Annotated in this window: 52 protein-coding genes (2 of these 52 running past the window's edge); 7 read left to right on the top strand and 45 right to left on the bottom strand. The window is 37.9% G+C overall.

Going from position 1 to position 57,671, the window contains the following annotated elements:
- Positions 1-1,380: the 5' portion of an FAD-dependent oxidoreductase gene (locus OZY43_RS03135; protein WP_277165877.1), read on the bottom strand. The gene continues 357 nt to the left of window position 1, outside the view; the window shows 1,380 of its 1,737 coding nt (coding positions 1-1,380); its start codon is at positions 1,378-1,380; the stop codon falls past the left edge of the window.
- Between the two features lie 20 nt (positions 1,381-1,400).
- Positions 1,401-2,918, bottom strand: a complete 1,518-nt coding sequence (gene glpK, locus OZY43_RS03130; RefSeq protein WP_277165875.1) for a glycerol kinase GlpK — start codon at positions 2,916-2,918, stop codon at positions 1,401-1,403.
- A gap of 144 nt (positions 2,919-3,062) precedes the next feature.
- On the opposite strand from glpK, the gene OZY43_RS03125 reads away from it, so the two are divergent.
- On the top strand, positions 3,063-3,917 hold the full coding sequence (locus OZY43_RS03125) for a LysR family transcriptional regulator (RefSeq protein WP_277165873.1): 855 nt from the start codon (positions 3,063-3,065) through the stop codon (positions 3,915-3,917).
- Positions 3,918-3,974: 57 nt separating this feature from the next.
- Here the strand turns inward: OZY43_RS03125 and OZY43_RS03120 are convergent, their stop codons facing one another.
- From OZY43_RS03120 to OZY43_RS03110, 3 genes are all read right to left on the bottom strand, one after another.
- Positions 3,975-4,313 (bottom strand): YxeA family protein, encoded by a 339-nt coding sequence (locus OZY43_RS03120; RefSeq protein WP_277165871.1) that lies wholly within the window; start codon positions 4,311-4,313, stop codon positions 3,975-3,977.
- Between the two features lie 614 nt (positions 4,314-4,927).
- Positions 4,928-5,173 (bottom strand): hypothetical protein, encoded by a 246-nt coding sequence (locus tag OZY43_RS03115; protein ID WP_277165869.1) that lies wholly within the window; start codon positions 5,171-5,173, stop codon positions 4,928-4,930.
- Positions 5,174-5,188: 15 nt separating this feature from the next.
- Complete coding sequence (locus tag OZY43_RS03110) at positions 5,189-5,758, bottom strand: hypothetical protein (protein WP_277165867.1); 570 nt, start codon at positions 5,756-5,758, stop codon at positions 5,189-5,191.
- A gap of 236 nt (positions 5,759-5,994) precedes the next feature.
- On the opposite strand from OZY43_RS03110, the gene OZY43_RS03105 reads away from it, so the two are divergent.
- Entirely contained in the window at positions 5,995-6,882 is an 888-nt protein-coding gene (locus tag OZY43_RS03105) for an Rgg/GadR/MutR family transcriptional regulator (RefSeq protein WP_277165865.1), read from the top strand.
- A 79-nt stretch (positions 6,883-6,961) separates the two neighbouring features.
- Here the strand turns inward: OZY43_RS03105 and OZY43_RS03100 are convergent, their stop codons facing one another.
- From OZY43_RS03100 to OZY43_RS03070, 7 genes are all read right to left on the bottom strand, one after another.
- A complete protein-coding gene (locus OZY43_RS03100; RefSeq protein WP_277165864.1) occupies positions 6,962-7,165 on the bottom strand; it encodes a hypothetical protein in 204 nt (67 codons plus the stop codon).
- A 258-nt stretch (positions 7,166-7,423) separates the two neighbouring features.
- Positions 7,424-7,717 carry a type II toxin-antitoxin system Phd/YefM family antitoxin gene (locus OZY43_RS03095; protein WP_277165862.1) on the bottom strand — a complete coding sequence of 98 codons (294 nt, stop codon included), beginning with the start codon at positions 7,715-7,717 and terminating at the stop codon, positions 7,424-7,426.
- 96 nt (positions 7,718-7,813) lie between these two features.
- Entirely contained in the window at positions 7,814-8,569 is a 756-nt protein-coding gene (gene tpiA, locus OZY43_RS03090) for a triose-phosphate isomerase (RefSeq protein ID WP_277165859.1), read from the bottom strand.
- A gap of 20 nt (positions 8,570-8,589) precedes the next feature.
- Positions 8,590-9,801, bottom strand: coding sequence for a phosphoglycerate kinase (locus OZY43_RS03085; RefSeq protein WP_277165857.1), 1,212 nt, complete (start codon positions 9,799-9,801; stop codon positions 8,590-8,592).
- Positions 9,802-9,905: 104 nt separating this feature from the next.
- Positions 9,906-10,922 (bottom strand): type I glyceraldehyde-3-phosphate dehydrogenase, encoded by a 1,017-nt coding sequence (gap, locus tag OZY43_RS03080; RefSeq protein ID WP_277152174.1) that lies wholly within the window; start codon positions 10,920-10,922, stop codon positions 9,906-9,908.
- Positions 10,923-10,985: 63 nt separating this feature from the next.
- A complete protein-coding gene (locus OZY43_RS03075; RefSeq protein WP_277165855.1) occupies positions 10,986-12,017 on the bottom strand; it encodes a sugar-binding domain-containing protein in 1,032 nt (343 codons plus the stop codon).
- A gap of 409 nt (positions 12,018-12,426) precedes the next feature.
- The gene (locus OZY43_RS03070; protein ID WP_277165853.1) at positions 12,427-13,950 is read right to left on the bottom strand and encodes a bacterial Ig-like domain-containing protein; all 1,524 of its coding nucleotides are present in this window, start codon (positions 13,948-13,950) and stop codon (positions 12,427-12,429) included.
- Between the two features lie 166 nt (positions 13,951-14,116).
- Between OZY43_RS03070 and OZY43_RS03065 the strand changes: the two genes are divergently transcribed.
- Both OZY43_RS03065 and OZY43_RS03060 read left to right on the top strand, forming a co-directional pair.
- Positions 14,117-15,553 (top strand): amino acid permease, encoded by a 1,437-nt coding sequence (locus OZY43_RS03065; protein WP_277165851.1) that lies wholly within the window; start codon positions 14,117-14,119, stop codon positions 15,551-15,553.
- A 101-nt stretch (positions 15,554-15,654) separates the two neighbouring features.
- Positions 15,655-16,110: a Fur family transcriptional regulator gene (locus OZY43_RS03060; protein WP_277165849.1), complete on the top strand. Its 456-nt coding sequence runs from the start codon at positions 15,655-15,657 to the stop codon at positions 16,108-16,110.
- Positions 16,111-16,128: 18 nt separating this feature from the next.
- Here the strand turns inward: OZY43_RS03060 and OZY43_RS03055 are convergent, their stop codons facing one another.
- A complete protein-coding gene (locus OZY43_RS03055) occupies positions 16,129-17,850 on the bottom strand; it encodes an SH3-like domain-containing protein (protein ID WP_277165846.1) in 1,722 nt (573 codons plus the stop codon).
- Between the two features lie 172 nt (positions 17,851-18,022).
- On the opposite strand from OZY43_RS03055, the gene clpP reads away from it, so the two are divergent.
- Together clpP and OZY43_RS03045 are read left to right on the top strand one after the other, a co-directional pair.
- Positions 18,023-18,610, top strand: a complete 588-nt coding sequence (gene clpP / locus OZY43_RS03050) for an ATP-dependent Clp endopeptidase proteolytic subunit ClpP (RefSeq protein ID WP_277165844.1) — start codon at positions 18,023-18,025, stop codon at positions 18,608-18,610.
- A 190-nt stretch (positions 18,611-18,800) separates the two neighbouring features.
- Entirely contained in the window at positions 18,801-20,774 is a 1,974-nt protein-coding gene (locus tag OZY43_RS03045; RefSeq protein WP_277165841.1) for a S9 family peptidase, read from the top strand.
- A 75-nt stretch (positions 20,775-20,849) separates the two neighbouring features.
- On the opposite strand, the gene whiA is transcribed toward OZY43_RS03045, so the two are convergent.
- The 17 genes from whiA to OZY43_RS02960 form a co-directional block, all read right to left on the bottom strand.
- Entirely contained in the window at positions 20,850-21,785 is a 936-nt protein-coding gene (gene whiA, locus OZY43_RS03040) for a DNA-binding protein WhiA (RefSeq protein ID WP_277165839.1), read from the bottom strand.
- Positions 21,785-22,822 carry a gluconeogenesis factor YvcK family protein gene (locus OZY43_RS03035; protein WP_277165837.1) on the bottom strand — a complete coding sequence of 346 codons (1,038 nt, stop codon included), beginning with the start codon at positions 22,820-22,822 and terminating at the stop codon, positions 21,785-21,787. The genes whiA and OZY43_RS03035 overlap by 1 nt, the downstream gene beginning before the upstream one ends.
- Positions 22,823-22,831: 9 nt before the next feature.
- On the bottom strand, positions 22,832-23,710 hold the full coding sequence (gene rapZ / locus OZY43_RS03030; RefSeq protein WP_277165835.1) for an RNase adapter RapZ: 879 nt from the start codon (positions 23,708-23,710) through the stop codon (positions 22,832-22,834).
- 105 nt (positions 23,711-23,815) lie between these two features.
- Positions 23,816-24,358: a DUF308 domain-containing protein gene (locus tag OZY43_RS03025; RefSeq protein WP_277165833.1), complete on the bottom strand. Its 543-nt coding sequence runs from the start codon at positions 24,356-24,358 to the stop codon at positions 23,816-23,818.
- A 51-nt stretch (positions 24,359-24,409) separates the two neighbouring features.
- Entirely contained in the window at positions 24,410-27,262 is a 2,853-nt protein-coding gene (gene uvrA / locus OZY43_RS03020) for an excinuclease ABC subunit UvrA (RefSeq protein ID WP_277165829.1), read from the bottom strand.
- Positions 27,249-29,294, bottom strand: a complete 2,046-nt coding sequence (uvrB, locus tag OZY43_RS03015; protein ID WP_277165827.1) for an excinuclease ABC subunit UvrB — start codon at positions 29,292-29,294, stop codon at positions 27,249-27,251. The genes uvrA and uvrB overlap by 14 nt, the downstream gene beginning before the upstream one ends.
- A 96-nt stretch (positions 29,295-29,390) precedes the next feature.
- Positions 29,391-31,115, bottom strand: coding sequence for a phospho-sugar mutase (locus tag OZY43_RS03010; protein WP_277166336.1), 1,725 nt, complete (start codon positions 31,113-31,115; stop codon positions 29,391-29,393).
- Positions 31,116-31,226: 111 nt separating this feature from the next.
- The gene (gene trxB / locus OZY43_RS03005; RefSeq protein WP_277165825.1) at positions 31,227-32,153 is read right to left on the bottom strand and encodes a thioredoxin-disulfide reductase; all 927 of its coding nucleotides are present in this window, start codon (positions 32,151-32,153) and stop codon (positions 31,227-31,229) included.
- Between the two features lie 57 nt (positions 32,154-32,210).
- Entirely contained in the window at positions 32,211-33,230 is a 1,020-nt protein-coding gene (locus OZY43_RS03000; protein ID WP_277165823.1) for an NAD(P)H-dependent glycerol-3-phosphate dehydrogenase, read from the bottom strand.
- A gap of 40 nt (positions 33,231-33,270) precedes the next feature.
- A complete protein-coding gene (gene lgt / locus OZY43_RS02995) occupies positions 33,271-34,107 on the bottom strand; it encodes a prolipoprotein diacylglyceryl transferase (protein ID WP_277165821.1) in 837 nt (278 codons plus the stop codon).
- On the bottom strand, positions 34,104-35,066 hold the full coding sequence (gene hprK, locus OZY43_RS02990) for an HPr(Ser) kinase/phosphatase (RefSeq protein ID WP_277165819.1): 963 nt from the start codon (positions 35,064-35,066) through the stop codon (positions 34,104-34,106). Before hprK ends, lgt begins: the two co-directional genes overlap by 4 nt.
- A gap of 17 nt (positions 35,067-35,083) precedes the next feature.
- Positions 35,084-35,356 (bottom strand): hypothetical protein, encoded by a 273-nt coding sequence (locus OZY43_RS02985; protein ID WP_277165817.1) that lies wholly within the window; start codon positions 35,354-35,356, stop codon positions 35,084-35,086.
- An 8-nt stretch (positions 35,357-35,364) separates the two neighbouring features.
- Positions 35,365-36,481 (bottom strand): peptide chain release factor 2 gene (prfB, locus tag OZY43_RS02980; RefSeq protein WP_277165815.1). Its coding sequence is split into 2 segments (ribosomal slippage): positions 35,365-36,408 and positions 36,410-36,481, totalling 1,116 coding nucleotides; the frame shifts between segments, so codons are not numbered across the junction.
- A 69-nt stretch (positions 36,482-36,550) separates the two neighbouring features.
- Positions 36,551-38,950: a preprotein translocase subunit SecA gene (gene secA, locus OZY43_RS02975; RefSeq protein ID WP_277165813.1), complete on the bottom strand. Its 2,400-nt coding sequence runs from the start codon at positions 38,948-38,950 to the stop codon at positions 36,551-36,553.
- A 132-nt stretch (positions 38,951-39,082) separates the two neighbouring features.
- Positions 39,083-39,631, bottom strand: coding sequence for a ribosome-associated translation inhibitor RaiA (raiA, locus tag OZY43_RS02970; RefSeq protein ID WP_277165811.1), 549 nt, complete (start codon positions 39,629-39,631; stop codon positions 39,083-39,085).
- Positions 39,632-39,714: 83 nt separating this feature from the next.
- Positions 39,715-40,404 (bottom strand): ComF family protein, encoded by a 690-nt coding sequence (locus OZY43_RS02965; RefSeq protein WP_277165808.1) that lies wholly within the window; start codon positions 40,402-40,404, stop codon positions 39,715-39,717.
- On the bottom strand, positions 40,401-41,684 hold the full coding sequence (locus OZY43_RS02960; RefSeq protein WP_277165806.1) for a helicase-related protein: 1,284 nt from the start codon (positions 41,682-41,684) through the stop codon (positions 40,401-40,403). The genes OZY43_RS02965 and OZY43_RS02960 overlap by 4 nt, the downstream gene beginning before the upstream one ends.
- 45 nt (positions 41,685-41,729) lie before the next feature.
- On the opposite strand from OZY43_RS02960, the gene OZY43_RS02955 reads away from it, so the two are divergent.
- A complete protein-coding gene (locus tag OZY43_RS02955; protein ID WP_277165805.1) occupies positions 41,730-42,389 on the top strand; it encodes a YigZ family protein in 660 nt (219 codons plus the stop codon).
- Between the two features lie 18 nt (positions 42,390-42,407).
- Here the strand turns inward: OZY43_RS02955 and OZY43_RS02950 are convergent, their stop codons facing one another.
- The 15 genes from OZY43_RS02950 to OZY43_RS02880 all read right to left on the bottom strand — a co-directional run.
- Positions 42,408-43,568, bottom strand: coding sequence for an MraY family glycosyltransferase (locus tag OZY43_RS02950; RefSeq protein WP_277165803.1), 1,161 nt, complete (start codon positions 43,566-43,568; stop codon positions 42,408-42,410).
- Positions 43,569-43,678: 110 nt separating this feature from the next.
- Positions 43,679-45,310 (bottom strand): ribonuclease Y, encoded by a 1,632-nt coding sequence (rny, locus tag OZY43_RS02945; RefSeq protein ID WP_277165801.1) that lies wholly within the window; start codon positions 45,308-45,310, stop codon positions 43,679-43,681.
- Positions 45,311-45,441: 131 nt separating this feature from the next.
- Positions 45,442-46,551, bottom strand: coding sequence for a recombinase RecA (gene recA, locus OZY43_RS02940; protein WP_277165798.1), 1,110 nt, complete (start codon positions 46,549-46,551; stop codon positions 45,442-45,444).
- A gap of 137 nt (positions 46,552-46,688) precedes the next feature.
- Positions 46,689-47,348, bottom strand: a complete 660-nt coding sequence (locus OZY43_RS02935) for an ABC transporter permease (protein ID WP_277165797.1) — start codon at positions 47,346-47,348, stop codon at positions 46,689-46,691.
- Complete coding sequence (locus OZY43_RS02930) at positions 47,348-48,283, bottom strand: glycine betaine ABC transporter substrate-binding protein (RefSeq protein WP_277165794.1); 936 nt, start codon at positions 48,281-48,283, stop codon at positions 47,348-47,350. Before OZY43_RS02930 ends, OZY43_RS02935 begins: the two co-directional genes overlap by 1 nt.
- Before the next feature lie 12 nt (positions 48,284-48,295).
- Positions 48,296-48,919, bottom strand: a complete 624-nt coding sequence (locus OZY43_RS02925) for an ABC transporter permease (RefSeq protein WP_277165793.1) — start codon at positions 48,917-48,919, stop codon at positions 48,296-48,298.
- Position 48,920: 1 nt separating this feature from the next.
- Positions 48,921-50,114, bottom strand: a complete 1,194-nt coding sequence (locus OZY43_RS02920) for a betaine/proline/choline family ABC transporter ATP-binding protein (RefSeq protein WP_277165791.1) — start codon at positions 50,112-50,114, stop codon at positions 48,921-48,923.
- 141 nt (positions 50,115-50,255) lie between these two features.
- Positions 50,256-50,816 carry a CDP-diacylglycerol--glycerol-3-phosphate 3-phosphatidyltransferase gene (gene pgsA, locus OZY43_RS02915; RefSeq protein WP_277165789.1) on the bottom strand — a complete coding sequence of 187 codons (561 nt, stop codon included), beginning with the start codon at positions 50,814-50,816 and terminating at the stop codon, positions 50,256-50,258.
- 22 nt (positions 50,817-50,838) lie between these two features.
- Complete coding sequence (locus OZY43_RS02910) at positions 50,839-51,930, bottom strand: helix-turn-helix domain-containing protein (RefSeq protein WP_277165787.1); 1,092 nt, start codon at positions 51,928-51,930, stop codon at positions 50,839-50,841.
- Between the two features lie 66 nt (positions 51,931-51,996).
- Positions 51,997-52,725 carry an SDR family oxidoreductase gene (locus tag OZY43_RS02905; RefSeq protein ID WP_277165785.1) on the bottom strand — a complete coding sequence of 243 codons (729 nt, stop codon included), beginning with the start codon at positions 52,723-52,725 and terminating at the stop codon, positions 51,997-51,999.
- 173 nt (positions 52,726-52,898) lie between these two features.
- Positions 52,899-55,355 carry a DNA translocase FtsK gene (locus OZY43_RS02900; protein WP_277165783.1) on the bottom strand — a complete coding sequence of 819 codons (2,457 nt, stop codon included), beginning with the start codon at positions 55,353-55,355 and terminating at the stop codon, positions 52,899-52,901.
- A 19-nt stretch (positions 55,356-55,374) separates the two neighbouring features.
- Positions 55,375-55,767 (bottom strand): DUF1149 family protein, encoded by a 393-nt coding sequence (locus tag OZY43_RS02895; RefSeq protein ID WP_277165781.1) that lies wholly within the window; start codon positions 55,765-55,767, stop codon positions 55,375-55,377.
- Positions 55,767-56,324 carry a tRNA (uridine(34)/cytosine(34)/5-carboxymethylaminomethyluridine(34)-2'-O)-methyltransferase TrmL gene (gene trmL, locus OZY43_RS02890; RefSeq protein ID WP_277165778.1) on the bottom strand — a complete coding sequence of 186 codons (558 nt, stop codon included), beginning with the start codon at positions 56,322-56,324 and terminating at the stop codon, positions 55,767-55,769. Before trmL ends, OZY43_RS02895 begins: the two co-directional genes overlap by 1 nt.
- A gap of 57 nt (positions 56,325-56,381) precedes the next feature.
- Positions 56,382-57,569, bottom strand: coding sequence for an AI-2E family transporter (locus OZY43_RS02885; RefSeq protein WP_277165776.1), 1,188 nt, complete (start codon positions 57,567-57,569; stop codon positions 56,382-56,384).
- A 14-nt stretch (positions 57,570-57,583) separates the two neighbouring features.
- Positions 57,584-57,671 carry the end of a PTS glucitol/sorbitol transporter subunit IIA gene (locus OZY43_RS02880; RefSeq protein WP_277165774.1) on the bottom strand. Its footprint extends 293 nt past the window's final position, so 88 of the gene's 381 nt are visible here — the last part of the coding sequence; the start codon falls outside the window, past its right edge; the stop codon is at positions 57,584-57,586.

The following is a 57,671-nucleotide window of genomic DNA, read 5'->3' as shown; positions in this document are numbered from 1 at the left end:
ACCGTTTTGGGCAATTGCTGCCAATTCTGCCTCGGCATTATCTGAATCAAAGTCGCCACCCGCAACCTTAATTTCAGCTGAATCTTGCAGAACAAAGTCTTTGCCAAAATCATCATGCTGCTTTTGCTTAATTTTAGCCAAAGCACCATTAGCCATAATCCGGTAATCTGTCAACTTACCACCAGCTAAAGTAATCAGTCCATCTTCTGCTTCTGTCAGTGAACTACCACGCGAAACAGCAGATGGTGCTGACGTACTATCTGACACACTAGCACCACTAACGGCATCAGCAGCTTCAGTTGGACTAATTTCAGCTTCAATTAATGGCCGGATACCTGCCCAGCTAGCTTCAATATCATCGACTGTTAAGTGAGCCATCGGATATTTTCGATTAATAATATCTAGCAGATAATCAATATCACCTTGTTCAACTGTTGGATGAGCATAATCACCAGTAAAGTCGGTATCAGTCGTACCAAAGTAGGTTTTTCCTTCTCTTGGAATTGCAAAAATCATCCGACCATCAGCAGTTCCTGAACCAAAATAGGTTGGTTGCGATATCTTCAAACGTGATTGATCAACGACTAAATGTACACCTTTAGTTGGACGCAAACGCGGCTTCTTATAACTTTGCTTGTCCTCTTGTCTTACAGTATCAGACCAAGGTCCAGAAGTATTAATTACTACATTAGCATGAATAACAAATTCTTCGTCTGTTAATTGATCCTTGACTCGCACACCATTAACGCGGCCTTGATCATCATGTAAAATATCGATGCACTTCAGTCGGCTAACAGCAAGACAGCCTAAATCATGAGCTTTTTTAACATTTTCTAATACCAGACGTGAATCATTGTTTTGGTAGTCAAGATAAACCCCTGCTCCCTGCAAGTTAACTGGATTCAATTGTGGTTCACGCTTTAGCGTTTCTTCCTTATTGATTGTATAGTTGGCATATTTCATTAGTGGCGAATCACCTTCAATGCCTGCTAAATGATCATACAAGTCCATTGCCACTTTAACAGAAAACATTGTAAAAGTTGTCCCTGGTTCATCATAAATTGGCAAAATCATAGGATCAGGTTGCGTCATATGAGGGGCGATATGCTGAATTACGGCACGTTCCTTAACTGTATCCGAAACTACTTGAACGTCGAATGTTTTTAAATAACGAATCCCACCATGTACCAATCTAGTTGAGCGAGATGATGTGCCACCACCAAAATCCTGCATATCAATCAGACCAGTTTTCATCTTAGCTGCGGCTGCTTGTAAAGCGACCCCAGCTCCAGTAATACCGCCTCCGATAACTAGCAAATCTAGTTTTTCATTTTTTAAACGTTCGATTTCTTCTTTTCTTGTTGTTAATGAAAATGGCAATTTATTCAATCTCCTAACTTCTAATCTTCTGCTTGATAAGGATGATATGAAAAGCTTTGTGCTGCTTTAACCGCTGATTTCCAGCCTTGATACAAGTTATCACGTTCTGCCGCACTCATTTGCGGTTTAAAAGTTTTTCCTACCTTCTGGATCTTTTTAATTTCATCAACATTTTTCCAAAATTTAATTGCTAGGCCTGCCAAGAATGCAGCACCCAAAGCCGTTGTTTCCAAATTTGCGACACGTTCAATTTCTATTCCTAAAATATCCGCCTGAAATTGCATTAAATAATCATTATTGGCAGCCCCACCGTCAACCTTGAGCTTAGGAATTGAAATACCAGTGTCCTTACGCATTGTATCGATGACATCACGACTTTGATATGCTAATGACTGCAAAGTAGCTTTGATAAAATCATCTCGTGAAGTACCACGAGTTAGCCCAAAGACAGATCCCCGAACATTAGAGTCCCAATATGGTGCCCCTAAGCCAGTAAAAGCAGGCACAACAAAGACTTCATTATGATCAGTTGAATTACGAGCTGCTTCTTCAGATTGTGGTGCATCGTCAATAATTTGCATTTGGTCACGCAACCACTGAATTGCCGATCCTGCAACGTAAACACTACCTTCTAACGCATAATTGACTTTACCATTAATTCCATAAGCAATTGTTGTCAATAAATTATTAGTAGAAAATTTAGGCTTTTCACCCGTATTCATCACGGTAAAGGCACCTGTACCATAGGTATTCTTAACCATTCCTGACTCAAAGGCTAATTGACCAAAGAGCGCTGACTGCTGATCACCAGCCATACCAGCAATTGGCACCTGACTACCATAAAAGTGATAAGCGGCTGTCTGACCATAAATTTCTGAATTTGATTTAACTTCTGGAAGCATTTTTCGTGGAATATTAAGCAGCTTTAGAATGTCGTTATCCCAATCAAGCTTAGAAATATTAAATAACATGGTTCTGCTGGCATTAGAATAATCTGTAACATGGACCTTACCACCAGTTAATTTCCATACCAGCCAAGAATCAATCGTACCAAATAGCAGCTCGCCTTTTTCAGCACGTTCTTGTGCACCAGCAACATGGTCCAAAATCCAACGAATCTTGGTAGCTGAAAAGTAAGCATCAGGAATCAGACCAGTTTTTTCATGAATTAAATCTCGATAACCGTCGTTAATCAACTGATCTGCCAGTTCTGACGTCTGCCGCGATTGCCACACAATCGCATGATAGACTGGCAGCCCAGTTTTCTTATCCCAAATAACCGTCGTTTCCCGCTGATTAGTAATCCCGATGCCAGCAATTTGCTCTGGCTTAATACCTGAATTAATAAACGAATTAGCAATCGTTGATAAAACCGAATTCCAAATTTCATTGGCATCATGTTCTACCCAACCTGGCTTGGGAAAATATTGTCGAAATTCTTTACGTGAATCAATTACTTTTTTACCATCATGATCCAAGATAATTGCCCGCGTACTTGTTGTCCCTTCATCAATCGCTAAAATATATTTTTCAGCCATTTCTGCGTCTCCTTTTTACTGCTAAAAATAATTTAAAGTAAAAGTATTATTCGTTACAATAAAAATTCTACTCTGGCATTGTATAAAGCGCTAACATATAATAGTGATAACTTATTAGTTAAAGTTATGAATCGAGGAAAACTAATGAAATATAATTTGATAGCCATTAAATATTTCGTTGATGTAGTTGAAACTCAAGGCTTTACACCAGCTGCTAAAAGAAATTTTGTTTCGCAAACTGCTATCAGCAATGCTGTCAAAAATTTAGAAAAAGAGATTAATATTAAACTGATTGATCGTTCCACTTCACATTTTAAAGTTACTCCTGCAGGGGTTAACTTTTATCACTATTCCGTAGCCCTGCTTAAGCATTACTATAACTTTAGAGAGAAAGTCAGCCAACTCAATAACACATATAGTACGCTGCGTATTCATTATCTACGCGGCTTTAGGCACTGGGCTATTCATCTAGCACAAAACTTAAAAGAAACAATTCCAGATATTCAGCTACAATTAGATACGGAAAACTTTACTGGCAGCATTCCCAAGCTAGATGCTAATGATTACGATATTTTGATTGGTTTTGCCACTGCTATCAGCAAAATTAAAGATATTCATCTTAAAAGTATCGGTACTGCTAATTTCGGAGTTTTAGTCAACAATAGTTTTCAAGCAGCCAGCAACACTAGCCAATCGTTATTTTTGCAAAAATGGTCAGCAACGGACAACAATGATGTTCAAACTAAGATTAGGATTATCCTAAAAAAGATGAATATTGACTATGATCCTGTTATCTACCTAGATAGTTTTGATGCGGCACTAGCAAATATTATGTTAAATCATGGTATGGCAATCTATCCTAAAGAACTACCAATCCCCAAAGATTATGCTAACGAAGTTTATTACTTACCCAATATTCCGAGCTTGCAATACGACGTTGTAGCAATTTATAAAGATCCAGCTATCGATAAAATTTTGACTAGTAGCTTAAAATATTAATCATTAAGCAATCAAAAATACCAGATAAGTTTTAAAAACTATCTGGCATTTTTATATTTAGTCTTCATTAACTGGCATTTTACTTTTTGGGATGTAGTCAATATGCTTTACAAATTGTCCCTTATGCTTAATAACAACATATTTTTGATTGGGATCATAACCACCAAAGTTTTCAAGCTTATACCGTAACTTATTCCCATCTTTATCAACTGCCTGAATGTTACGGTAATCTTGCGTACCCTGAGGCACTTCAGCATAATCAGTTCTCATTGAAATAAACGGATTAAAGTAATCAATGACTTCATCCACAATTGGTATATGACTTATCATGATAAATGCAATTAGGGCTACGATGACAATCACACTATTTAAGAAAAATTTTTCAATATGCTTCATTTTCGTCTCCTGCAAAAAATTAGTGTTATGCATAAATAATACAGTATTGAATATAAATAGCATGTCTATCATATATTGTCAATAACTAGTATGTGTTTTAATCTAAAGATAATTTAGTATTTTCTATCAGTGAAATTTTATCATTTTCAATTTTAATAACACAATTGCATTGCTGCCAAAGTCATTTTGCTTCTTAATTAAAGTTATAGATTACCTTGCTTTTTTAATTGTTAAAACTATTAACATGTAATTTCTTAAGTGAAATATTTTTAGATTTGGCGAATTTAGTTAATTTATCAAAAAAGATAGCCTTAGTACCACTCTTATTTGTATTGTTAAACTAATAGTGTTTCTTTACAGGCTTAACATCAACTTCAATAATTGTTGGATTATTTGGCAAGGACTCATTGTCATACGATTGCAACCTTTCTGATAACATTGCAACGATCGTCACTGCAATTATTGCACAAAGAAAGATTTTGATTTTTCTCAGTATGTAATTCTCCATATATTAAAGATATAATTAATATATACCATAATACTAATAATATCAAAAAGTAGATAGAAGCAAACTATACTTCTATCTACCGATGTTAAAAATTGTAAATAAATATTTATTGAATAAACTTAAGATACAACTGATCAGCAATTTTTAAAAGCAATACATAGCCAATACCACCCATTACAGCAAACAAAAAACTTTCCAGTAATCCGGTTATTTGACTACCCCAAGCCTGACAAATTGCTGTGATTATTCCAAAATAGATAAAAGTAAAAATGAAATTCCATCTTTTCTGTTTTTTAGGCTTTTCAAGATATTTTAGCCTATTTTTTGCAATATAATTTCTAATAGTATTCATTTGAATCATTCCATTCTATCTGTTATTCACAAATAATCTATCTATTGGTAACCCCCAACTGACGTAACTACCTCTATTACTAAATCTGACATAAACTCCTCGTTTTGATGCCTCACTTGCAGAACCTTTTATTACTGATTTTACAATTTGAGTAATAGCAGTTGCTCCTAAGCCCTCAAGGCCTACTGAAGACAATAATGATCCAACAACAGAACTGGCTGCCGTAGCACCACCCCAAACCAGAACTTTTACTATTGCACTATTTAAGTAAATAGTAAAGCCATGCTTATGGGTCGTAATATATGTTCCACCATGACGCATAAGGTCTTGAGCTAAGGCTTCTTGATACCCTTTTTCACCTAGAATCCCCTTAACATCTACACCTTGAGCTTCAAGTGACTTAAACATTTCTCTGTTAGAAATAGTTTTAGTTACATCTTGCTTAACAGTATTACTACTTGAAACAACCGATTGTTGATTATCTATTTCTGCAGCAAAGGTTGTACTTGCAGGTAAAATTGTACTTCCCATAATTAAACAAGCTGACAAAGCAGTTACAACTTTTGCATTCTTTAGTTTCTTCATAATAAGTCCCCACCTTTCTTTACAAAATATTGCTCTTTAAATATTTATAAATTCAATACAACAATTGCCCAATGAAATAATGTAATCTTTTAATTTTCTCCTTTCTCAATTCACAAATTTATAATAAAACGGTTTTATAAAAATAATTAAAAATGGTCGTATTCGACCTATAAAAATATAAGTTTAGTTATAATTATGATATAATAAGTATAAAGTAGTATTTAAAAGGAATTAAAATGGAAATTAGTGAATTACTTAAAAAATACCGAATGGCACAAAAAAAGTCCCAACAAAAATGGTCAGGGAATATTATTAGTAGATCTTTTTATGCCAAGGTAGAACGAGGTGTTCATCGAATATCCTTTGAAGATTTACTTAATCTTCTTAATTTTAATCATATATCGGTAATTGAATTTATAAACAAGCTAAGTTCAGATAACTATCTATCAAATGAAAAAGAAAAGAATTTATATCATTACATTATAAATTCATATTATCAAAAGTCAGAAACTAACTTAATCAATGCAAAAAAACAAGTTGTAAATTCTAATTTATCTAATAAAAAAGAATTGCTCATATTAATTAGTTCTTTAATCGCCTTGGTAAATAATAATTTTGATAAACTCGATAAAATAAGTAAAGTTGAAATTGAGACGACTCTTTTTAATATTGAAAATTTTAATGAGTTTAATTTAAAGCTTTACTGTGACTGTATGCATTTTTATCCTTTACGGACTAACTTGATAATATCTAAGAATATTGTTCAAAAATTTCTCAAAATAGAAAAATTGCAAATTTCTGTTTTAGGAATTATTTCAAATATTTTAGGACTATGTATTGAACATAATTATTACTCAGAAACTGATTTTTTCATTGATAGCGCTGCCCAAATAACTACAAGACCAGAATTGTTCTTTTACAAAAATATGATTGAATTTTTCAAAAGCATAATTGCCTATCATTATGACCAAAAACAATATCATTTAGAATATTGTTTTTGGGTTATTAAAACTATTAAAACAAATGGAATGCCAGAATATGCGGAAGATCTTAAAAAATATTTATATCAAAATTGTCAACCCCTAAAACAAAAGATTGAAAGTAGAAAAAAATCAAACAGTTAAATTTTCCAAACTAAAAGTTACCTACTATCTTAGTAATAGCATATAACTTTTTATATTTTGTTATTTTGTAAAAATAATATTACCCGAAAGCCAAATTATCCCAATAAACAGAATGATACAAATGACTGTGGCTAGCACTACACCTAATAGTGGGCTGATAATAAAAGCAATATGGCGCTTCTGGAAAAAGGGTAGTAAACAAGTCTGTTAAGCTCAATAAGAGTAATTCTAAAACGCCAGCACCTAAGTCGAGCTTTTTGAAAATTGATAAAACTAAAATCATTACCAGTTCACCTAGCGCAATCAACCAGCCAATCTTTTAAGCACGTTATGTCAGTAATTGTTCTCTAATTGTAGTCTTGCTTTTTTCCATTATTACTAGCTCCAACTAATTTTATTTATTACCATTTTATCAATCAATTAAAATCTTTTTTAGTTATTCTGATTTACTTGAATGAATCTAACTGAAACCAAAAACCAGCCACTGCTTATTGCAGTAGCTGGTTTTAAAACTAATTTGTGTAATAAAATGCCAATTTTTTCATTTTTTAAATTGATTCCAAAATTCATCCCAATTATTGTCGTTGACTTCAGGAGATTCTGGCAACACTCCCATTTGAATTAATTTATCTTCCGCAATTCCCTTATCAATCGAACCTTCTGGAGCCTTAGTATATTGTTCCATTAATTCCAACTCTGCCATCTTCTGAGCAGAAATCACCACAGCGGCTTTATTCTTAGGTCTTGTAATATAGATAACTTCATCATGATCGTCAACTTGATCTAAGCAAGCCTTAATATTATTTCTAAAATAAGTTTGATTTAAAGTTTCCATAAAATCACCTCATCTTCAGTTTTCAATTTTTTGTACATTTAAACAAACTAAAAAACCAGCCACTGCTTACTTGCAGTAGCTGGTTTTTAAATATTATTAGTCTTGGTAATTAACCAAAGCCAAGAATGAATCTGGCTTCAGGCTGGCACCGCCGACTAAACCACCATCAATATCAGGTTTAGCCATTAATTCCTTAACATTACCCGGGTTAACAGAACCACCGTATTGAATGCGGACATTAGCGGCAGTTTCTTCATTATAAAGATCCTTAACTGTATCGCGAATTGTCTTGCACATTTCTTCGGCTTGGTCTGAACTAGCAGTCTTACCAGTACCAATTGCCCAGATTGGTTCATAAGCAATTACTAAACTAGCAACTTGATCAGCTGACAAGTCTTTCAAAGCAGCCTTAATTTGACCAACAACCCAATCTTCTTGCTCATTAGCTTCACGCTTCTCCAGTGATTCGCCGCAACAGATGATTGGTGTAATCCCTTTAGCAAGTAAAGCCTTAGCCTTCTTGTTAATATCTTCGTCAGTTTCGTGGAAATATCCGCGTCGTTCTGAGTGACCGATAATGCAGTAATCCATACCCATTTCTTTTAAGACTTTAGGTGAAGTTTCACCAGTGAAGGCACCTTCATCTTCAAAGTAAGCATTTTCTGCACCGACTTTTAAGTTAGAACCCTTAGCAGCTTGAGCTAAATTTTCAAGGTCAACAGCTGGAGCACAAATCAAAGCTTCAACTTTAGTAGATTCTGGCAACTTGTCTTTAACTGCAGCAACAAATTCAGTTGTTTGTTCTGGATTCATGTGCAATTTCCAGTTACCAGCAATAATTGGTGTACGCATTAATAACGTCCTTTCCTAATTTATTTGTCTGAAATGCAGGCAATTCCTGGTAATTCCTTGCCTTCAAGGTATTGCAAAGAAGCACCACCACCAGTTGAGATGTGGGTAATCTTAGGTGCAATTCCTAATTGTTTAGCAGCAGCAGTTGAGTCACCACCACCAATAATTGTTGTAGCGTCAGTCAAGTCAGCTAATGCCTTACCAACCTCTAAAGTACCGTTAGCAAAGTTGGACATTTCAAAAGCACCCATTGGGCCGTTCCAAACAACTGTCTTGGCATCTTTCAAGATTTCCTTGAACTTCTCAACAGTCTTAGGACCAATATCAAGTCCCATCATATTGTCAGGAATATCATCACCAACAACTTCACGAGAAGCATCGTTTGAAAACTCCGTTGCAGCTAAGTTGTCGACTGGCAATACAATCTTACCGTCAGCATCTTTTAAGAGCTTTTTAGCAAGGTCAACTTTGTCTGGTTCAAACAATGACTTACCAATGTTGTGACCTTGAGCAGCTAAGAAAGTGTAAGCCATCCCACCACCGATTAAAATGTGGTCTGACTTAGGAATTAAGTTGGTAATAACATCAATCTTGTCAGAAACTTTGGCACCACCCAAAATGGTAACAAATGGATGAACTGGATTAGCAACAGCATCACCCAAGAACTTAATTTCCTTTTCCATCAAGTAGCCAGCTGCTGCAGGCTTACCAGCCTTCTTCATTGCTTCAGCAATGCCGACATTGGAAGCATGACTTCTATGCGCGGTACCAAAGGCATCATTAACATACATATCGCCTAGACTTGCCCAGTATTCACCAAGCTTAGGATCGTTCTTAGATTCACGTTTGCCAAAGTCATTATCAATATCTTGGAAACGAGTATTTTCAAGAACATCAACATCGCCATCTTGCATGTTATTAATTGCGTCTTCAACTTCTTTACCTTCATTTGCAGGTACAAAAGTTACAGGCTTCTTCAAGAGTTCACTCAAACGTTCAGCAACGGGTTTAAGTGATAATTCTTTTTTATCATCATCTGACTTAACCCGGCCCAAGTGACTGAGCAAAATTGCCTTACCACCATGTTCAATAATATATTTAATTGTTGGCAATGCGGCAACAATTCTATTATCATCACCAATTACACCATCTTTAATCGGAACATTGAAGTCAACCCGAACTAAAACTTTTTTACCCTTAACATCAAGGTCGGAAATAATTAATTTAGCCATCTATATCCTCCGATAACTTAATTATTTTTCTTTTAAAAAAAGGCGGAAGGAAGAATTTCCCTCCGCCTTCTCTTTTACTATCTAGCAGTAATCAAAAATTATGATTAAAGAGTAGCAAATTTCAACAAAGTACGAATCATTTGGCAAGTGAATGAGTATTCATTGTCATACCATGAAACAGTCTTAACTAATTGGCTGTCGCCAGCAGTAGTTACCATAGTTTGAGTTGGGTCATAGATGGCACCAGCAGTCATACCGATAACATCGCTTGAAACGATTTCGTCATCGTTGTAAGCAAATGAAGGACTTTCATACTTCTTAACTGCAGCGTTAACTTCGTCAGCAGTAACTTTCTTGTCAAGGATTGAAACTAATTCAGTCAATGAACCATCAACAACTGGAACACGTTGTGCGTGACCGTTAACTTTACCGTTCAATTCTGGAACAACAAGACCAATAGCCTTAGCAGCACCAGTTGAGTGAGGAATAATGTTAGCTGCAGCAGCACGAGCAGCACGCATGTTACCACCACGAACAGGTCCATCCAAAATCATTTGAGTTGAAGTGTAAGCGTGGATAGTAGTCATTGTAGCTACCTTGATGCCAAATTCTTTTTGCAAAGCATCAACCATTGGAGCCAATGAGTTGGTAGTACATGAACCAGCTGAAACGATCTTGTCGTTTGCGTCCAAAGTGTCATCGTTTACTGAGTAAACAATAGTCTTCAAGTCGTTGCCAGCAGGTGCTGAAATCAAGACTCTCTTTGCACCAGCGTCAAGGTGAGCTTGTGACTTAGCCTTGCTAGTGTAGAAACCAGTACATTCAAGAACGAAGTCAACACCATCATTCTTAACCCAAGGAATGTTTTGTGCTTGTGGTTCTGCGTATACACGGTATTTCTTACCGTCAACAACGATTGAATCTTCAGTAGCTGAAACTTCGTGGTTAAAAGTACCATGAGTTGAGTCATACTTCAACAAGTGTGCCAAAAGTGCAGGAGTAGTCAAGTCGTTAATTGCAACAACTTCGATATCCTTTGACTTTTCGCCTAAGTCCATAATGCGACGAAATGCTAAACGACCAATACGGCCAAAGCCGTTAATACCAATTTTAACTGTCATATTCTAAAGTCCTCCTTAAGAACTATTTAAGAATTGTAAACACCAATTTATTTTAAATGAGAATTATTTCTCCTTTAAAATCTTATTTGAGGCTCCTTCATCAGTAATTAACCAGGTTTGATGAGGAGCATTAGGCATATAAGCCTTGATAGCTCGCGCCTTACGGCTGCCACAAGCAAAGGCAAATATGTGAGGTATTTTATTTAGATTCTCAAACTGCAGGCCAACCTGTTGCACGCGGTCGACAATCTTTCCCTGGTCATCGAAGAAACACCCGAAACATTCGGTGACCACTTTTTTCTCACGCAATTCAGACAAGCGAATTGAATCGTATCCTCTGCGCCGTGCCATATCATGAGCTAGCCCAATGCCATGAATAACAGCATCACTTTGCGAAATATCTTCTAAGACATCTGCAAAAGTTGACTCTCTAATGAGTGACTTATATGCTTCTGTTGAAACTTGTTCAGGTAAATATAAAGTCTTATAATTACTGCCAGTTTTTGCGGCCATTGCTTGCACAATAGTATTACTTTGAATGGCGACATTCTCGCCCAAAGCACCACGTCCTGGTACAAATTCCAACTGCCGATTATTACCTAAATTCTTAGATAAGTATTTAGCAGACTTCGCAAGTGCAGCACCACCTAATACCGTAATAATTGAGTGCCCAAGCGGTAAAAGCAAATTTAAAGCTGAACTGAGTTCCTCACCCATCCGCTCATAAACACGCTCTTGCAAATCGCTATCGCCGGGAACAATGATAGTACGTTCAATTCCCAAGCAATGTGCGAGCTCAATCTCTGTCTGACGAGCATTAAAATGTTGATCAATCAGCGGTGCTGCATCCTGTAAAACTTTCTTGCCCTTCTCTGTCATAAACATGCCGAAACTTTTGATTTCTATCAAGCCCAGATCACGAAGATATTCCGTTTCTGTGCGCACATTTCTTTCAGAGAGTCCTAACGCTTGAGCAACATTCCTGCGTCCAACTGGCGCATTAAGTGAAATCTGTTCTAAGACAAGATACCTCTGCCGAAACACCTTTAGTATATCAGGAACGAGAGCTCCAAGCACAGGAAATTCCGAGTACATTTTTCTCTCCTCCTCAGTGGGACATTCACTGACCCACCATGTGTCACTAAATGTCCCAGATTGTCTAAAAATATAAGAGAAACCGTAGATTATCATTCTTAAATCTGCTATTCCTCAATCGACACTTTCAGTATAACAAGGCTTTGCAAATAATTCAAGTAAAACATTAATGATTAAACGTCATAAAGTACAAGCTTTTTGCATAACCATGCACGTTTTACAAAAATTACGTAAAAAATATTTTTATTTTTAGTTTCTTTCTGGTATACTTATTGATGTGCTTAATTGGGTCCTTAGTGTAATGGATCGCACGTAAGATTCCGGTTCTTAAAATCTGAGTTCGACTCTCAGGGGACCCATAACTCATATTAAAAAGCAGCTTCATAACTGAAGCTGCTTTTTTTGTATTTTATTTTGTATTGCCAACTGTCAACTCACCACGCTGAGCAAATTCAACGTAGAGTTTTTTACCCGAAACTGACACGCCTTCAATTTCACGCTTAACATGTAAATGAGTACTGCCACGATAGTTACCATTCTTCGCTATACGGAAAAGATAATCATTAAAGCCAAGATAGAATTGGTCATGACGGGCATCGTATGCAAAGCCTTGAACTGGAGAACCATTGCTAATGAAGTTACTTTGAGTTGCTCCGACTTCAACCGGAGTCCAAGTATCGCCATTACGTGTTACCTTCCAATATTCATATCGGTTGTTGCCGCCATTATGAAACAGGCAGTACATTGTATGATCATTGGCAAAGGTCGCATTATGAATATAACGCGGTGAACCACCATTTGAAATTCTAAATGACCAAAGCTTGTTAATCTGCATGTCTGATTTACGAACTTGTAAAATTTCTTCAGATGCACTGGCATTCTTGACTTTATTATCATTAGCCATAACATAAATATACTTATTAGTAGCACCAATTGATTGACCGTGACCTAATTTAATGTACGGGCTAACTCTAATATGAGCGGCATAATTTTTAAAAGTAGGCCAACCCAAGTTCTGCAAATTCTGCACACGATACTTGTTTAGATGACCCATTTCATAAGTAACAAGGTGGCCTCTCTGATCGCTACTGCTGCTAAAGACAGACACTGTTAGCTGATTGTTCTTCACGCTGATGCCTTCAGGAATAACACCAACTTGCCCCATCCGATCAGCTGCCTTATTGTAGTCAAGACTAATAAAACGCGGCTGGAATAATTCCGTCTTCAAGGTTAAGTCGCTTGCTCTAAAAGTATTCGACCGAGTTTCTGAGGTAAAATGATGGCGGGCATTCCAGTTTCTTGATGATGATTTTGAACTACCCTTCCAAGTAGCAACTGCCTTAGGCCCATTCTTAGGAGTTTGGTCAGCTCTAGCAATTCCTTCATCTTTATCTGCACGCACAGTTACATTAACGCTAGCTTTGGCTTTACCATATTGATAATTAACAGTCGTTGTTCCTGCAGAACTAGTATTTATTTTTGCCTTCGACACCTTAATCTTACTGGTATCAACAGAAGTCCCTTGACTGTCAGTTGCAAAGCTGATCGCATCGCGTGTATTAAAACTCGATGCATCCTGCACCAAACTAACTTTTTTGGCTACTGCAATCTTATCACAAGCAAAAAAGTGTTGATTAACCCAGCCAACTGTTCGCCCATCAACAATTATCTGCCAATACTTACCTTGATGTGTAGCAAGCAACCTCTTAGATTGAATATCTGCATGCTTAAAATATTTAGTTGACGTAAAGCCGCCAGATGGACCCTTCTTTGACACATGATGATAAATAGTATAGTTACCCGAACCAGCAATCTTAGTTACTGCCTTATGATAACTACGTCCTGCAGTCTGAGAATAATTACCCCAAACAAAAAGACTAGTTGCAGCAAGTGTGCTAACTAGCAATAAACTTTTTTTGCTTAAACTGTTCATAATTTTCCAACTCTCCAAAAATAAATATACAAATAGTGTTGCACATTTACAATGTAATAACAATAGTTACTAATGTTATATAATTATTCAAAGAACTAGGCGACGAAAAAAACATTCTAGTGTACAATAGAAATATTATAATTATCTGAAGGGAGAACCTAAATTTATGAACGAATCACAAAACACTAAAAAAATGTTATGGCCGACTTTGGCCGCAATGGCTTTTTCCATTGTCTGGAGCTTCGGCAATGTTGTCAATGGTTTTGTCTATTTTGATGGCACTAAAGTAATTTTTAGCTGGATTGTTATCTTTCTGTTATTTTTTATTCCTTATGCCTTAATGGTTGGTGAACTCGGATCTGTTTTCCGTGATTCTGAAGGTGGTGTTGCATCATGGATCAACGCCACCATGGGACCAAAATGGGCCTATTATGCTGGCTGGACTTTCTGGGCTGTTCACATTGTTTACATTTCTAGTAAAGGAACCGGTGGCTTAAGAGGGATGGCTTGGGGCATCTTCGGCAATACTAATTGGTATGATAGTCTGCCGACTGCTTGGACACAGCTTGCTACCTTAGTAGTCTTTCTTTTCTTTTGTTGGGTAGCAACTCGCGGGGTACCTGTAATTAAGACACTTTCGACAATTGCCGGTACATCAATGTTTGTTATGTCAATTTTATTTGTCATTATGATGTTTGCTGCGCCGTTAATTAACCCACATGCCGGTTACTTTAACATTAGTTGGAATTGGCAAAATTTCTTGCCAACCTTTAATATGAAGTATTTTACTTCACTATCAATTTTAGTTTTTGCTGTTGGTGGTGCAGAAAAGATTTCTCCTTATGTTAATAAGTTAAAGGATCCGACGCACAATTTCCCTAAGGCAATGATCGGATTAGCCTTAATGGTTATGGTTTCTGCAATTTTAGGAACATTAGCCATGGCAATGATGTTTGACCCGAAAGTTGTCAGCGGTCACCTTGACGAATATATTTCTAATGGTCCTTACATGGCCTTTGCAAAATTAGGTAGTTACTATCATGTTGGTAATCTCTTCCTTTATATTTATTCTTGGTGCAATGTAATTGGTCAATTTTCAACTCTAGTTATTAGTATTGATGCACCTCTAAGAATGTTGCTGGGTAGTAAAGAAGCTAAGGATTTCATCCCTAAGAAACTACTTAAGCTTAACAAACATGGCGCTTACATTAATGGTATTTGGATGATTGTTATTTTGTCAGGTGGCTTAATCGCTTTACAAGCCTTAATGCCTAATGCTCAAGCCGTAATGGCCCAACTTGTTAAGTTAAATTCAATTATCATGCCAATGCGTTACTTATGGGTGTTCACAGCCTACCTCGCATTACGGAAGCAATATAAGAAATTCATTACTGGCGACACTTACCAAATGACAACCCATCAAGGTCTTGCCTACACTACTGGATTTTGGTGTCTTGCTGTGACAATCGCCTGCTGTTTAATGGGTATCTACTCACCAGACCCGTTCACACTTGCATTAAACATTGCCACACCGGTAATTTTATTCCTGTTAGGCTTAATTTTACCAACTATTAAACATTATCAAGATAAAAAATTGCAATAACAAAAATTAATTAAAGATCCAAAAAAGTCGTCAGTAATTGACGGCTTTTTTGCTGGGCATCGTGATACACTAAAGACAAAAGAATTTGGGAGCCTACTATCTTGAGTACAAACTATCTTAAAGCTGCAACTAATTTATTGCACACATACAAATTAAAAGTAACTAAACCACGCTTGAAAATTTTAATATATCTCATGTCGCATCATAATCATCCCACTGCTGCCACAATTTATCAGGAAATCAGCGGTGAACAGCCAACTTATAAAGCCACTGTTTACAATACTTTAAATAAATTAGTTGCAGCAGGCATCGTGATTGAAATTAAAAATGGCGATAATGCTTCACATTATGACTATTTTGTTAAGCCGCACTTTCATATTATCTGTACCAACTGCGGTAAAATTGCTGATGTCTTCGAGCCAGATTTGACAACAATTGAAAATAAGATGCGTACTGAAGCGGAAAGGCAAACTAATTTTATTACCTCAGCTAGTCACTTAGAAATCTTTGGCCTGTGTCCTGTCTGCCAGAAAAAAGCGCAAAAAAATAAGAGCTAATTGCTCTTATTTTTTATCCTAATTAATATGCATACTTACCAATAATTCTGCTCGCTGGGCCAAGTTAACGTATAACCGCTTGCCGCTAACTGATAAGCCTTCAATCTCACGTCCTGTATTGAATTGGTATGCTTGCTTAATCGCACCACTGCGACTAAGCTTGAAGATCAGATCATTAAAGGCTAAGTAGAAATTCTTGTTATCAGGATCATAAGTAAAGCCCTGCACTGGTGCACCATTACTTACAAAATTACCGTCTGTCTTACCAACAAGTGCTGGGTACCAATTATCACCAGTACGTTGTAATTCCCAATATTCGTAACAATTATTCTTAGTATCATGGTAAACCATATACATCTCAGTATCAGATATTACAACCCCATTTTGGAAGTAACAGGTATTACTGCTATCACCGATCCAAGTCTTAAAAGTCCAAATTTTATTAATTTGCATATCACTCTTACGAATTTGGATTAACTCAACCGAATCAGTTGTTTGTGACTGAGAGTGATCATTATTGACGACGTAGACATACTTCTTACTTGAACCCATTGCCTGACCATGACCAATTGGAATGTATGGACTAACCTTAATATGCTTGACGTAATTATTAAAATCCTTTTGTGACATATCCAATAAGTGCTGTGCATTATACGGACTAGTAAGCTTATTCAAATCATAACCAACAATGTGACCAGACATTAAATTAGTATGACTAAGCAGACTTGTATAAGCCCAACCATCAGAAACCGTCACACCTTCTGGAATATGACCAACCCGGTTAATGTTATCATCATTAGGATCTTTAACACTTAATAGAACCGGTTGATAAAACTTGGTCTTCAAGGTTAAATCGCCGCTAGTCAAAGTCCGACCACTTGTTTCGGGCGTATATTCATCAGGATTAATATAATTGATAGAAGAACCATAGTGGGTTTTCCACGTTTTATAATCATTAGTACCCGGTTGTGCTGTAACATTTGAAACAAGATCTGGGTCGACAACACCTTCATTTGTACTTTTTCTAACAGTTACTTTAGTAGTGGCACTAGCGTTACCATAAGTATACTTAACTGTATAAGTTTTGGATACGTCACAAAAAATATTATCTCTAGAAATCTTGACCTGGTCATTAGCAACAACTGTCCCTGTCTCATCAGTCGCATAAGAAATAGCATCTTTGGTAAAGAAATCATAGTTGTCATTGCGCACCAAAGTAACAGTCTTAGGTACAGAAATTTGATTCTTAGCAAAGTAATTTTCATTGACATAGCCTACTTGCCGACCATCAACATAAATTCGCCAATAACGCGCCTTTTTAGTCTCGATCAATTGATCTGATTGAATGTGATTGTAACGAAAATTGATGCCATCAGCTACCTTAGTATGAACTTTACCATTAGAAATACTCTTCCATACTTTATAGTTTTTATCACCAGCAACCTTAGTCATCATAGCAAAACCAGTAATTGTCTGCTTAGGCTTTTTAATTTTTGTTTGATCGCCCTGAGTAGTATCGCTGGTATTAGTGGTACCAGTTGCTGAATTATCAGTACTGGAAGTAGAAGTAGTCTTATTATCTTGTGCATTATTAGCACTATTATCACTATTTGATGCAGCTGGCGCATTAGTCGCGCTGGTTGTATCTGCCACAGCTACTGTAGCAGAGGAGCTAGTTGCAACTGCTAAAGCAACCATTAGTGTCGTTATTATCGTTGCTATTTTTTTTAAATGCTTCAAAAATTTTCCCTCCAAAATTAATCCTTATTTCTATATTATAAGGTAAAAGGTCTGTAATAAAAAATACAAAATTGATACACTTTCATTGACAGCTTTCTATACAAGTGATTTAATTAGCACTGTACTTATTAGAGTGCTAATAACATAGAACTTAAATTTAGGAGGCAAAAATATGCTTGTACCTACAGTTATTGAACAAACTGCCCGTGGTGAACGCGCATACGACATTTATTCCCGTCTATTAAAAGATCGAATTATTATGTTGAGCGGTGAAATCAACGACGACATGGCCAATTCAATCATTGCACAATTATTATTCCTTGATGCTCAAGACAACACCAAAGATATTTCTCTTTACATCAACTCACCAGGTGGTGTAATTACTTCAGGTCTGGCAATTATGGATACTATGAACTTTATTAAGTCTGATGTTTCCACAATTGCCATCGGGATGGCCGCATCAATGGCTTCAATTTTGTTAACCAGCGGTACTAAGGGTAAGCGTTTTGCTTTGCCAAACTCAACTGTCTTAATTCACCAACCTTTGGGTGGTGCACAAGGTCAGCAAACAGATATTCAAATTGCTGCAAATGAAATTATGAAGAGTCGTGAAAAGATCAATAATATTATTCACGAAACTACGGGTCAGCCTTTAAGTAAGATTCTAAAAGATACTGAACGTGACAACTATATGACCGCACAAGAAGCCAAAGACTATGGCCTAATTGACGAAATTATGGTTAACAAGAAAAATAGCTAAATAAAATAATTTAGTACAAACGTTACTTTAGCAAAAACATCATTAGGAAAAATCCTAATGATGTTTTTTATTTTGAACTAAGAACACTCATTATTTAGCTACAAGCAGGGTTGACAAACTAACGCAAAATAGTAAGCTTAATTAAATTAGTAAATAATTAAATAATGATGAGAAGGATTGGTGACCTTTGATGAAAGAAAAAGTAACTGCAGAAGATTTATATCGCTTAAAGTCGGTTTCACAAGTTAGATTTGCTGCAGGCAAAGCATTCTTTGCAGAAAATTATATTAATCAAGAAGAAAATGACTATGAAGCCAAGCTAGTCAGTCTTGATCAAGAACAAAATTATCGTATTTGGGCTCACGGCGGGTTGAATAGCCAACCACGAATTTTAAACGGATCTTTGTATTATTTGCATCAAGAACCTAACCAAAAACAACAATTACAGCGCATACCACTAGATGGTGGCATAGCAGCCGCAGTAACATTTGCTGATGATGCACTTGCAGTTGAGCAACTACTTAGTTCAGGTAATGGCCAAGTCCTGTATTTTAAAACCAAGACAACCCACGAACAGCCAAAATTTAAAACTGCAAAATTTCCCCAAGTACGACATGTTACTAAGTTAAACGGCCGCGCCGATGGTTATGGTTGGTTAGAAAACGATGCCGAATATTCATTGCGTAAACTTAACCCCACTACCCAAGAAATCACAACTCTATTTACTACTAAGGATAATTTTACATTAGCTGCTGTCAATTATGATGGAACAAATATTGTTTATCTTCAAGGAACCCAGCCAGATTTGGATACAGATATTGATTATACTAAAGCAGCTTACCTGTATAATTTAACGACCCAAACAAAACAACAGATTACCGAAAAATTACCACAAGGCATTTTTTCAGCAGCTGCTTTTTCACCAGATGACCACACTTTAGCCTTAGTTGGTAATGATAACAGCCACATTGGTCAGACAGTCAATGATTTATACTTATATTCGTTAGCAACATGCACATTAACCAATTTAACGAAACAATTAGATGAAGTTGATGTCGGCTACGGTGGCGAATTAACCGGTGATTTTACCCAAAATTTATGTAGCAACAGCGTTTTGTGGCTTAATAATGATTGTTATGTCTTTACTGCCCTACATCATGGGCATAGTCAACTATATTTAGGTAATGCGACTGATGTAAAACTGATACGTAACGAGCGTGAACAGATAACCGACTTTTGTATTGCACAGCAGCAAAAATTGCTGCTAACTGTTTCTTGTCAGGCAAAACCTAGTGAATTACTGGTTTTTGATCTTGAAACCAAGACAACTGATCTTTTGAACAATCCTAATTATGAATATGAAAAAACACATGATTATGCTCATGCACAGCATTTTTCATACCTGTCACAAGATAAACAACAAAAATTAGACGGTTGGTATTTACCAGCAGTTGGAAAATCAGCGCAGACTCCTGTTCTTCTATACGTTCACGGTGGTCCCCATGGCGCATACGGCGAAACCTTCTTTCACGAATTTCAAGTTTTAGCCAGTTGGGGCTATGGCGTAGTTTATGTTAATCCGCGAGGTTCAACTACTTACGGACAAAAGTTCTGCGACCACGTAGACGGTCACTATGGTGAAGATGACTTTGCCGATGTAATTGCGGGATTGGACTACGCTTTAGCTCACTTTCCAGAGCTTGATTCTAACCACCAATATATTGCTGGAGGCTCTTATGGCGGCTTCATGACAACTTGGGCAGTTGGCCACACTAAACGCTTTAAAGCCGCAGTAGCTCAACGGTGTGTAAGTGATTGGCTTAGTATGAATGGGACTTCAGATATTGGTTATTGGTTTGACCGGCAAGAATTACAAGCTGACCTATTTGCTAATCCGCAAGCACGACAGCGATATTGGCAAATGTCACCATTAGCCTATGCACAAAATGTAACTACGCCAATCAGACTATTGCACGGTGAATGGGATATGCGTTGCCCAATTTCACAAAGTGAAGAATTTTTCACCGCAGTCAAGTTAGCTGGTGGTGAAACCGATATGATCCGGTTTCCACAATCATTCCATGGAATTTCGCGCGATGGCCTACCATCATTAAGAATTCAGCGACTCAGTGCGATCAAGGAATGGTTTGACCAACATCAATAAAAATAGCTTATAAAAATAACAGACATGATTATCTATCATGTCTGCTTTTTTTATTTAAAACATGCAAATTCACTTTTAGCCTTTCAAACTTTCAGCGACTTCATGTAATTTTTTTAAGCGGTGATTGACACCGGATTTAGAAATCGGGCCATCTGGAACTTGTTGCGCTAATTCCTTAAGGGATAATTCTGGATTAGTTAACCGCAAGCGGGCCAAATCTTGCAGCTTTTCAGGTAGAGTATCCAAACCCTTTTTTTGCGCAATTAATTGAATATCCTCAACTTGCTTAGCCGCCGCTGTAGCTGTCTTTTTCAAATTAGCTGTGTCGCAATTAACCAAGCGGTTCACCGAATTACGCATATCACGCATAATTCGCAAATCTTCAAAAGAGAGCATCGCATTTAATGCCCCAACAATATGCAAAAAATCACCAATTTTTTCAGCTTCCTTAAGATAAACAATAAAACCGCGCCGTCTCTTAGTTGTTTTTGCATTTAAAAAGAAGTAATGGTTCATTAATGCCAGCAAATCATTATTATGATCCTCATAAGCTGAATAAATTTCCAAATGATAACGGCTAGTTTCAGGATTATTGACACTACCACTGGCTAGAAAAGCTCCACGCAAATAGGACATCGCGCCCTCTTTCGACGTAATAATTCGTTTGGGAATCCGCGTAATAATACCAGAAGTTGCTGTTAAAATTTCCAAATTAGTTAAGATTTCCCGCACGTGATTTTGCAGGCGAACAAGATACTGGTTGTTCTTCTTCAGTTTCATTTTACGCGACACAATCAAGAGCGGTTCAACCTGATAGGCCGTTTTAATTAAAGAAAAAATTCGACGGGCAATTGCCGGATTTTCCGTTGTAATATCCAAACTAAATTTATGATCATGAAAGTTGAGCACACCATTCATTCGTAAAAAAGCTGCGAGTTCAGCCTTAGCATGCTCTGGATGAATTGGTAATGCCGTTAACTCCTTTTTAACATTACTTGCATAACTGGCCATTACTGGTTAATCCTCTTTCTACGGGACATTGCTTCATAAGCCAAATTGATAATTTCGCAAGCTACTTTTTGACCATCATGAAAGACTAAGCCACTATGTTGGTCAATAAAGTCAGCGGTAATTACTCGACAGCCTTGCTTTCGTAAACCGGCGAAGTCATTTTTAACTGGTTCTAAATAAGCATCATAATCAGCAGGATTAAATTTATTCATATCAATTTTGGCACCATTCAACAAGGTTGTATCAATATAGTGTCCGCCAAGATGCTTATTAATTACTGCAACGTGTTCACTATCAGAAAAATGGTCAGTCTCGCCCAACTGCGTCATAATATTACAAATATATATTACTTCTGCACTGGTTTCTCGCACTGCTTGACCAAGATTAGGAATCATTAAATTAGGCAAAATTGACGTGAACAAACTCCCGGGTCCTAAAACGACTGCATCAGCCTGCATCACTGCTGCCAAAACTGGTAACACAGCTTCTGGTTCAGCAGCTGAATTAGTATCCGTTACCCAAACCCGCTTAATTCGTTTATCCTTATCAGTTATTTCTTTTTCACCAGCCTGAATTGTGCCATCCACGAATTCCGCATTAAGTGTCAATGGTTCATTGGAAGCTGGAAAAACATGACCATCAACGTGCATCATTTTGGACAAGGACTGGACAGCATCAAAAATATTACCATGCATTTCATTTAAAGCGGCAATAATTAAATTACCAATTGCGTGACCTGAAAAAAACGAGTCCGAAGAATCAAACCGGTATTGAAAAATATTCTTTTCCTCTTGGGGAATATCGCTCAAGGCAACCAGCACATTACGAATATCGCCAGGTGGCACCACGTTAATAAAATTGCGGATTGAACCAGACGATCCACCATCATCAGAAACGGTAACAATCGCCGTAATTTCTGCATTCTGATCTTTTAAGGCATTCAAAATCACGGGCAAACCAGTGCCCCCACCGATGACAACAACTTTCGGCCGACGATTTTTAATCACCCGAATTATTTTTCCTTCTCTATTCATCATCGAATTCACCTATTTTCTAGTGTAGCGGCTAATCTCGCGGTGCGTAATATCCACGGGATAATTATTTTTAGCTAAATCACGGGCAAGCTGTTGGGCAATTGCGACACTCCGGTGTTGACCACCAGTACAGCCAATTGCAATCGTTAATTTTTCTTTACCCTCTTTAATATATCCAGGGAGGGCAATCTTTAATAAATCAAGCAAGCTGTTATAAAAGATTTGCGTTTCTCGTTTATCCATTACATAATTGGCTACCCGCTTATCTAAACCCGTAAATGGCCTTAATTCTGAAATATAGAAGGGATTAGGCAAAAAGCGCACGTCCATCACAATATCAGCATCAATCGGCAGCCCATATTTAAAGCCAAATGACATTACTTCAATCGAAAAAGGCTGCTTTTGGCGATCGCTGAATTCTGTTAGTAATTTTTGTTTTAACTGTTTCGTTGTCAACTTTGATGTATCAATAATATAATTGGCGCGATTACGAATTCCCGTCAAAATTTGCCGCTCTTCCTTAATGCCATCAAGTAGTCGTCCATTACTTGCCAGTGGTGGCAGACGCCGAGTTTCTTTATACCTAGCAACTAATGCATCATCTGATGCATCCAAAAAGAGAATCGTTGTCTGAACCGTCCCATTGTCTTCTAGCGAATTAATCTCATCCAGTAAATCACGATAAAAACTTTTAACCCGCAAATCAATCACAACTGCTACCTTAGTGAAGTCATCAGAATTAACAATTAAATCCCAAAAACTGCCAAGTAGTGTTGGCGGCAAATTATCGACAACAAAGTAGCCCATATCTTCTAACGAATGTGATGCAACTGTTTTACCAGCGCCACTCATCCCTGTGACCACCAATAATTGCTTTTTCTTTTTAGCCATTTTGCCAAGCCCCCTAATTATCTAAATTATAGCATACCGGGTGTTTCATAAGTATTTAGTGCAATAAAAAAGATCCCGCTGGGACCCTTTTTAATCATTTACTAATCATCTGCGCGCAAAGGCGGCAACAATTTCATTAATACCAAAGATAAGCAGCCAAAACGAAATCAGCCAAATTAAGGTTAATGCCGATAAGGCCGGATTAAACATCAAACTAAGCGATATTAATAAGCCAAAAATATTTAAAATCAATGTAAACCAGAAGTAAAAGCGCGAGACTTTACGCATATGCCACGAAACACTAATTCCCGAAATTGAATCAAACAAAAACCAAAAAGCAAACAAATATGCAATCGTCAAGCCACCAGCATCATATGAATAAAGGAACATAATTCCAATCAAAATATCTAGCACCCCAGAAAATATTGATAGCCAACTAAAGGAAATAAAATAGTGAAAATGACTATAAAAAGCAAGCCATACAAATCCTTGCACAATCGACAAAATGGCAAATAATAAAACAAACGCGTGCAAAGCTTTACCTGGATGACGTAGCAAAAATAACCCCGCCACAATCATTAATACACCTGCTAGTAAAGCAGCCCAATCAAAGCCATGATGTTCGTTATAATTAGAAAAATTATCCATTTTCAGTCCTCCTTGTGCTTTATTGTACACTTTTTAATAAATAATTAAATGTTATTTGTCTTGTTGCTTGGCTGCTAATTTAGTCAACTTTGTGTCACGCACTAGAACCGGTTTGAGATACTGACCAGTATAACTTTCTTTTATTTCGGCAACTTCTTCTGGTGTACCAGTTGCCACAATTGTCCCACCACCTTCGCCGCCTTCAGGGCCAAGGTCAATTAACCAATCTGCATTCTTAATCACATCAAGGTTATGCTCAATAATTAAAACTGTGTTTCCTTCATCAACAAGTCGCTGCAACACTTCCAGCAGTCGCTTAATATCATCAGTATGCAAACCAGTTGTTGGTTCATCAAGAATATAAAAATTCTTCCCGGTTGATAATTTTTGCAATTCTGCTGCTAATTTCATTCTTTGGGCTTCCCCACCTGACAGAGTTGTCGCTGATTGACCTAATTTAACGTAGCCCAAGCCCACATCAACGATTGTCTGCAGTTTACGAGCAATCTTCGGGATATTTTTGAAGAAATCACAGGCTTCACTAATCGTCATATCCAACACTTGAGCAATATTCTTCTTCCGGTAAGTAACTTCCAATGTTTCTGAATTGTAACGACTGCCATGGCAAACTTCACACGGTACATAAACATCTGGTAAAAAGTTCATTTCAATTTTGATAATACCGTCGCCGTGGCAAGCTTCACAGCGTCCGCCCTTAACGTTAAAAGAAAAACGTGCCTTAGTATAACCGCGCAGCTTAGCTTCATTAGTCTGCGCAAACAGCGCACGAATATCATCAAAAACGCTGGTATAAGTTGCTGGATTACTGCGTGGCGTTCGTCCAATTGGACTTTGGTCAATATCGATAATTTTTTCAATATTTTTGTAGCCGCTGATACTCTTGTACTTACCCGGTTTAGTCTGATTGCGATTAAGCTTTTGTGCTAACGCCCGTTTTAAAATCATGTTAACCAGCGTTGATTTACCTGAACCGGATACCCCGCTGACTACAATAAACTTACCTAAAGGAAAATCGACCTTGATATTTTTTAGATTATTTTCTGCAGCACCAGTGATTGTAATTTTTTTGCCATTACCTTTTCGCCGTTCTAACGGTACCGGCACAAATTTTTTCCCCGTTAAATATTGACCTGTTAATGACTTAGGATTAGCTTCAACTTCTTCAGGTGTGCCAGCAGCCATGACTTGACCACCATAAGTTCCAGCGCCGGGACCCATATCAATTAAGTAATCTGCCTGGCGCATTGTTTCATCGTCATGTTCAACGACAATCAAAGAATTGCCTAAATCACGCATTTTTTTCAATGCAGCAATTAACCGATCATTATCCCGTTGGTGCAACCCAATAGAAGGCTCATCCAAAACATACATCACTCCTGACAAATTAGAACCAATTTGCGTTGCCAAGCGAATTCGCTGAGCTTCCCCACCAGATAAAGTATTGGCAGACCGCGATAATGTTAGATAATCAAGACCAACGCTATTTAAAAACGTTAAGCGATCACGCACTTCTTTTAAAATTGGCTTAGCAATTATTGTTTCCTGTTCATCAAGCTGGACATTATTAAAAAAGTCTAAAGCCTTATTAATTGCTAATTCAGATGTTTCTGCTATATCCTTGCCCATCACCTTAACAGCCAACGCCTTTTCATTAAGACGCTTGCCATGACAGGTTGAACAAGTTAATTCCGTCATATACTTGCCCATTACATCACGCATAAATTTAGACATCGGGTGTTGATAACGTCGTTCAACATTTGCCATCGCACCTTCAAAGGCAGCCGTGGTATCATTGACACCAAAATCACCAGTTACATGAAATTTGATTTTCTTACTTGAACCATGTAGGACTGTTTCTTGCTGCTTTTTCGTTAATTTTAAGAATGGCTTATCAAGTGGAATTTTCAAAGCTGCACAGGCCTGCGCCAACATTTCACTATAATACTTAGAATTTTTCCATGGTGCAACAGCACCTGCTGCTAAAGTTTTACTCTTATCAGGAATAACTAAATCTTCGTCAACAGATAACTTAACACCCAAGCCATCACAATCAGGACAAGCACCAAACGGAGCATTGAACGAAAAGAGCCGTGGTTCCATCTCACCCACCGTAAAACCACACTTAGGACAAGCATAATATTCCGAAAAATTCAGCATTTTGTCACCGATGACATCAACATTCATATAACCATCAGACAAACGCAGCGCGGCTTCTACCGAATCAAATAAGCGTGATCGAATGCCGTCTTTAACAATTAACCGATCAACGACAATATCAATTGTGTGGCGCTTATTTTTTGCCAAAGCAAAATCTTCGCCAATTTCATGCATTTCACCATCAACTAATACACGAACATAACCCGCACGCTGTACCCGCTTAAAAACTTCTTTGTGTTCACCACGCTTTGATCTAACAACTGGTGCTAACAATTGAATTTTACTACGTTCAGGCAATTTAAGAATCCGATCAACCATCTGTTGTGCTGATTGCCGTTCAATTAGGGTGCCATCATTAGGACAAATTGGATGTCCTACTCGTGCCCAAAGCAAACGTAAATAATCATTAATTTCCGTTACCGTGCCCACAGTTGAACGGGGATTATGTGATGTCGTCTTTTGGTCAATTGAAATGGCTGGGTTTAAGCCATCAATTGCATCAACATCTGGTTTATCCATTTGACCTAAAAACTGGCGCGCATAACTCGATAGTGATTGCACATACCGCCGACGCCCTTCAGCGTATAAGGTATCAAAGGCCAGGGAACTTTTTCCAGAACCCGACAAGCCAGTAATGACTACCAGTTTATCTTTCGGAATTGTTAAATTAATATCCTTGAGGTTATGCTCCCGCGCACCCCGAATAACGATTTTATCGTTTACCATTTAATGTTTTTCCTTTTTTCTTAATCGGTTTTCTCGTTGAATTTTCTAATTCCATAATTGCATCCCGCAAATTAGCTGCACCCTCAAAGTCCAGTTTCTTAGCAGCAGCTTGCATTTGCTGACGTAAATCAGAAATCATTGTTTTCTTTTGCTTAGCCGTTAACTCATCAAAGTTAAGATCGGCAAAGCTATCACTGTTAGGTACATCATCAGCCTGCTTAGTAGCCGAGATAGCATCCCGAATGGGCTTTACAATTGTCTTAGGCGTAATACCATGTTCTTCATTAAAAGCAATCTGTAATTTTCGCCGGCGCTGTGTCGCATCAATCGCCTCATGCATTGAATCAGTGATTGAATCCGCATACATGATAACTTTACCATTTTGATTACGCGAAGCACGACCCATTGTTTGGACTAGAGGACGGTAGGCCCGTAAAAAACCTTCCTTATCAGCATCTAAAATCGCAACTAAAGAAACTTCTGGCACGTCAATCCCTTCGCGCAGTAAGTTAATTCCAATTAGCACGTCGTATTTACCAAGTCGTAAATCACGTAAAATTTGCATCCGCTCAAGTGTTTTAACATCAGAGTGCAAATATTGGACCTTAATGCCCAAATCTTTGAGGTAATCGGTTAAATCTTCAGCCATTTTTTTGGTCAAAGTCGTGACAAAAACTCGCTCATTATGATCAATGCGTTGATTAATTTCTGCTACTAAGTCATCAATCTGGCCTTCAATTGGCCGGACCTCAATCTGAGGATCAAGCAAGCCTGTCGGCCTGATAATCTGTTCTACCTTATCGTCAGTTCGTTCTAATTCATAGTCACCCGGCGTTGCCGAAACATATAAAATTTGATTAACATGCTTTTCAAATTCTTGTAATTTTAGCGGACGGTTATCAAGTGCCGATGGTAAGCGAAAACCATAATCAATCAATGTCTTCTTCCGATTACGGTCACCATTATACATTGCCCTGATTTCTGGCATTGTTGCGTGTGATTCATCAATCAAAATCAAAAAATCGTCAGGGAAGAAGTCAAGCAGTGTATACGGTGGCTCACCTTCCTTACGGCCTTCCATATGTCTTGAATAATTTTCAATGCCGTTGGTATAGCCAACCTCATTCATCATTTCCATATCATAAGTAGTCCGCTGCTTAATTCGCTCAGCTTCCAGCAGTTTGCCTTCGCCTTCAAATTCCTTTACCTGCAGTTTCATTTCTTGCGAAATTAATTTCAAAGCCCGCCGCATTTGTTCATCATTAGTCATAAAGTGCGTAGCTGGAAACAATGAGATGCTTTCACGTTCACCGATTACTTCACCAGTTAACGCATCAACTTCCACAATCCGATCAATTTCATCACCAAAAAATTCAATCCGATAAGCATGGTTGGAATTACCTGCTGGAAAAACTTCAACGCTATCACCCCGCACGCGAAAACGACCACGCTGAAAATCAATGTCGTTGCGATCATATTGAATATTAACCAAATCCCGCAGTAGGGTATTACGATCATATTCTTCACCTTCATGGAAAGTGATTACACTAGCAGCATATTCATGCGGGTCCCCTAACCCATAAATGCAAGAAACAGAAGCCACAACGATTACATCATTGCGCTCCATTAAGTCACTAGTCGCCTGGTGGCGCAACTGGTCGATCTCGTCATTAATTGCCGAATCTTTTTCAATATAAGTATCTGACTGGGGCACATAAGCTTCAGGTTGATAATAATCATAGTAAGAGACAAAATAATCAACAGCATTATGTGGAAAAAACTCCTTAAATTCACCATATAATTGCCCAACTAAAGTTTTATTATGAGAAATAACCAACGTTGGTTTATTTAAATTAGCAATAATATTAGCCATCGTAAAGGTTTTACCAGTTCCAGTAGCTCCTTCAAGAATTTGTTCTTTATCACCCTTCTTAAAGCCAGCAGTTAGTTGATCAATCGCTTGTTGCTGGTCACCAGCTGGTTTAAATTTTGATACAAGTTCAAATTTATGCTTTTCTTGTCGCTTAATCATCAAAAGACTCCTCGTAAAAAAGTTGGACCAAAAGCCCAACTTTTATTAATGTATTCTATTTTACTACAGCGAACATATTTTCGCACGCGATTCAGCTTATTTTAACAGTTCAGCCAAAGCTACTTGATAAGTAGAAGCTGCTTTTTCTGCAGTTGTAATATCCGGTTGATTAACACCAACATAAGCCTTAATTACCGGTTCAGTACCCGATGGTCTAAGTGCCAACCAGGTTTCATCAGCTAGAAAGTACTTCAAGACATTCGACTTCGGCAAGTCAGTCATGGCTGTAGTTTGGCCCTTAACCGTCTCTTCTTGAGTTAAAAAGTCCTGCATCTTAACAACCTGCACGCCATTAATTGTCGTTAATTGTGCTGCACGCAATTTAGTCATTAACGCTGCCATCTTCTTTTGCCCGCCAATTCCCGGCATTTCAATTGCCCGCGTGATTTCATAAGAAGTACCGTATTTCTGCCAAATTTCTTTTAAACCATCTAAAACCGTCATTTTACGCGAAGCATAATAAGAAGCAACTTCAGCGAACATTAGTGCTCCTTGCATTGCATCCTTGTCACGCGCAAATGGCTTAAACAAATAACCATAACTTTCTTCAAAGCCCATCAAGAACTGACCATCATGTGCTTTATTCATCCGGTCAACTTCTTCACCAATAAACTTGAACCCGGTCAAAACCGACTTAGTTTTAATGCCAAAATCACGAGCAATCTTCAATGGCATTTGACTAGAAACAATTGACGTAATCAATTCATAATTTGGTGTTAATTGACCACTGTCCTTCAAGTTAACCAATAAATAATAAGCCATTAAAGTAGCAATTTGGTTCCCCGTTAAAACTTGAAAATCACCCTTTTCAGTCCGTACACATGCGCCCATCCGGTCAGCATCCGGATCTGTTGCAATAATTAAATCTGCCTGCTTTTCATTAGCTAAAGCAACTCCCGGATCAAACACATCCCGATATTCTGGATTTGGTTTTTTCGTAGTAGGAAATTCTGGGTCAATAATGGATTGACTAGGAACTGGAATAATATTAGTAAAACCATTTTGGCGAAATGCCCGCTCATAAAGCATCTTACCCGTTCCGTGTAAAGGTGAATAAATAATTTTCAGCTTATTTGCGTTTTCCTTAATCAACGGTTTATTAACATTAACAGTCTTGAGTTCTGCCAAGTAGGCTTCATCAAGGTCTTCACCAATTAACTGTAACAGTCCTTGAGACCGTAATTGCTCAACTGGAGCTGCCTTAATTGCAAAAATATCAGTAACTTGTTCAGCATGAGCAAACACCCGGTTAGCATTTTCAGGACCCATTTGCGCGCCGTCTGAGCCATAAACCTTATAGCCATTATATTGCTTAGCATTGTGAGAAGCTGTAATGTTAATTCCAGCAAAAGCATGTAAATGTCGCACTGCAAATGATAATTCTGGCGTTGGCCGCAAATCGTCAAATAAGTAAACATGAATACCATGTGCTCCCAAAACCCGGGCAGCAATTTGCGCAAATTCACGTGAGTGATACCGCGAATCAAATGAAATTGCAACGCCACGTTTCTGTGCTGTCGCACCATTTTCAGTAATTAAGCGAGCCAACCCTTCGGTTACCCATTTAATTGTAAAAACATTAATTCGGTTAATTCCCGGCTCAAGACGGCCACGCATCCCTGCAGTGCCAAAATTAATCTCTTGACCAAAAGCATCTTGAACCCATGTGGCATCCTGACCCAATTCTGTCAATTGGGCTGCTAAATAATCTGGCATATCAGGAGCTGCTTGCCATTTTTTAAAAGTTTCTTCTGCATTAATCAAAGTACTATTCCCCTTTTTCTAAAAATAAATCCGGTTTCATCTTGTCTATTTTAACATTAATTAGCTTAGCAAAATAAAAAGAATTCAACTTACGCTGAATTCTTATATCTAATCATTTAATTTTTGCAAATAGTTATATGCCTCTTGACCAGCAACACTACCTTCACCAACTGCATTAGCAATCTGGCGTAAATCTTTTGCTCGGACATCGCCAAGAGCAAAAACGCCAGCAACTTTAGTATGCATATGTTCATCAGTAGGAATCCAGCCCTTATTATCTAGAATACCTAAATCATTAAATGGGGTCGTCTGCGGCAACATACCAACATAAATAAATACACCACGAGTAGCTATCTGCTTCTCTGCACCAGTTTCTTTATCCTGGTAAGTTACGCCGGTTACTTTTTGCCCATCACCATCAATTGACTTAGTATTAGCATTCCAGATAAAGTGCATCTTATCATTAGCAAATGCTCGCTTTTGCAAAGTAGCCTGTGCCCGTAATTGGTCACGACGGTGGATAACCGTTACTGACTTAGCAGATTGAGCAAGATAAATACCTTCTTCAATTGCTGAATCGCCGCCACCGATAACTGCAATGTCTTCATCCTTAAAAAAGGCCGCATCACAAACCGCACAATAAGAAACACCCTTGCCTGAATATTCTTCTTCACCGGGAACACCCAAGTGACGATGATCAGCACCAGTCGCAATAATCAAAGCTTGCGTAGTATATTCACCAGCATCAGTCTTAACAACTTTTGTATTACCATCAAGCTCAACCGATTGAACGTCACCGTATTCAAATTCAGCACCAAAACGCATAATTGAATTATACATTTTTTCGCCCAATTCTGGTCCCTTCACATCACTGAAGCCAGGATAATTGTCAATTGCATCAGTATTATTCATCTGACCGCCATAAAGTCCACGATCAAGGAGCAACACTGATAAATTAGCTCGGGAAGCATAAAGAGCAGCTGTCATTCCACCAGGACCAGCACCAATGATAATTACATCATAATTTTTTGCCATGTTTTCACCTCAAGAAGTTTCTTATTTTTAGTAAGTAAAGTGTATAATAAAATACGCTTAAAGTCTAATTTCTTGTTTGGGACTTCTACCCATCATCTTGGTAATTTCATCATCGACATTGGTATTTTCATATAAAACCCGATAAATAGCTTCACTAATCGGCATATCGATTTGCTTTTCTTGGCATAATTCATGAACCGCTTTAACTGTCGTAGCACCTTCAATAACTTGACCCATATTTTTAACAATATAGTCAAGGCTCTTACCTTCACCAATTTGCTTACCACAACGCCAATTACGAGAATTAACCGAGGTACAAGTAACAATTAAGTCACCAATACCAGCTAAGCCACTAAAGGTTAATGGTTTAGCGCCAAAGTAATTAACTCCTAGCCGGGTAATCTCTGCTAAACCACGTGTCATCAGTGCAGCCTTAGCATCATCACCATAATGCTTACCAACCAAAATTCCGGCAGCAATTGCAATGACATTTTTGACAGCACCAGCAACTTCAACGCCAATCAAGTCATCGTTAGTATAAAGGCGTACGTAATCATTAGACATTAATTGCTGCACTTTTTGGGCATTAGTCATACTAGTTGATGCACAAGCAATCGCAGTTAAATCTTTCTGTGCCACACTCTCGGCGTGACTAGGACCAGAAATTGCTACAATCTTATCTTCATCATTAGGGTAAACTTCTTCAGTCAAAATTTCAGAAATCAATTTTTTGGTTCCTGGTTCAATTCCCTTTGTCGCGGTTACTAAAAGTGGTTGACTACCTATTTTAGCCAAAACCGCACGCACATTTTTGGCAACGCTGCGAATAGCACTTGTCGGCAGCACAAACAAGACAACTTCTGCACCAGTTAAAGCTACTGTCAAATCACTAGTTGCCTTAGCTGTCTTATTTACTTGCCAATTTTTCATATAATGTAAATTAGTATGTTGTTCGTTAATCTCTTGGTTAACTTGTTCGTTATTACCAAATAGAACGACTTCATTTCCCTTGTCAGCAAGCATCGAGCCCAAAACTGTTCCCCATGAACCTGCTCCTAAAACTGCAATTTTTGTCATTTTTATTCCAAACTTTCTTTAAATAATCAAATTAATAATCTTAGTCTCTTGTATACGGATACTTGAGGCCACTACCATCAAGATACCACTTAGGCTTAACTTTTACCCGGCGATAAATAAATAGGGCAATAACAACAATAAATAATACCAAACTTAATAATTGCGAAACACGAATTACATTGAATAGGTACAAACTATCGGTCCTAAGTCCCTCAACAAAAAACCGCACAACTGAATACCAAGCAAGATAAAGCATAAAAACTTCTCCCTGCTTAAACAAGTGTTTTTTATGGCGCAAACTTAAAATTAACAACAGACCCAGCAAATTAAAAAATGATTCGTAAAGAAAAGTCGGTTGATAATAAACCCCATTAATATTCATTTGTGCAATAATCCAAGCTGGCAAGTGCAGGCTTTGCAAGAAATGCAATGTTGTCGGACCACCATGGGCTTCTTGATTCATAAAATTGCCCCAACGTCCTAAAATTTGTGCTGCCATTACTCCCGGAGCAATCACATCTAACATTAAAAATGGTGGCAGCAGCCGTTTATAACAAAAAATTAGCAACACAATTGCCCCAGCAATTAATCCACCATAGATTGCAATACCACCGTTCCAAATAGCGATAATTTGGTCAGGATGCTGCGAATAATAGCTCCATTCAAAGACAACATAATAGATCCGTGCGCCAACATAACCTAACGGTACACCCCATAAAAGCAAATCAATAAAATCATCACTAGCAATCTGCCGTCTTTTACCCTCAATAATTGCCATTGAAGCTGCTATGACAATCGCAACAGCCATAATAACACCATACCACTTGATGCTTAAACTTCCTAACTGAATCGCGACCGGGTTAATCGTTAACATCATTTATTTTTATCCTCCGCCAAATCTTTCTTTGAGTTAGCAGAAATCAAGTTGGTCAAGTTATTATCAAAGGTTTTAGTAGCATCATAGCCCCATTTTTTTGCCCGAAAATTCATCGTTGCAATTTCAATAATATCTTCCATGTTGCGACCAACTTTAACTGGAATTGTAATTTGCGGAATTTCTACATTGCAGATATTACGTTTACTTTCTTCAAAACCCAATCGATCATAATTAGCCGTATTATCCCAATTAACTAACTTAATCACTAACCGGATACTAGCACGTCTTTTCACAGCACCTACACCAAACAAATCCATGACATTAATAATACCGATGCCGCGAATTTCCATTAAATGTTTCAAAATTTGAGGTGCTTCACCCATTACCGTCTCAACGTCCTTTTGATAAACATCAACCCGATCATCCGCAATCAAGCGGTGACCGCGATGAATTAATCCTAACGCGGTTTCCGACTTACCAACACCAGAATCTCCTGTCAGCAAGACTCCTAAGCCCTTAACTTCAACTAATACGCCGTGAATTGTATCCCGAACTGCTAAACGCTCACGCAAATATTCAGTCAAAATACTAGACACATATGTTGTCGATTCCGATGACGTTAATATTGGGATTTTAGCCTGTTCAGCCGCCTCTTTTAACTCACGCGGAATCCGCAGCGAACGCGAAACAAAAAAGCACGGTGTTTCTAGGGTACACATTTTAGTGAAGACCCTAATTAAACTATCATGATCCAATCTAGCAGCATAGGAAATTTCCGTCCGCCCTAAAAGTTGAATCCGCTGTTTAGGATAAAAATCAAAATAACCAGTTAACTCCAACCCAGGCCGATAAATATCAGATACAATAATCTCTTTATTATCAATATATTGCTTACCTTGAGCCACACGTATTATTTTATTATCACGAATTAAATTCTTTAATTTAACAGCCTTGACCATCTTGCTTGCCTCATAAATTATTTATCAACATCTTTTGTTTTGACATTACGTGCTTTTTTACGTTTAGTCTGTGTATTATTATCGCTACGCCAATCATACCAGCTACTGCTGCCACTGCTTGGCGTATTTGGTATATCATCTTTTTTAGTAAAATGATTAATTAACCAAATAACTAACGCAATTACAATAATTGCTGGCAGCAACATAAAGAAAATATGAAAGAATGCAAAGAGCATACTTAGAGCAATTACTGCCAATAATACTAAACCAACAATTCCCCAAAAACTCATTTTTTCACCTATTCTGGATTATCTTGACTCAGCCGCCATTGCAAATATGAATAGACAAATGGCTGCAACTTTCCATCCATTACACCACTTGTATCAGCTGTTTCATAGCCAGTTCGCAAATCCTTAACCAAATCATAAGGATGAAAAACATAGGATCTAATTTGTGAACCCCAGCCAATTTCCTTCTGGTCACCCTTTAATTCCTGCTTATGCTGACGCTTTTTTTCTTCTTCCAAGTGGAACAGCTTAGCCCGCAATTCATTCATTGCTGTTTCTCGGTTTTGCAGTTGCGAACGCTGCGCCTGGGAAGTGGTTACAAAACCCGTTGGCAAGTGTGTAATCCGCACAGCACTAGAAGTTTTGTTAATATGCTGGCCACCAGCACCACTTGAACGATAAACATCAATCCGCAAATCTTTAGGATTAATATCAATTTTGATACTATCATCAATTTCAGGAATTACTTCAACTGAAGCAAATGATGTATGGCGCCGTTTAGCAGAATCAAACGGCGAAATCCGCACTAACCGGTGAACACCATTCTCTGACTTTAATAAGCCATAAGCATTTTTACCCGTAATCCGCACACTAACACTTTTTACACCAGCTTCTTCACCAGGCTCATAGTTATTAATTTCGAATTTAAAATCACGTGAATCTGCATACCGCTGATACATTCGTAGCAGCATTTGGGCCCAATCCATGGCTTCCGTTCCACCAGCACCGGGATGAATCTCAAGTAGGGCATTATGAGCATCATATTTACCTGACAATAATAAGTCCATTTCATACTCGTGGAATTCAGCTTGCAAGTTAGTTAAATCTGCCTCAACCTCAGCTTGCAATTCCTGATCTGGTTCTAGCCGCAATAACTCTAAAGCAGTTGCCTCATTTTGATAATTTTCTTGTAAATGAACAAACGAATCACGTTTTTCTTTCAGTAAATTATTAGCTGTAATTAATTCTTGTGCCTGCTCCTGATGGTGCCAAAAATCTGGATCCTGCATCTTACCTTCATTAACTGCAATACTTTCATCGATTGACTCAAGGTCAAAGAGACCCCCTAAAGTGTGCTAAACGGGTTTTAAGTTCGTCTAGTGCACTTTGAATTTCACTAATTTCCATTATTTTTTCCTTTTTAAATAATTTTCAGTAAAAAAGAGAAAGCACGCTGCTTTCTCTTAAATCTTATAATTAACGGCTAAGATTTTGTCTGATTTCAGCTTTCATGAACAAACGTGTTACATCGAACTCAATATTCGAAATCATTTCTTCAAACATGTTATAACCAGAATCTTGGTACTCAACCAATGGATTAAGCTGACCATAACCACGTAACCCAATTGACTGCCGCAATTGATCCATCGCATCAATATGATCCGTCCAGCGATCATCGACAACCCGCAAAATAACTACCTTTTCAAATTCCAACATTTGAGACGGGTCAGCTAAAGCCTTTTCCTTATCTTCAAAGTTAGCTTCAACCATGTCGTATAATTTTTGCTTTAATTCCGGTATGGTAATGGTCTTAAAGTCAATTGTATCAGCAACATCTTCACTGGTTAAACTAGAAACAATAAAGTCACGCAGTGAATCCAACCGCCACTTCTTCCGGTCACCCTGCGTAAACATATCAACCTGACTGTTAATTGTCCGCCGAATCATCGGTATTAAAACGTCTTTAAGCGACTCTTCTTCACCAATTACTTGCATCCGTTCGCCATAGATAATCTCACGTTGAATCCGCATAACATCATCATACTGCAAAGTTTGCTTACGCGTATCGTAGTTATTACCTTCAACCCGCTTTTGAGCAGACTCAACTTGCCGCGTAATCAAACGACTTTCAATAACTTTATCATCGTCATTATCCGATAAACGATCCAAGAAATCCTTAACTCGTTCACCACCAAAGCGCTTCATCAAATCGTCTTCAAGTGACAAATAAAATCTGGTAACACCCGGATCACCTTGCCGGCCAGACCGACCACGCAACTGGTTATCAATTCTTCTTGATTCATGTCGCTCAGTACCGATAACTGCTAAGCCACCTAACTCCTTGACGCCAGGTCCCAATTTAATATCAGTACCACGACCAGCCATGTTCGTTGCAATTGTCACTGCACCACGCTGACCCGCATTCATGATAATTTGCGCTTCTTTAGCATGGTTTTTTGCATTCAAAACTGCGTGCGGAATCCGTGCCTTATCTAATAATTTACTAAGCCGTTCAGAACTCTCAACAGCAACTGTACCAACCAAAACTGGCTGTCCTTTAGCATGTCTTTCCTTAATATCGGCAACAACCGCATTAAATTTAGATTCCAAAGTTGGATACAAAATATCTGACTTATCAATTCTAGCAATTGGCCGGTTAGTAGGAATGGTAATAACCTGCATATTATAGATTTCGCGGAATTCTTCTTCCTCAGTCTTAGCAGTACCTGTCATCCCTGACAACTTCTTATACATTCTGAAGAAATTCTGGTAAGTAATCGTAGCTTGCGTCTTAGATTCTTCCTGAATCTTAACTCCTTCTTTGGCTTCAATCGCTTGGTGCAAACCATCAGAATAACGCCGACCCTTCATTACCCGACCGGTAAAGGAATCAACAATTAAAACTTCGCCATCTTGAACAACGTAGTCAATATCCTTGAGCATAATATAGTTAGCCCGTAAGGCTTGGTCAAGGTGGTGAACTAATTTTTGATTTTCCACATCATACAAGTTTTTCAGGCCAAAATGCTCACACGCCTTTTGAATACCTGTTCTGGTTAGCGAGATAGTCTTGGTTGGCCAGTCAATCTTGTAATCGCCGTAGTCCTTGTCATCATCAGCATCATCGTCACTCTTATCTTCCTGTAGAGTTTTGACAAAACGATCAGCACGAATATAGTCACCATTAGCTTGCTCAGCTTCACCAGAAATAATCAGCGGTGTTCTCGCTTCATCGATCAAAATAGAGTCGACCTCATCAATAATTGCGTAATTGAGTGGTCGTTGCACCATTTGTTCTTTATAAACAACCATGTTGTCACGCAAATAGTCAAAGCCCAGTTCTGAGTTAGTTGAATAAGTAACATCACATTCATAAGCTGCCCGCTTTTCATCAGGTGACATTGAATTCAAGTTCAAACCAACAGTTAAGCCCAACCACTTATAGAGCTGACCCATTTCTTCTTCATCACGGCTTGACAAATATTCGTTAACTGTAACAACGTGAACACCTTTGCCGCCCAAGGCATTTAAATAAACCGGCATAGTGGCCGTTAAAGTTTTACCTTCACCAGTCATCATTTCAGAAATATTACCATAGTGCAGTGAGATCCCACCTAGGATTTGTACCCGGAAAGGATATAGACCCAAGACACGTTTAGCACCCTCTCGAGCAACCGCAAAGGCTTCAGGCAAGATATCATCTAGACTCTCGCCTTTTTCAAGCCGCCCTTGAAATTCAGGTGTCTTCGCCTTTAATTCTTCATCAGAAAGTTTGCCATACTCATCAGCATAATTTTCAACTTTATCTGCTATTTTTTCGAACTTTTTAAGTTCTCGTTTATCATTGTTATAGAGTTTCTTTAAAATGTTTACCATTAAATCGATCCTTAATATGTACTTAAGTATAAAAACACATGATAATTTTACCATGATTAACGCAAAATGAAAAATAAACAAAACAAAGACCTCACATTAAATGTGGGGCCTTTAATTAAAAATTATTAACCTTTATTCAGTCTCAATTAAACCGTAACGGCCATCATTTCTGCGGTAAACAACACTAGTTCCGTTAGTTTCTGCATCTTGAAAAACAAAGAAATCATGTTCCAACATATTCATTTGCAAAATTGCTTCTTCAGGACTCATTGGCTTTAAACCAATTTGTTTGTTACGCACAATGTCAAATTCACTAACTAAATTTTCTTTTTTCTCTTCATCAGGCGCTTCAACAAAAAAATCATTAATCCCTTTTTCACGACTCTTGCGGTTAACCCTTGTCTTATATTTTCTAATTTGACGTTCCAATTTTTCAGAAACAAAGTCAATGCTGCGATACATATCATCCGTTGTATCTTCAGCTCTCAGTACTAAGTATGGCAGTGGAATAGTAACTTCAACCTTAGCTGTTCGATCACGATACACCTTCAAGTTAACGTGGGCAACCATATCTTGACTTAAATCAAAATACTTCTCTAATTTTTTTAGTCTCTTCTCCACGTAACTTCTTAATGCATCAGTTACCTCAATATTTTCTCCACGAACATTATACTTTAACATAATGAGATCTCCTTTCGGGCTGCCTAGCAGTCTTTCGTTATATATATTATAGCAAAAGTTGAAAGCGCTAAACAAGGATAATACTATCTGCAAATTGAAAAACTTTCAATTTGCGCTTTAGGAAAAGCCGCTAACAGTGCATCCCGAGCGTAATACAGGGTTCTACCTGTTGTATAAATATCATCCAAAAGTAATATCTTTTGCTGGTTAAAATTAATTCTCATGCCTGCGGCTATTTTAAAACTCTGCGGGCTCTTTAAACGCTCAAGCCGTGTCTTTTCGCCTTGGGCACCAAGTCCCTCTATTTTAATCAAAGCCTGCGTCAGGGGCACTATATCGCCATAAATCGCACTAATTGTGTCAAACTGGCGCTGCTTAATGTGTTCAACAGAAGTCGGCACAGGGACATAATAGTCAGCATGAATTAAACTTAAACTTGCCCTGCACAACTCCTGTAATACTTCACGCAAAACATAGTCACCATAACGTTTATAATTTACCATTAAGTCGTGAAAAGCACCATTATATTTGTATACCGCCTGATGACGCAATAAATTATCACCATACAACTTGCGCCATTGTAAACAATCTTGGCAAATTCCACGTTCAGGCAATTCACAAGCACAAATTTGACATCTAGTAGTAGTCAACAATTGAAACTTCATCAAGCAATGGCGGCAAAGATTTTGCTGCTGTATTTTGTGCAAAGAGAAGACCTGCAGCAGCGACGTATTAGGAATAAAATTTTGGCCGCATAATAAACAGATTCTCATCGGTTCATTTCTCTAATCTGCCGCATTGCACTGCGAATATTGGCCGTATATTTGCGATAACAAAATAATACCAAGCCATCAACATCATCCTGAGCACGGCCAACACGACCAGCTATCTGTACCAAACTAGACGCTGAATAAATTTGGTCATCAGCGGCAACAATAATTACCCATACATGTTTAAAGGTCACCCCACGCTCCAAAATCGTTGTCGTTACTAATAATTGCAACCGACCATCACGGAACTGCTGCACTTTTTCTAACCGCTGCTTATCAGCCGCATAAACTCCATCTAGTGCCACATCTTGTAATTCTTCTTCATGTTTAAGAGCAGCTATATACAATGGTATTTGATCAATTCGAGGTACAAATAATAATAATGGATGACCTGCTTCAATTGTCGCAATAATTGCAGTTAGCAATTTAGGATGGAGACGTCCTTTTTGCAAAAAAGGCCGCAAAAAGAGCTGCTCTTCAGGAACTGGCAATAACCCACCATGAAAGCGTCGCTTTAATTTTATAATTTGCAATTTACCCTGCTTAACTTCTGCCATTAAATCTGATGTCGGCGTTGCTGTTAAATAAACCCGCATCCCCAATTTTTTCACAGCATTGCACGCACCAAAATGTAACTGTAAATTATTAACATATGGAAAAGAATCAACTTCATCAATCACTAATAAGTCAAAAGCACGATAAAATTTAAGTAATTGGTGTGTCGTACAAATTGTTAGCTGCTCTAATCCCGGTTCTTGAAATTCACGACCATGATATTTGCCAATCTTAAGTCCCATAAAAGCCGCTTGAAATCGGGGGAAAAGTTCATTAACGACGTCAATTCTCGGCGTCGCAATACAAGCGCGGCCACCATTTTTCAAGCATTCAGCAATTAATGCAAACAACATCTCGGTTTTGCCAGCACCAGTAACCGCATGAACCAAAGTATCACGCCGTTTATAAAAATTACTGACTAATTTAGTTGAGATTTGCTCCTGAAACGGTGTCAGTTGTCCCTCCCAGGTTAAGCCACCATCGGGAGTAACCGGAAAACTCACTGCTGTTTGATTGCGCACCAAATAATCGCCCTCAACTAGTCGCCCAATCCCTAAACATGCCCGACAATATTTTTTACCATTAGGCAGTTGGGCTGTAACTTGTGCCCCACAGCGATTGCACTTACCGGCTGCGATTGCTGCAATTTTCTTCAAGCCAGAATTTATGCTAAAATCCTCTTGACCGTCAACCCATTGACGACCAGCGAGGCGAGTCAAATCTTCCATCTCTATGCCTCCACTATTAATTACGCAAAAAGAAGGTAGATTTTTTTGACAAACGAAAATTATTTAACAATTAAAGAGAACGGCAATCATGAACTTATCATCAAGAAAAGCCGCTTCATTGCTAGTTTAGCTCGAACCAAGACAATTAAAGAAGCCGAAGAATTTATTGCTACCATTAGTAAAAAATATCATGATGCAACTCATAACACTTTTGCTTACACCATTGGGTTAAATGATGATCACGTCAAAGCCAGTGACAACGGTGAACCTTCAGGAACTGCTGGTGTACCAGAGTTAAAGGCCTTGCAGCTAATGAATTTAAAAAATGTTACTGTTGTTGTTACCCGCTATTTTGGCGGAATTAAATTAGGCGCTGGTGGCCTGATTCGTGCTTATTCCAATAGTGTCACGGAAGGCGTCCAAGCAATTGGTGTAGTTAAGCGTGTCTTGCAGCAAGAAATTATTTTTCATGTTGCCTATAATCGCTTTGATGAAGTGAATCATTTTTTAAAGCAAGAAGAAATTTTAGTTAGTCACGTTGATTATGGCGTTGACGTTAACATCCATCTTTTTATTGCTAATCAAGATCAAACAAATTTAGAAAAAAAGTTAACTAATCTGCTTGCTGGTAAAGTTGAATTTATCAAAGGCGAGCAACGCTATAATGAAATTTCAATTGCTGAACATAACTATCACGAAAAGTAAAAAAGATTAGGACCATTCCTAATCTTTCTTACTTTTTTTATGTTTTAATTGTTCAGGTCGATCCTGTCCTAAGTGCCAAACTTCAACAGTGGGATCCTTAGTACTGCGTGCATTAATTATTTTCTGCGTCAAATGTAAAAATGGCTTGTATTTTTCACCTAAAAGACCAATTGACTCCACAAATAACTCAAGAGCAAGCAAGAGGCCAATGATTAATAGCCACGTACCCCACGTCGGTGAAAGCAAGAATAACAGCGAAATAAACGAGAAAATCAACGACAATGCATAAATCGTTAATACAGTTTGCCGCTGCGATAAACCCATCCGCATTAATTGGTGGTGCAGGTGATGCTTATCTGCTTGCGAAACAGGTCGTTTGTTTAACTTCCGCCGGATCATCGCATAAATCGTGTCAGTAATTGGTACTCCCAAAATAATTATTGGTACTAAAAGCGATATAAAAGTGACATTCTTTAAGCCTTTCAGTGAAAAGACTGCAATCATGAACCCAATATAAAGTGCTCCTGTATCACCCAAGAATATTTTTGCTGGATGAAAATTATACGGCAAAAAGCCTAGTAGACACGATGCTAACATAAAACAAGCAATTGGAATATACAGTTGCCGTGTATGCAAGAAAAAGTAACCAACTATCCCCATTGTAAACAGCGAAATCATTGACACTCCGTCAGCTAAACCATCGAGTCCATCAATTAGATTAACGGCATTAGTTAACGCCAAAATCCAAAAAATCGTAATTGGTAAACTCCACCAACCTAAGTTAATTTGCTTATTAGTAAACGGAACATTCAACACGTTCATTTTGATGCCCGCCAAAAAATAAATCACTAAGGCACCGACGAAAATACCGAACATCTTTTGCCGCGGCTTCAATTCCATAATGTCATCGATCATCCCCGTCAGAACAATGACGCTAGAAGCTAAAAGAACACTAAAAGCCTCATGCGTTGGAAATTGTTCACGTAATAAGACAAAGACACCAATATTAAAAGTTACAAAAATACCTAAGCCACCCAATGTCGGCATCGGCTTTTTATTCACCCGTCTAGCATTAGGATTATCAACTGCACCTAGCACAAAGGCCAGCCTTCTAATAAAGGGTGTGATGGCAGCCTGAATAATCACTAAAAAGAATAATTCAACAATAATTTTAAACATAATTTGGCTACTTTCATAATTTAGTTGCTTTTAATTATACAAGCTTGGGTAAAAATGCACAAATTAGGCGATAAAAAAGCTAGACTCTTACGAATCCAGCTTTTTTAACTTTATTTTGCAACTGCCACAACCCGCTTTTCACGGATAACGGTAATTTTAATATTACCTGGATAATCAAGTTCTTTTTCAACCTGATTACGAATATCACGTGCCAAAACAGTAATACGGTCATCGGAAATTTTCTCTGGCTCAACCATTACGCGGACTTCACGTCCTGCTTGAATGGCATATGCCTGTTTAACTCCATTATACCGCTTAGCAATTTGTTCAAGCTCGGTCAACCGTCTAATATAGTTTTCCAGGCTCTCACTTCTAGCACCCGGTCTTGCCGAAGAAAGCGTATCTGCTGCAACTACTAGTTCAGCAATAAACGATAACTTCGGTACATCCCCGTGATGTGCCGCAATTGCATTAACAACAACATCTGATTCATGATATTTCCGCGTCAACTCCACGCCAATTTCAACGTGTGAACCTTCAATATCATGATCGATGGCTTTTCCAATATCGTGTAATAATCCCGCGCGAACCGCTAATTTTTCATTTAAACCGAGCTCAGCCGCCATCGTACCGGCAAGTTTAGCCACTTCAATTGAGTGACCCAAAACATTTTGCCCGTATGACGTCCGATATTTCAGCCGACCAAGCGTTTTTACTAGTTCAGGATTCATCTTATGGATCCCTAGCTCCATTAATGCACTTTCACCAGCTTCATAAATATCATCATTGACCTCTTTGCGTGCCTTGTCCACCATCTCTTCAATCCGAGCTGGATGAATTCGGCCGTCTTTAATTAAACGTTCCATTGCTCGTTTAGCAATTTCACGTCTAATTGCGTCAAAACCACTAAGAGTTACAACCTTCGGTGTATCATCAATAATTAAATCAATTCCTGTTAGAGCTTCGAATGAACGAATATTCCGCCCTTCACGGCCAATAATCCGCCCCTTCATCTCTTCATTAGGTAAATCAACTACAGAAACCGTTGTTTCAGCAACCGTATCTGCAGAACTACTTTGAATAGCATCAATGATTACTTGACGAGCATAATGATCGGCCTTCGCTTCAACTTCTTCATTACTGTCCTTAATCATTACTGCACGTTCTTTAACTAATTCATCGGACAATTCGCTTAAAACCAGCTTCTTAGCTTGTTCCTTATCCAAATGAGCTACTTCATACAGTTTTTGTTGTCTTTGATCAACTAAATCAGCAGCAGTTTGCACTTTTTCAGCCAATTCGGCTTGCTTTTCCTGCAGCTGCTTTTTCTTATGTTCAAGTTCGTCTTCTTGCTCACGGAGTAAAGATTTGCGATGATCCAGAGTATCTTCGCGTTGTTTAAGCCGGTTATTGTTACGCGCAATCGTATCACGCTTAACATTTAACTCGTCTTCAACCTTTTGCCGATAATCCTGCATCTGCTCCTGTGCTTCAAGAATCTTCTCTTTTTTAGTGTTTTCAGCGCTCTGCTTTAAAGCCTCAGTAGCCTGCTTTTGCGCATTAACTTCAGCTTTTGCAGCAGCAACTTGTGCTTTTGCATCGGTTAAAATATGGTCGGCATCATTTTGTGCGTTTTGGGCATTCTTTTCCCAAATATTCTTCCGCATTGCATAACCAATACCTAAACCAATTAAAATTGAAATAATAGCAACCGCGACGGGAATCAAAATTATTTTTGTCATGATTACTATCGCCTTTTTTATTTTTTAGATTATTCACACAATATTAATGATAAAGAACCACGGGGCTCATGTCAATGAACAAGAAAAAAACCTTGATCTAAATTCCCAAGTCAAGGTTAATTTCTTCAATTTTATTTGCTTTTGTTAGCGGCTTCTTTTTGATCAGAAGACTCCTTTGGTGAATTTGCACTTTTAGTTTTTTCAGCTTTAACTTTAGCTGGATCCTCACGATCAGCAATCGACTTTTCATCAATTCCATAAGCTTGTCGAACCTGATGTTGCACATCCTCATAAATATCTTGGTGCTCTTCAAGATATTTTTTAGCATTCTCACGACCCTGACCAATTCGTTCATTATTATAGGAATACCACGAACCGGCTTTAGCAATAATATCCTTATCAGCTGCCATATCAAGCAATTCGCCGGACTGCGAAATTCCTTTACCGTACATCATATCAACTTCAGCAACCTTAAATGGCGGCGCAACTTTGTTCTTAACTACTTTAATCTTCACGCGATTACCAGTAATATCGCCACCAGATTGTTTAATCTTTTCAGCACGGCGAATTTCCAAACGAATTGTCGAATAAAACTTCAAAGCACGACCACCAGGTGTAGTCTCCGGATTACCAAACATAATGCCGACTTTTTCCCGAATTTGATTAATAAAAATTGCAATCGTCTTTGTTTTATTAATGTTACCAGAAAGTTTACGCAAAGCTTGGCTCATCAGCCGTGCCTGCAAGCCAACATGGCTATCACCAATATCACCGTCAATTTCAGCTTGTGGCACTAAGGCAGCAACTGAATCGACAATCAAAATGTCAATCGCCCCACTGGCAATCAAGGTATCAGCAATTTGCAAGCCTTCTTCACCGGTGTTTGGCTGTGACAAAATCAAGTCGTCAACGTTGACGCCCAATGCTTCAGCATAAGCTGGATCCATCGCATTTTCAGCATCAATATATGCTGCCGTACCGCCACGCTTTTGTACTTCAGCAACGGCATGTAGAGCAACTGTCGTCTTACCAGAAGATTCAGGCCCATAAATTTCAATAATTCTTCCACGCGGATAACCGCCAACACCTAAAGCTGCATCAAGTGCCAGCGAGCCGGACGGAATTGTTGAAATTTCAGTATCAGCCTTGTCACCCATCCGCATAACAGCACCTTTACCAAAATTCTTTTCAATCTTTTTTAATGCACTTTCAAGCGCCTTTTGTTTTTCGTCTTTGGCCAAGCGATTTACCTCCTCTAATTAATACCCATTAATTATACTTTGATTTATTGTTTATTTGCAAGGGAAAGCGAACAAATGTTTAGACCATTATCCCATATTATTAAATACGCTAAAATCGCCTAGTTTCTTTTATAAAATTACTGCCGTAAACCCTTAGGCTGCAGCCAATTTTGTAACAAATTCAACACAACATCGGCCACAATTGCGAGTAATGCCGTTGGTACCGCTCCTGCCAAAATAATTGCACTACCGTTAGTCGCATTCGTTCCCCGAATAATAATATCGCCTAACCCGCCAGCACCAACAAACGAGCCAATTGAAGTAATCCCAATCGCAATCACTAGTGCATTTTTTAACCCAGCAATAATCACTGACAATGATAAAGGCAGTTTTACTAGATACAGGAGCTGCAGTTTTGTCATGCCCATACCTTTTCCTGAGTCAATTACATTTTTATCAACATTCCGCATGCCCGTATAAGTATTTTTAATAATTGGTAATAATGAGTACAGTGTAACGGTTACAATAACAGTCATTACCCCCAAGCCCAAGCCAATCATCACAATTGACAACATCGCTAAGGATGGAATTGTCTGGATAAAGTTAGCAATTTCAACAACAAAATCACCAAGATGAGCATTCCGCGAAATAAAAATCCCTACCGGAATACCAATAATTGCTGCAAATAAAACACCATAAATTGCAATCAGAAATGTTCGATTGAATTGAGCTAACACATAGCTGCCATTATGTTGATAGTAATAGATAAATTGCTGCCATAAAGATAATTTAGCCATTATTTTTTCTCCCGAAAGTAATTATGCTTTACTAAAAATTGATGCGCCACTGTTGCTGGCTCAAGCAAATGATCATCAACTTGAAAATTCATTGCGCGAATTTCATGAACATTAATGTGACCCACTAAGCGCATTAATAGTGGCTTTAATTCTGGATGTTCACGCAACAAATAATTATTAATCAACATGCCGCAATTATACGGTGGGAAAAAGTGCCTATTGTCTTTTAGCAAATTGAGGTGGTAACTATCAATCCGACCATCAGTTGAATAACCCAAGATAACGTTCATTTTGGCACTTTTCAAAGCTGAATAAACTAAACCGATATTCATTGGGTGCAGTTTAGAAAAGGTAATTCCATAAGCCGTTTGAAAATCAGGATAACCAACTCCGGGGGCATTAACCCATTCAGAAGCCACGCCGACAGAAAATTGATTTTGATACTTTTTTAAATCAGAAATGTTATACAACTGCTTTTGTTTCTGTTCTTGCTTTCTAACCATAAAAGCATAATTATTCGCAAAACCATATGTTGGTAAGTATGTCTGATCCCAACGCTTTTTTACTTCACGACGAACAGTATCATTAGCTCTTTTGGAATTTTTAATCGGTGCCATTAACAAGTTAGCAGTTAATTCACCACCATCATAAGCTGCCGCCTGAATATCAGCATCATGTCGATACAAGGCCTGATGCTGCATCGGTGCAGAGCCCAAATTATTAACAATCGTTGCCTGATACGGCGTTTCGTGTTCGATTAACTGTGCAATAATATTCGCCATAATTTGCGATTCAGTCGTTGTTAACGCCGTTATGCGCACGTTTGAACTGCTGCCTTGGCTATCAGATAATCCAGGTAACCCACAGGCAGAAGTTAGCAGCATTACTAAAAAAGCGGTAATTATTACAGATAATTTTCTAACCGATTTTTTCATTATGCTCACCCCTTATATCCCTTTTGGCGTCAATTTTTTCTCTAATTTTCCTAACAAATAATCAGTTAATAATGCCAAAATAATCACAGGAATTGTACCGCCTAAAATTAAGCTAGGTTGATACAAACTCAAGCCATTAAAGATAAAATCACCAAGCCCGCCAGCACCAATATATGATGCCAAAGTTGCCCAAGCAATTACATAAATCGCTGATAACCTAATACCAGCCATAATTACAGGCATTGCCAATGGAAGATCAACTTTAGTAATTAACTGCAGCTGAGTCATGCCTAAGCCGCGAGCCGAGTCGATTGTATCTTGATTAACGCCAGTCAAGCCAACATATGTATTGCGCAAAATAGGCATTAAACTATATAAAAAGAGGGCAATAATTGCTGGTACTTGACCAACACCAAAAAATGGAATCATCATTGCTAGTAATGCCAATGCTGGAATCGTTTGAAGCATACTGGCAATTGCAACAACTACTTTGGCAGTTCGCGGAAATTTTAATAAAATAACACTTAAGGGAACAGCAGCTAAAATTCCTAAGAATAAAGCAATCGCAGAAATATAAATCTGCTGCCAAATCTTAACAATTAATTCTGAACCATGTTGCATGAAAAAGACTGACATTCTAATTCGCCTCTTTTGTTGAATTAGTTTTAACTGAAGATGAGCCAGCAGTATTAGAATTGCCCCAAATTGATTCGTAAACAACATTCACAAGACTTGACCGGGTCACAATACCTACTAATTTTTGCTCAGAATCAATAACCGGAACGTACTGCCGATTACGCTTCAAAATCCGGCTAAAGTTATCACGCAAATATTCTTCAGGACCAACAGTTTCAACAATTGGTTGTAAAATATCACTCACGCTAGTCAAAGTTTGATATTTACTCTGTAAAGTTGCAATTGAAATATAACCCTTTAAATGATTATGATCATCAACAACCAATAAAGTATCAACTCGACGCTTCTTCATCATTGTTAAGGCTTCAGTTAACGTTGCACTAATACTAATCTTAACTGGATCAGCTAACATCACATTTTTCACTTTAACAGTTTCATATTTAGCAGCAGCTAGTCGTTCTTCGCCAATTAACGTCTTAACAAAGTCATTCGCTGGATGATGCAAAATCTCATCTGGAGTACCGACCTGCACTAACTGACCATCATGTAAAACAACGATTTTTGTTGCTAGTTTTAAGGCCTCATCCATATCATGAGTAACAAAAACTATCGTTTTTCCCAATTTTGTTTGTAAATGCTGTACCAAATTCTGTAAACTTTCACGCGTAATTGGATCTAGTGCGCCAAAAGGTTCATCCATCAAAATCAAATTTTGATTAGCAGCTAAAGCCCGTACAACACCAATTCGCTGCTGCTGACCACCTGATAATTCTGCAGGATAACGATCAAGATAAGATTCTGGCAATTCTGCCATTTTAATTAATTTCTTTGCTGCACTAGCTAGTTTTTCCTTAGGCCATTTTAGTAATTTAGGAACTAAGATAATATTTTCTCTAATCGTCATATGTGGCATCAGGCCATTGCTCTGAATAACATAGCCAATATGACGACGTAAGTTAACAGGATTAAATGATTCGACATTTTTACCCGCAACGAAAACCGTACCGGTAGTGACCGTATTCATTCGATTAATCATTCGCATTAACGTTGTTTTACCAGACCCAGAAGTCCCAATCAAGCAACAAAATTCACCTTGATTGATTTTAAAACTAATATGCTTAACAGCTGACTTTTTACTTTTAGGATAGGTCTTCGACACGTCCCGAAATTCAACCATTGGGATTTTTTCTGTCATCCTAAATTCTCCTTTCTTAATATTTCTGTTAATTTAATGCTAACAATTCACTTGCAATTAAGCAAAAATATCAGCTTTACCAACCTGAAAGTTAAAAAATTGTACAAAAAAAGCACCAACCTAAGTTAGTACTTCTGTAATTTACATTGAACCTTTAAAGACATCCCATGAACTGTGGAAATAGTCCCAACCTGAATAAATAGTAAAAATTAAGGCAAGGTATAACAAAATTGTACCAATGTAATAAAAATTACCAATTAAGAGAAAAATGACAGCTAACATTTGACAAGTTGTCTTAATTTTACCAGGCATTGCCGCCGCCATTACTTGACCCTTATTCTCCGCCAAAATCAGACGTAATCCAGTTACTGCCAGCTCACGACAAACAATAATTACAACTACCCAAGCTGGAGCTAAATTCAATGAAACTAGCATAATAAAGGCTGTCATCGTTAGCATTTTATCAGCTAGCGGATCAGCAAATTTACCAAAATTCGTTACCATATTCCGCGATCTTGCAATGTGACCGTCAAACCAATCAGTAGCAGAAGCAACAGCAAAGACCACTGCCGCAATCACTAGCCGCCAGTAAACTGTACTGCCACCAACTTGCACACTTGCATTACCGCCAAACATGACAATTAATACAAATACCGGTATCAAAAATATTCTAAAAACCGTTAACTTATTAGGTAAATTCATTCTTTATTACTTCTCCTCTTAATTAATTTTGGTCACTATTATTAGATGATGAATTATTAGACTGATTACTATTGTTAGTTGAACCTGTACCACTTTGGTTATTATTTTGCGTATTCTGACCATTAGTTTGTGAACTTTGGCTATGCTGCGAATTATTAGCACTATTAGTAGTTGAATGCGTCTGTGAATTTTGCCGTTGTGAATTATTACGAGTTGTCTGCGAACGATTAGTATTAGTAGTTGAACTATTATTATCGTGGTAAGTATTCGTCGTCGAACTAGACTGTGAATTAGTTTGCGCTTTGCCTTTACCAATAATCAAAGTTATCGAAAGCGCACCACTTTGTGGATTGTATGGAACTTTCTTACCGCCAACTGTCATCTTAGTATCAAGTGCATTACTAAAGCTAACGACAACGTTTTGCGCATCAGTTGGAATAACCATACTATGCTTTTGATCAGCTGCTAGCGTTTGCACGTCGCGTCTAATACCATTAATCGAAATCGTTACCGTAGTTGTCTGTGCACCAGCACGAATAATCAAACTACGATTTTTCTTCAAACCAGTAACTTGAAATTGGTTAACAGCAACTTCTCTAACTTTAACCGGATTAGTCTTGGCAACTTTCTCTTTCTTCTTCGGCTTATTTGTATTTTCTGAAGAAATTGAAACGTTGTTATCAGGATTAGCATTTTGATTATGACTAGCTGAAAAATGAGCATAAACCGCATAACAAACAAGAATAACAACAATTACCGCTAGGCCAACAATCACTCGTGGCAGGTAATTCTTCCAGATTTTTTTCTTGTTACTGGTTGTTTTACGTACTTCTTCGCTCTTATTATCAATCGAATCTTCAACGTATTCATCCGGTTCAGGTTTAGGAATATCTTGATGATACTCACTTAACAATTTTTTGCCATCTAAACCAACAACTTGAGCATATTGCCGAATAAAAGCCCGGACATAAAAGTCACCGGGGAGTTTATCAAATTCGTTTTGTTCAATTGCCGTCAGATATCTACCTTGAATTTTAGTTGCTTTTTCAATATCTGCAATTGAAAGTCCCTTTGCCTCTCTGGCACTGCGTAATTTGTCTCCGATATCTGCCATAGTTACCTCTTTAAAATATTTATTCATCACTTTGAGTATAACATATACTACTAATTATTTTTACCTTTATAAAAGCCAACCGCCACTAACATAAATTGTCTGGCCAGTTAAATAGCCTGAACGCTCTTGTAGCAGGGTTTCAACCCAAAAAGCAACCTCGCTGCTTTCGGCCAACCGACCTGCAGGAATTTCACTCTTCACTTCCGCCATCGTTTCAGACGAGAACATTGCATTCATCTGTGTATTAACCGCACCAGGCGCAATTACATTAACTGTTAAGTTAGTTGATGCTACTTCACGGGCATAACTCTGAGCAAAGCGCGATAAGCCAGCTTTAGAACTGCTATAAACAGCTTCCATTGCACTACCTTGACCACCATATACTGAACCAAGATAAACAAGCCGGCTAAAATCATTTTTAATTAGCAGCGGCTCAAGTAACCCTGTTAACTTAATTGGCGTCAACAAATTAACTTGCAGTATTTGGTCTACCTTACTCATTAGCTGCTCACTAACAAAATTATAATCTGTAATTCCCTGGGCAAAAACCGCAGCATTAATTGGTAATAAGCCCGACGCAAAAGCTGTCAAATCATCATTATCAACCAAAAAACTCAGTTTGAGTGGAATAAAATCCTGCTCAGGATAATCCTGCATCAATTGTTTACTTAACCGACAAGCTAACTCCCAATTTTGACTGCAATGAAGATACAATGACCAACCTGCTTTTGCCAATTCAGTACAAATCGCTTGCCCAATGCCACCTGTCGCACCAAACACAATCGCTCGCTGCATTTCAATATTCCTTTTCTGCTCAATTATGAGCTAACAATCAACACAATAGTACAAATTATATAACAATGACTTATTCAATTCTACACTTTTCCATCTACAATGTTCGTTTTAATTTTAACATTATTTTTTACAAGGATTGCATAAAATTAGTACTTGCTAAACTTTCTTAAATTTTATTTTGTCTGTTGCTCTTCTGGCGGCAGTAGAACCTGACGCGGCTTTGAACCTTCTGAAGGTCCGACAACGCCTTTTGCTTCCATGTCATCCACAATCCGCGCAGCTCGATTATAACCAATTCGGAAGCGTCGCTGCAACATTGAAACACTGGCAGTTTGCTGGTGCCTGACAAGGTCAACTGCTTTATTATACAATTCATCTTCTGGTTCATCAGCAGACCCAGAAGCTGTTTCTGCTCCCTTCTGCGGAATCATTTCTTGATCATATTCGGGCTTTTGCTGCTGTTTAACCCAATTGATTATTCGTTCAACTTCACTTGAAGAAACATAAGCGCCCTGAATTCGCTCCGGTTTAGAAGCACCAACAGGCATGTAAAGCATGTCCCCACGACCTAATAATTTTTCAGCACCTGTCTGATCTAAAATTGTGCGCGAATCGATACCACTAGACACAGCAAAAGAAATTCGCGATGGTACATTGGCCTTAATTAATCCGGTAATAACATCAACACTCGGTCTTTGCGTTGCTAAAATCATGTGAATTCCAGCAGCACGCGCCATTTGCCCTAACCGCACAATTGCTCCTTCAACATCATGACCACCAACCATCATCAGATCGCTTAATTCATCAACAACAACTAAAATATACGGCAATGTCTTCATTGCTGGTTTAGTCTTATCTTGGTTGTTAACTTTAACTTTTTCGTTAAATTCAGCCATATTACGGGCACCACTAGCTGCAAATAATTTATAACGTCGCTCCATTTCTTTAACCGCCTTGCTCAACGCATTTGCTGCTAATTTGGCATCAGTTACAACCGGAATTAGCAAGTGGGGCACGCCATTATAAACAGATAATTCAACCATTTTAGGATCAATTAAAATCAGTTTAACTTGATCAGGCAGTGCTTTCATTAAAATACTAGTTAAAATTGTGTTGATCGCCACAGACTTCCCTGAACCAGTTGAACCAGCAATCAGCAAGTGAGGCATTTTAGCCAAATTAGCTGAGATTGTCTGTCCCGTAACGTCCTTACCTAACGGGACAACCATCGGCTGTTCTCGTGCCTTGGCATCCTGATTTTGCATTACATCTTTAAAAGCAACAACTGAATTGGTCCGATTAGGCACCTCAATACCAATAAATGGTTTCCCAGGAATTGGCGCTTCAATTCTAATGTCTTTAGCTGCTAAAGCCAATGCCAAATCATCAGCCAAATTCACAATTCGGCTAACTTTAACCCCAACTGCAGGTTGAACCTCATATCTGGTAATCGTCGGCCCCAAAATAGCTTTTTTAATGATAACATTTACGCCGAAGCTCTTAAAAGTTGACTGCAATGTCTGGGTGTTTTTTCTAATTAAATCTTTATCAGCACTCTGATCCGCATTTTTAATTGCATCAAGTAGTGACAAAGGTGGCTTCTTATATTCTGCACTTGTCTTCTTATCCTGCTTCAACTCACCATGATCAACATTAGCTAGTTCCTGCAGCATTTTTTGATCTTCATCAGCAAATGAATGTGACTTAGGCAAGTTAGTCTCTTGCACTTCTGACACTTCTTCTGGTTCTGCTACTTTAGTCTGATCCTCATTTTGACTTGCAATTTGAATTTGCGGTTCAGTTTCTTCTTCCGTTGCCGCAGGTGTTGCTACTTGTTCTTCAGCTGCATCTTGCTCAACTGGAACATTGGTTGACGTATCCTTCTTAACTGTAAAATCATTAACATCAGGAAAAAGTGGCACTTGTGAACCAATAGAATTATCTTTACCTCCCGAGACAACTCGCTTATGCGCTCTTTTTGCGACTTGCTGTTCTCGAATTGTACCGTATTTATTCTTAATTTTTGTCCCAGCCTGCTTATTTTTATCAATAAATAGCTGACTAAAAGACTGAAATTTAATAATAATGGTTCTAAATTTAACATCAAAAAACATCAACGTGCCAATTGGTATCAGCAAAATTGCAATAATTCGCAACCCAATATGTCCCAGCAACGTATAAAACAATTGATAACCACATGCACCTATCATGCCACCACCAACCGAAACAGTAACTGCTGCTCGACCAAATTCAGCCATCATTTCATGCCAAAAGGAATTTATAAAAGCATTATTAACCAATTCATGTTCAAAATAAAAACTACTCTGCAGCAAAAGTAAGCCAAAAATTGCCAAAAACAGGCCAAAACTGCGTTTAAATTTAAAATGCATTGGTTGGTTATAAATCAACAGCACAATGCCAAATAAAGCACATAGTGCGGCCATGAATAAGTACGAATCACCGAAAAACAGGCGAAAGCAATTAGCAATTTGTTTGCCCAGCACGCCAAATTTAACAAATGCTAACACAGCAATAATTATTTGTATTAAGCCAATAACCGCCCAAGTCATTCCTGCGTTCTGCGCTTTTTTACGTTTTTTGACTACTTTTCTCTTTTTCTTCTTAGGCATAGCTGCACCTAATCAAAAACTAAAAATTAGCTTGGAAGTTCAAATTAACTGGTTCATCCAGAGTAATTTGTGTAACTTCATAAGTTAATGTTTCAATATATTCAACTAATGGCCGACTCAACAACTTATAATCAGTTTTTTCTAAGTCACTGCCATCGCCAAAATAATCTTCCAATTTGACAATCTGACTAATCATCCCGCTAACAGAAAATTCTCCAGGTGCTGGGGCAACATCAAAAATCACGGTTACATCAAAATAACTGCCACCGTCACCAGGATCAGTTGTGCCATCGTCATTTTGTTTTTCTACCTTTTTTAAGCCAAAATTAACCTGATCCTTAACCTCTGGTTTTTCATTAATATCATAGTGAAAGTTCTTAACCATCACTGGTGTTTCTTTTGTAAAATTCATTATTTTTCCCCTAAGTTTCTTTCATAGCGTTCTGGGCGATTATAATCATCTTTTAGCTTATCATTTTCATAATGATGCGCCGTTTCCATATTAGGAAAACCTTGTTGGCGTAACGCTTCAAGCAGAACCATTGCTACTGAGTTAGCTAAATTATAGCAACGAATATTGTCCGACATTGGTATTCGTAAATTACGATCATAATATTCTCGCATAAAAGTTTCTGGCAATCCCGTAGTTTCCTTACCAAAGATGAAATAATAATTCTTATTCTGATCAGTATAATCAACTTCAGCATAATTTTTAGCAGAAAACTTGGAAATTAAGTATAGCTCATCTTGAGGTCCCAATGTTTTTAGGAAGGCCTCTAGGTCATCATGCTTACGAACATCAACCTTGTCCCAATAATCAAGACCAGCCCGCTTCATCTTTTTATCATCAATCTGAAAGCCTAACGGCTCAATCAGATCCAATACTGTATTCGTCCCCGCACAAGTCCGAGCAATATTACCCGTATTTGCCGGCATTAATGGTTCGTATAATACAACATGATTCGTCATCTATTTCTCCTTAATAAAAGAGCGTGGCACACAACCACACTCCGCTTAAATCTTACATTAATTTTTATTTTCTGCATCTTCTGTGGTCAAAGAAGCACTTTTATCTTCCGCAAACACTTGCGAAACTCTACGATAGTAATTATACACGCGCATAATGATTATCTTTAAAATGGCATAAATTGGAATTCCGAAAATAACTCCCCATAAGCCCCACACTGAACTAGCACCAATTAAGAGCAAAATAGTGGTAACTGGATGCATTGCCATCTTATTGCCCATCACTAACGGACTAATTACTCGGGATTCAATCGTTTGTTCAATTGCAAAAACAATTAGTACCTTAATTAACATTGGTACAGAAATCATTATTGCAATTACAATTGACGGAATAAAGGCAATAAAGGTACCGAAATACGGAATCAAATTCAAAAAACCACTTAGCACAGCCAAAGCAATTGCATACGGCTGTCCAATAATAGTGTAGCCAATTGCAAACATAATGCCAACCCAAAAAGCAACGGTAATCTGACCACGAATATATGAAGCTAGAGCAGCATTAATTTCATAAAGCAATTGACTAAAACTTTTTTGCCAGCGTTTAGGCGCAAATTCAGTAACATATGGTCGTAATTTATGACCATCCTTCAACATGAAAAATAGAATAAACGGCGCTGTAACAACCGTCATAAAAATGATTGTAATCACACTAATCGCAGATGAAATATTATTAAGAGCCGCATTAATAGCATTCTGACTAGATTTAAACAACATATTCTGAGCATGATTAATGGCGCCATTAATATTATTTTTAACACTGTGAAACTGGGGATCACTAAGCTCATTTTGAATAGCCAATGTAGCATTATTCCAGATATGTGGCCAATGCTTAATTAATGAGTTAATCTGACTCTGCACAATTGGCAATAACGTATTAATAATCCAAACTAAGATAACTGCAACCAGCAAAAATAAACCAATAATTGTCACGAACCGTGGTACGTGAAACTTCCGCTCCAGAAAATCAACCAGTGGATTCATAATATAAAATTGAATTACTGCTAGCACTAATGGCGGTAAAATCGCGCTAACAAATAATCGCGCTGGATTTAAAACAAAAGAAATTTTATTAAATAGCCAGATTACTAAAAAAAACAGCAAAAAGTTAAGTAAAACGATGCTAAAACGATTATTCAAAAACCACTTTTGAAAAACGCTTTGCTCACCTTGTCTTCGTTTGTATTTCATCAACCCATCCCAAACTAAATATGTTCATAAATAATCTCATCATTAACCTTAAATTTCGGTAGTAGCTGCGCACCCGGTAACTGCAAATAAATTGCATTTCCT

It is taken from the genome of Lactobacillus sp. ESL0785, from assembly GCF_029395455.1.
Taxonomy (GTDB): Bacteria; Bacillota; Bacilli; order Lactobacillales; family Lactobacillaceae; genus Lactobacillus.
The sequence above is the reverse complement of the archived record's forward strand: the minus strand, read 5'-3'. Positions and strand labels throughout refer to the sequence as shown.

Excerpts from the sequence above, each read along its gene's own strand:
- OZY43_RS03075 (WP_277165855.1), bottom strand. The coding sequence starts at position 12,017 with ATGTACTCGGAATTTCCTGTGCTTGGAGCTCTCGTTCCTGATATACTA.
- glpK (WP_277165875.1), bottom strand. The coding sequence starts at position 2,918 with ATGGCTGAAAAATATATTTTAGCGATTGATGAAGGGACAACAAGTACG.
- OZY43_RS02950 (WP_277165803.1), bottom strand. The coding sequence starts at position 43,568 with ATGTTTAAAATTATTGTTGAATTATTCTTTTTAGTGATTATTCAGGCT.
- OZY43_RS02960 (WP_277165806.1), bottom strand. The coding sequence starts at position 41,684 with ATGGAAGATTTGACTCGCCTCGCTGGTCGTCAATGGGTTGACGGTCAA.
- secA (WP_277165813.1), bottom strand. The coding sequence starts at position 38,950 with ATGGTAAACATTTTAAAGAAACTCTATAACAATGATAAACGAGAACTT.
- OZY43_RS03125 (WP_277165873.1), top strand. The coding sequence starts at position 3,063 with ATGAAATATAATTTGATAGCCATTAAATATTTCGTTGATGTAGTTGAA.
- trmL (WP_277165778.1), bottom strand. The coding sequence starts at position 56,324 with ATGACGAATCATGTTGTATTATACGAACCATTAATGCCGGCAAATACG.
- gap (WP_277152174.1), bottom strand. The coding sequence starts at position 10,922 with ATGACAGTTAAAATTGGTATTAACGGCTTTGGCCGTATTGGTCGTTTA.
- OZY43_RS02905 (WP_277165785.1), bottom strand. The coding sequence starts at position 52,725 with ATGCAGCGAGCGATTGTGTTTGGTGCGACAGGTGGCATTGGGCAAGCG.
- OZY43_RS02965 (WP_277165808.1), bottom strand. The coding sequence starts at position 40,404 with ATGAGAATCTGTTTATTATGCGGCCAAAATTTTATTCCTAATACGTCG.
- OZY43_RS03105 (WP_277165865.1), top strand. The coding sequence starts at position 5,995 with ATGGAAATTAGTGAATTACTTAAAAAATACCGAATGGCACAAAAAAAG.
- OZY43_RS02930 (WP_277165794.1), bottom strand. The coding sequence starts at position 48,283 with ATGAAAAAATCGGTTAGAAAATTATCTGTAATAATTACCGCTTTTTTA.
- OZY43_RS03000 (WP_277165823.1), bottom strand. The coding sequence starts at position 33,230 with ATGACAAAAATTGCAGTTTTAGGAGCAGGTTCATGGGGAACAGTTTTG.
- tpiA (WP_277165859.1), bottom strand. The coding sequence starts at position 8,569 with ATGCGTACACCAATTATTGCTGGTAACTGGAAATTGCACATGAATCCA.
- OZY43_RS03070 (WP_277165853.1), bottom strand. The coding sequence starts at position 13,950 with ATGAACAGTTTAAGCAAAAAAAGTTTATTGCTAGTTAGCACACTTGCT.
- OZY43_RS03085 (WP_277165857.1), bottom strand. The coding sequence starts at position 9,801 with ATGGCTAAATTAATTATTTCCGACCTTGATGTTAAGGGTAAAAAAGTT.
- OZY43_RS03100 (WP_277165864.1), bottom strand. The coding sequence starts at position 7,165 with ATGATTTTAGTTTTATCAATTTTCAAAAAGCTCGACTTAGGTGCTGGC.
- OZY43_RS03115 (WP_277165869.1), bottom strand. The coding sequence starts at position 5,173 with ATGAATACTATTAGAAATTATATTGCAAAAAATAGGCTAAAATATCTT.
- OZY43_RS02885 (WP_277165776.1), bottom strand. The coding sequence starts at position 57,569 with ATGAAATACAAACGAAGACAAGGTGAGCAAAGCGTTTTTCAAAAGTGG.
- raiA (WP_277165811.1), bottom strand. The coding sequence starts at position 39,631 with ATGTTAAAGTATAATGTTCGTGGAGAAAATATTGAGGTAACTGATGCA.
- OZY43_RS03110 (WP_277165867.1), bottom strand. The coding sequence starts at position 5,758 with ATGAAGAAACTAAAGAATGCAAAAGTTGTAACTGCTTTGTCAGCTTGT.
- trxB (WP_277165825.1), bottom strand. The coding sequence starts at position 32,153 with ATGGCAAAAAATTATGATGTAATTATCATTGGTGCTGGTCCTGGTGGA.
- OZY43_RS02910 (WP_277165787.1), bottom strand. The coding sequence starts at position 51,930 with ATGGCAGATATCGGAGACAAATTACGCAGTGCCAGAGAGGCAAAGGGA.
- OZY43_RS03045 (WP_277165841.1), top strand. The coding sequence starts at position 18,801 with ATGAAAGAAAAAGTAACTGCAGAAGATTTATATCGCTTAAAGTCGGTT.
- OZY43_RS02895 (WP_277165781.1), bottom strand. The coding sequence starts at position 55,767 with ATGAATTTTACAAAAGAAACACCAGTGATGGTTAAGAACTTTCACTAT.
- rny (WP_277165801.1), bottom strand. The coding sequence starts at position 45,310 with ATGACAAAAATAATTTTGATTCCCGTCGCGGTTGCTATTATTTCAATT.
- pgsA (WP_277165789.1), bottom strand. The coding sequence starts at position 50,816 with ATGAATTTACCTAATAAGTTAACGGTTTTTAGAATATTTTTGATACCG.
- OZY43_RS03095 (WP_277165862.1), bottom strand. The coding sequence starts at position 7,717 with ATGGAAACTTTAAATCAAACTTATTTTAGAAATAATATTAAGGCTTGC.
- lgt (WP_277165821.1), bottom strand. The coding sequence starts at position 34,107 with ATGATGTTAACGATTAACCCGGTCGCGATTCAGTTAGGAAGTTTAAGC.
- rapZ (WP_277165835.1), bottom strand. The coding sequence starts at position 23,710 with ATGGCTAAAAAGAAAAAGCAATTATTGGTGGTCACAGGGATGAGTGGC.
- clpP (WP_277165844.1), top strand. The coding sequence starts at position 18,023 with ATGCTTGTACCTACAGTTATTGAACAAACTGCCCGTGGTGAACGCGCA.
- uvrA (WP_277165829.1), bottom strand. The coding sequence starts at position 27,262 with ATGGTAAACGATAAAATCGTTATTCGGGGTGCGCGGGAGCATAACCTC.
- OZY43_RS02920 (WP_277165791.1), bottom strand. The coding sequence starts at position 50,114 with ATGACAGAAAAAATCCCAATGGTTGAATTTCGGGACGTGTCGAAGACC.
- OZY43_RS03025 (WP_277165833.1), bottom strand. The coding sequence starts at position 24,358 with ATGGATAATTTTTCTAATTATAACGAACATCATGGCTTTGATTGGGCT.
- OZY43_RS02935 (WP_277165797.1), bottom strand. The coding sequence starts at position 47,348 with ATGGCTAAATTATCTTTATGGCAGCAATTTATCTATTACTATCAACAT.
- OZY43_RS02985 (WP_277165817.1), bottom strand. The coding sequence starts at position 35,356 with ATGAGTTTTTGGGGAATTGTTGGTTTAGTATTATTGGCAGTAATTGCT.
- OZY43_RS03065 (WP_277165851.1), top strand. The coding sequence starts at position 14,117 with ATGAACGAATCACAAAACACTAAAAAAATGTTATGGCCGACTTTGGCC.
- OZY43_RS03120 (WP_277165871.1), bottom strand. The coding sequence starts at position 4,313 with ATGAAGCATATTGAAAAATTTTTCTTAAATAGTGTGATTGTCATCGTA.
- whiA (WP_277165839.1), bottom strand. The coding sequence starts at position 21,785 with ATGGCCAGTTATGCAAGTAATGTTAAAAAGGAGTTAACGGCATTACCA.
- uvrB (WP_277165827.1), bottom strand. The coding sequence starts at position 29,294 with ATGATTAAGCGACAAGAAAAGCATAAATTTGAACTTGTATCAAAATTT.
- OZY43_RS03035 (WP_277165837.1), bottom strand. The coding sequence starts at position 22,822 with ATGATGAATAGAGAAGGAAAAATAATTCGGGTGATTAAAAATCGTCGG.
- hprK (WP_277165819.1), bottom strand. The coding sequence starts at position 35,066 with ATGGTCAAGGCTGTTAAATTAAAGAATTTAATTCGTGATAATAAAATA.
- OZY43_RS02900 (WP_277165783.1), bottom strand. The coding sequence starts at position 55,355 with ATGCCTAAGAAGAAAAAGAGAAAAGTAGTCAAAAAACGTAAAAAAGCG.
- OZY43_RS02925 (WP_277165793.1), bottom strand. The coding sequence starts at position 48,919 with ATGTCAGTCTTTTTCATGCAACATGGTTCAGAATTAATTGTTAAGATT.